Source organism: Gemmatimonadota bacterium, from assembly GCA_009838845.1.
Lineage (GTDB): Bacteria > Latescibacterota > UBA2968 > UBA2968 > UBA2968 > VXRD01.
Genome location: VXRD01000104.1, coordinates 1 through 57,671, shown reverse-complemented (window position 1 = coordinate 57,671; position 57,671 = coordinate 1). Strand labels below are relative to the sequence as shown.

Sequence of the window (57,671 nt, the reverse complement as noted above, 5' to 3'; positions counted from 1 at the left end):
CCAGCCACCGGTGCTATGCACGATGGTCGATCCAGCAAAATCCTTGAAACCCATCGCACTTAGCCATCCCTCGCCCCATGTCCACGCACCGACGATGGGATAGATAACCGCTGTCATCACCAGAATAAAAAGGAAAAAGGACCACAACCTGACTCGTTCAGCCAGAGCTCCAGAGACAATAGAAGCGGTGGTCGCAACAAAGACCATCTGGAAAAACCAGTCCGACATAGTGGAATAGCCGTTCTTAACTACTGCCGCCGTTGCGGCCGCCTTTGCAGCATCATTTTCCGCCGCCAGCAGAGCAAGTTCATCGCCAGACGGTCCGTATAAGAATTTAAATGACCCAATCACACTCTCCACATCGACGTACATGAGATTATAGCCGATGAAATAGTAGGCAAGCCCGGCAATGGAATAGATGCCAATATTCTTCAGGCAGATCATGGAGGCATTCTTCGTGCGCACAGATCCAGACTCGAGCATGGTAAATCCCGCGCACATCCACATCACCAGAGCGCCCCAAATAAGGAATGAAAAAGTATTGAAGACGAACAGGGTTTCCTCGTCAACCGCTGCATGCGCGGCGGTTGTAGCACACGCAAGCAAACCGAGCACCGCGAGTGCTTTTCCCACCCGGTTGGTGAACCGGTGATAAATAAAGGTTTTCAAGAACGTCTGCATAGCCACTCCTCCCATAGTAATGAGACAGTGCCTCCACGCCCTTCTATCTCGCTACCTCTTCAGTCGTCACCGCGGGCGGCACCAAAGGCAATTCTACTATCATCTCGGTGAATTCACCGGGTTCGGATACAACCCGGATATTTCCCCCGTGTTCGCGCACAATATCGTTGGAAAGGGCAAGGCCAAGACCCGTGCCCTTGTCTGTCGGTTTGGTGGTAAAAAAAGGATTAAAAATTTTATCGACAACCTCGGGTGGAATCCCATTCCCGTTATCCCGTATGCTCACCTCTATCCGATCATCCATGCGCCTGGTGCTCAGCGACAGGGTCGGGAAAAAAGTCTCGCCATCATCTGCTTCAATAGCACGCCTTTTCTCGTCGGTAGCGTAACAGGCATTGCCTACCATGTTGAGGAAGACGCGCCCCAGATCCTGCGGAACAGCCTCAATTTGTCCCACATTCGGGTCGAAATCCGTCTCAATAGTCAAGTTGAAGTCCGCGTCAGTCGCCCGTGCGCTGTGATAGGCAAGGCGGGCGTGTTCATCGAGCAGATTATTAATTTCAATGGACTGTCTCTCACCAGAGCCGCGCCCCATCATGAGCATATCGTGAACAATGCGGTCAGCGCGGTTGCCGTGTTGGAGGATACGCCCCATGTTGTCGGTGAGGTCCTGGCATATCTCGTCAACCAATTCGCGCTGCTCCTCGCTCAGTGCTCCGGGACTTTCGTCCAGTACCTCCACCAATTCCTCCATTAGCTCTTCCGACGATTCTGAAAAGTTCTTCACAAAATTCAGCGGATTCTTGATCTCGTGCGCTACACCTGCAGTGAGTTCGCCGAGCGAGGCCAATTTCTCGCGCATGACGATCTGGTCCTGCGCCACACGCAAGTCGTCCAGCACTTTTTCGAGTTCTTCGTTCTTAGATTGCAACTCTTCTGCCAGTTTTTCCACCAGATTCAGGCGCTGCACCTCCAGGGCATGGCGGCGAAAGACTTCAAGGGCTGCGGCCATGTCTGCCACCTCGTCGTTCCCGCCGATATCGACCTTGCCCTCCAGGTCGCCGTCAGCCATGCCGCGCATCCGCGCGGATAGTCGCTCGAGACGGGGCAATAGCATTCGTCCCACGAATAAATAGGCGATCAGCAACGCGCCAGTAATGCTGATCACATTCAAAACCAACAAAAGACTGCGCCCGGTGCCGATGGCCAGTGTGGAAGCGTGGGTAGCTTCCTTCGCACTTATGCGGGCAGCATTTACCAGCCCCTCGGCTTCGGCGACCAGATCGAGGGCAAGAGACTGATTGCGTGCGAGCAGGTCCCGCTGATGACCGGCGAGTTCGAGTTCTCGTGTACGCAGGTCGAAGCCCCCTTCTTCCCCCAGCCCCAACTGGTACAGGCGGGCACATATCGGAGCGATCTGACTGCGCGCACGGGCCATTCCGAGTGCCGACAAACTCCATTCAATCCTATCTTTAGCAGCCTCAAATCGCTCCCGCAATGGCTCAATCAAGGGCGCATCTGAAAGATTGAAAGCACTCGACAGAAGCTGGATTGCTGTGGTGGCGTCTGCTTGTAATGCAGCCAGATGGCGATAGTGGTCGAACTCTTTTTTTGATAAGTGCTGTGCAGGCGACGCGGGTGCTTCGTCGAGATTGCGATACCCCGTCATAGCGTAGAACAACTGGTCGTCAATAAGCGGAACCAGAACGCCAACCAGTTCATTGCGCAATTCGGCGAGTTCCGCACGCAGGGCTTCACTCCGCGCTTGCAGCACAAAAAGCTCCGCCATGGAGCATTCAATTTCTTCGATATTTGAGATCAGAGTACCACCCTGGGCGCGAATGCGACTGAAGCGTTCCTCTTCTTCACCCTGCTGCGTCAGAGCCGCCAACTGCGCTTCAAAAGTGTTTCGCTCTGTGGCGATCTCGGCAATAACCTGATCAAATGTCTCCGGCGTTGCCGCAGCGATGAGACGCGGGGCTGCGGCTACAATGGCACCGCTTTGTTGAGCGACTCCAAATGCGGCTGCCATTCCAGGCACACTGCCTTCATTCACGCGACTTTGCGCGTCACCCACGCTGTTGAAGGAAAACCAGCCAACCAGACTCGCCCCCATAGTGAGGACAACAGCACCGCCAATACCCAAATAGAGTTGCGTCGAGATTCGGTAGCGGCCTTCAAGCAGGTGTTTTATTATGTCAATCATGGCTTTATTGCGTCCCGCAGAGTTTGGATCGAGCGATAACTGCCATCTGTGCCAATCACGGTGAGAAAAACAGCGTCTGAACCCTGATTGTCATTTGCGTCATAGCGAAGTTCAAAGCCGTCCAGATCAATAGCATCCGCACCGCGCAAACTGTTGAGAAACCGGGTGCGGTTAACCTCTCCCCCACAGCGTTCGAGAGCGGCGATAGCCAATCGCCCCGCCAAATAGCCTTCGTAGGAGACAAAGCCGGGAGTCGCTTCGGGGGCGTGGGCCGTTAGGGCACGGCGATAGGCAATACCAACGGGTAGAGTGTTATCTGTTGGAAAAGGTACGACCTGCGTGACAAAGACCCCAGCACCACTGCGACCGAGTTCCCCGGCCAACGCATTGCTGCCCACAAAGGAGATGGTCATGAATACGGGATCCAACCCTATGTGTCGCGCCCAGGCAATCAGCGTTGCTACCGGCTGGTAGGCCCCTATCAGGATGACTGCATCGGGGTTTGCACTATGCAGGTTGAGCAGACCCGTCTTCACCGCCGTGGTATTGCGCGGGTACACCCCTATTGCCACAGGTTCCATGCTACGCCGCTCAAGTGCCTGCCGCACGCCGCGATAACCCGCCCGACCAAAAGAGTCATCCTGGTACATAACGGCAATGCGTTTAATACCCAGGTCTGTGGTCAAGCGAGCGACCATAGCCTCGGTCTCCTGGTTATAAGACGCCCGCAGGTTAATCACGTTTTGCCACCTGGCTTCACGCAGGAAGGCAGCACCGGTAAAGGGGGCGATGTAGGGGACGTCAGCTGCTGCGGCCACAGGGGTGGCAGAGAGCGATGTAGGCGTGCCGACAGCACCAATCAGCGCGAAAACCCCTTCCTGTTCAATCAGGCGACGGGTATTGGCGATAGCAGCTTCGGGTTCGTATGCGTCATCGAGAGACAATAACATGAGCTGCCGACCATGCACACCGCCCCGCGCGTTAGCCTCCTGAAACGCTGCCTCAATTCCGATCCGCATGTTCTTGCCCAGTTCTTGAGCGGGACCGCTAAAGGCGGCGGACTGCCCAAAAAGGATGCGCTCATCAGAGATTCCAGATTCTTCTGCGCGGATTTCCACAATCAGCAAAACGAGCAGTAAAACCGCACAACTGTAGCGCGTGCTGCTCATCCATTCCTCCGCTTGATCAGAGTAAGGTGGTTCTTATTCTCCTCGCGGCGATAGTGTACATCGTCCATCATAACGCGCATCAGATGGATGCCAAGCCCCCCTATCGGCCGATCTTCTATCCCTGCGTCCAGGTCTGGTTCGGGAGCGTCACTCAGTGGATTGAAGGCATGCCCGTCGTCTATAATCTCAACTGTAAAGACATCCTCATCCGAGGTCAGCGTGACCTCAATCTCGTGGCGTGCATCGTCGTCGTACCCGTAGTTCACAGTATTGACGATCAATTCCTCGAGAACGAGATCAACCTGGTACACGAGATCGGGAGGCCAATCTCCCGCCTCGCCGAGTTCTGCCACGGCATCGTGAAGCCGCTCCAACTCGCTGAGATCCGACGCAATACATAGAGAACGTTTCACCTTCATGTCCCTATCTCTCTGCAAAAAAGTGTCATACAGGTCATATCGTCGAACTGGGGCATATCACCTGCAAATGCCTGCACAGCTTGAAAGATCGCCTGATTCATTTCGCGGACATCCTGCGAACTCGCCCCGGACAATACTGTAAGCAAACGCTCCATCTCAAACTCCTCATTCTGGGCATTCATGGCTTCGGTAATGCCATCTGTGTAGAGCACGAGGGTATCGCCGGGCGATAGAGTGACTGAGTTTTGTTCGTATTCGATGTCTGGCAAAATACCCAGAGCAATTCCGTTGGTCTGGGGGAGCACAGTCGAGCTGCCATCTGCGTGGACGATGACCGGGGGATTGTGCCCCCCATTGGCGTACGATAGCGACCCATCCGCCGGATTGTATTCGGCATAAAACACGGTGACAAACATCGCTGCGTCGTTGTCTTCCTGCAGGAGATGATTGACCTCGGTCAGCACATCGGTCGGGTTCGATTTGCCAATTGCAGCCCCTTTCATCAACGTGCGACTGGACATCATGAATAGAGCAGCCGGTACGCCCTTGTCGGAGACATCGGCAATTGCCAGGCCGATGCGGTCGTTTTCCAGATTGATAATATCAAAAAAGTCACCTCCCACCTGGCGTGCAGGCTCCATGCTTCCAAATAGCTGGTAGCCAGGTTTGTCGGGAAAGGTCTTCGGCAGAATAGACTGCTGCATATCATGGGCAACGCGAAGCTCGTTTTGCAGTGCCACCAGCTTATCCCGCGAAGCCACAGCCTCGCGCCAAAGCTTCAGGTGTTCCAGAGTGCGCTCAATTGTGACCCTCAAATCCTGAAAATCAATGGGCTTGGTAACAAAGTCAAACGCCCCTCGATTCATGGCCGTACGGATGTTTTTCATATCGCCATAAGCCGAGACAATGACAGCGCGGAGGTCGGGATCAACTTCCGACATCTGTTCGAGCAACGTGAGACCATCCATCCGCGGCATATTAATGTCCGAAAGCACCATATCGATATCCGGATCCGCGTTCAGCACCTCGAGAGCCTCAACGCCGTTGTAAGCAAAGACGAATTCGTAGTGTCCGGCGCGAACATCGCGCCGCATGCGCTGCCTCACGAGATGTTCGAGATCGGGTTCATCATCAACCACGAGTATTTTGTATTGCGCCTTTTTCATATACGCGCCTCTTATATTAATGGTGTCTTACTTATACTGATGTTAAGCACTCTTTGATCGGAACACAATCATTGCGATAGCAAAAGTCCTCGCTTCATGGGCCTGTCCCTGTTACTTACTCTGCTGCGTTGTAAGGGAGAGGACCTACGGGGAGAATACAATACATGGACAAATGCCAGGTCCGTCATTGTGTAATGACAAACTGCACGACACCGGTTACTGAATTGCAGAAGGTTGGCTGTTATTCGGGAGGTTTTGAAAGCGGATATACAGGGCATGAGAAATACCCTGGAAAGTGATCTATAGACCAGATACACAGGAAATCGGATCGGCGTATGAGTTCGAGAACGCCTGTAACCCGATTGAGGGAAGCACACAGTAAGCATGGCGGGTCCGGTCCGTGTAATAATGTTAAATAAAACACGCCAAACTCTCATCTATGGCTTGAGAGCACACGCGACAGCAGGTTATCCGCCCAGTGCAGCGCAAGCCTCTGCCTGTGAGTCGTAGATCGAAATGATCTTGTCAAATCCGCTGATTTTGAAGACCTCTCCGATGGGACCAGAAAGCGAGCAAAGCGCGAATTCCGCATTGCGATTCCGGAGTGACTTGGCAACCAGCAAAATGACCCGCAGGCCCGAGCTACTAATGTAAGAAAGCCCCCCAAAATCTACGACCACGCATGTATCGTCGTCACTGATTGCAGAGCTTAATACATTTTCGAACTCGCGGGCATTGGCACTATCAACCCGGCCATTCACGTTCGCGATTAAAATGCCATTTTCTTTTTGGGTTTTAATCTCCATGGACCTGTATCCTGATGTGTGAAAATTATCTACGGAAGCTCTTGTCGCACGTCGCGTGCAAAAAACAAATGCACTCAATTCGGTCAAGAGCCATTGCGCCCCATAGCGAGATGTATTCTTGCAGGGAATTGAGAAGTTCAGCTAAAATATTACTTGTCTATGCGAAAGTCAAATCTTTTTTTAACTCTTATTTCATAGTACACGACAAGTTGTAAAGTAACATATTATCTCGTCTTTCACCTTTTTAGTACACACAAGACGGGTTCACCTGTGATGGTCAACCCGTCTTAAAGTTATCAATATACGTTCCTCGGATACGCCTTTATCTCACCCGCCTTGTAACGCCCCCAGTATTCGTTGAGCCTGTCTTTGATCTGTGGACTCATGATAATACAGCCGACAATATTCGGAAACGCCATTGCAAAAATCATCGCGTCGGAAAAATCGACCACACTCTTTAGCGCGGTGACAGACCCGATAAATACAAAGCACAAAAAAACAATTCGATACGTCAGAGTAGATCGCAATCCAAAAAGATATTCCCACGCTCGCTCGCCGTAATATGCCCACGCGATCACCGTCGTATATGCAAAGAACATTGCCACAATTGCGATGACATAACGCGACCCGGGCGCAAACGAATCAAATGCCACAGATGTCATCTGGATTCCCACGAGATACCCACTTTGCCCTTGAAATTCGGGCAACTGATACGCACCCGTAATCATACAAACCAATGCCGTCATTAAACATATAATAACGGTGTCAATAAATGGTCCAATCATCGCCACTATCCCCTGACGCACGGGTTCATCGGTTTTGGCTGCCGCGTGGGCAAATGCCGCAGAACCCAACCCCGCTTCGTTGGAAAAAGCCGCCCTGCGTACCCCTTGAACCAGGGATCCCATGAAGCCACCATATATGGCTTCAGGTATAAACGCCTGGGAAATGATATTCACAATCAGATTGGGCAATTCGGTAATACGCGCGAGAATAATGAGAAAGGATGTGAGCACGTACAACCCACACATGAAGGGTACAATGCTCGCTGTGACAGTGCCAATGCGCTTGATACCTCCACTAATGACAATGCCCACTACCCCCGCCATTAAAATCCCGACAACCCAGTTATAGGTCTTAAATCCCTCGAATACAGTACCGAGCATTTCAACTGTCTGATTCACCTGAAACATATTGCCAATACCCAGAGAACCGCCAACTGTCAACACGGCAAAAAACACAGCCATCACGCGCCCCAAAATCCCAAGGCCTTTTTCTTTTAAGCCCTGTTCCAGATAGTACATTGGCCCACCCGACACGCGCCCATCGGGATGGATTCTTCTGTACATCACCGCCAGAGTACAGGATACAAACTTGGACGCCATACCAAAAAAAGCCGTGACAATCATCCAGAAAACAGCACCGGGACCACCGGCACTCACAGCAATCGCTACACCCGCGATATTCCCCTGCCCCACAGTGGCAGACAACGCACTGGTCAGGGCTTTAAAATGCGAAATCTCACCGGGATGATCCGGATTATCATACCCTCCGCGAATCACATCAATCGAATGTTTCATTCCGCGCAGAGAGATCCAGCGACAATAAAAAGAGTAATAAAGGCCACCACCTACGAGCACAATAATAACGAGCGGAATACCCAGGCCAAAATCAAAAAATATAATCGAAGATAGAAAATTAGTTATCGCACCTAAGCCTGCATTCAATACGTCAATAACCATCTGTATCGCGCCAGACGACTCGCCAGCCAAAGCTTCCTGTGCAAATGCATCACGGGACAGAAACAGTCCCATCAGAAAAGCGAAACGAGAACACCTGAAAAACATTGGAAAATTCCTCAGTTTCTGATTTATACTCTCCAACGAAACACAGAGTGAGACTAATGGGAAACATAATACAAACAAATTGGAGGGATGTATAGCACTTTTACACCCTCTGTGACTTTATCCTTTTCAATCGCTTGACAACACTGTAGCCTCACAATACTTTTCATCCTATGCCACTATTTGATCCCAATCCCCTCGTCCTCGAAGCTCAGGCGCGCGTGTGTACAGGCCCCACGCAATCTCGTCCGCTGGGCAACAAATCCAGCGATCCACAGCCGCAGCCCGTACTGGATGCCATCATCAATACCCTGCAAAACAAAGCGCATCATCCGGTCTCCGATATCCAGATGGGATCCTTCTTTGCCGCCATGCGTCTGCGGCGCAGTTACCCGCCCAAAACAACCTGGAGCCAGGCAGAAATCAACGCCTTTGAACAATATACCCCCCATCTACAAACCCACCTCTCACCGGATCTGCAATATATCTTCGGCCTTAAAGATCACTGTCCCGCAGAATCACCCGACGAGCAAACCATCATTGCCTCTCTAAAAACCATTCTCGCCGGTGGTCATCTCACCTACGACCAAACGCGCCTTATGTGCGAAGCCATTCTCACCGAAAGCATTCGCGCCAGCTTCAAAGGTGCCGCACTGATAGGCCAGCGCATGAACCTCGAATCCTACGACGAGGTGCGCGGATACCTCCACTCGACCTTTGCGCCCGAACGCGCCCACGCAGTAAAGGTGAATAACCTCACCCACTTTGGTCAACCCTACAATGGCTCAACCCGCTACTTCAAACCCACCCTTTTTGTCGCAGCACTGCGCGCAGCTCTCGGTCGCCCCACCGTGCTTCACGGTGTAGATGCCATGCCGCCCAAATGGGGTGTAACCGACGAACAGATCCTCAACGCCCTCAATGCCCGCACCAATCTGTCGCTTTCAGAAGCAGCAGAACGACTCGAAAATCCCGAGATTGGCTTTGCCTACATCAGCCAGCGCGAATATGCGCCAGCGGCCTATGCAGCCCGCGACCTTCGCGCCCACATTGGCAAACGCCCCCCGTGGTCTGCCACAGAAAAAGCGCAGCAAATCTTCACCTGTTCTGGAAGCAATCACATTGTCATCGGTTATTACCATTCGGGATACGAAATCCCCCTTCTGAAAATCGCACGCGAGACCGGATTTACATCTGCAGTCGCAATCAAGGGAGAAGAGGGCACCAGCCACTTTTCCCTTCGCCTGGGAAAACCCACCGATAAAACGCGCAACGCCATCAATTTTTCACAGGGCTTTCGCGCCCATCAAACTTATGCTTGCGACATCAATCCCGCCACTTACGGCTTTCACTACACACAAAACCCACGTCCCAACACCGTCGATGCGCAGACCTTTGCCGAACTCGGTCTTGCAGCCCTCTCTGGGGAAAAAGGTCCAGTTTACGACCGCATTGTACTCAATGCAGCCCTCACAGATTATCTGCTCGGTTTCAATGCCGATCCCCAAGATGCAATTCAACAGACGCGAGAAGCAATAGACAATGGCCGCGCCCTCAAACACCTTCGAGCATATCTATCCCATACGTAACAATCACAGGAGAATGCAATGTCCCATCCAAACATCCTCTACATCCACTCTCACGACACGGGTCGCTACATTCAGCCCTTTGGACATGCCATGCCCACCCCGAATTTTCAGCGCCTCGCCGAACAGGGCGTTCTCTTTCGCCAAGCATTTTGCGCCAACCCAACCTGCTCGCCGAGCCGAGCCGCACTCCTGACTGGACAATGGCCTCACAGTTGTGGCATGCTGGGACTTGCCCACCGCGGTTTTCGGCTCAACGATTACAGCCATCACCTCGTTCACACGCTCAAAAAAGCGGGTTACACAACCGCTCTATCGGGTTTTCAGCACGTCGGTCGTCCCCCAGCAGCCGATCCCTCGGAAATCGGTTATGACGAAATATTCGACACAGCGAAAAATCAACGGGCGACCTCTGATGCGACCATTGCATTTCTCAATCGATCCCATGACAAACCCTTCTTCCTCGACGTTGGATATACCGTCACACACCGCAGCTTCCCCGAACCGGGTCCCGGAGACGACCCGCGCTATTGCATACCCCCTGCGCCCTTTCCCGACACCCCCGAAACTCGATACGACACCGCCGCATACAAAACCTGCGTTCGCATCCTCGATACCGAAGTCGGGCGCGTCCTCAGCGCCATAGATAGTGCCAAGCTCTCAGACAACACCATCGTCATCAGCACCACAGATCACGGCATCGCATTTCCCATGATGAAATGCAACCTCACCGATCACGGCATCGGCGTCATGCTCATCATGCGCGGACCGGGTTTTTCAGGCGGCAAAGTCATCGATGGAATGGTCTCACAAACTGACCTCTTCCCCACCTTGTGCGATGTAATCGGCATAGACCATCCAGACTGGCTGCAAGGCAAATCCATACTGCCACTCATCCGCGAAGAAACAGATGAAATCCACGATGAAATTTTTGCAGAAATCAACTACCACAGCTATTACGACCCGCAACGCGCCATACGCACAAAAAAATGGAAATACATCCGCCACTGGTATCCCACACTGCGTCCCGGTGACATCAACTGCGACGGCAGTCCCAGCAAATCCTACTTTCTCGCCCAGGGCTGGCGGCAAAAAAACCAACCCTCTGAACAGCTCTACGACCTCATTTTTGACCCCCATGAGACCAATAATCTCGCCTCTGATCCCAAATATCAGGACGCGTTAAAAGACCTGCGCCATCGCCTCCAAACCTGGATGGAAACAACCGACGATCCACTGCTCGCAGGCTCAGTTTCTGCGCCCGAAGGCGCGCGTATCAACGACCCTGCAGAATTAGTTTGAATTGGGAGCTATCTTTGAGTATAGCGCACAAAAATGAAACCATTCAATACGAGCCTGACGAGCGGTGTCCTCCCTCAGTGTCGATTGGTGTCGCCTTTCAGGGTGTCATGCTTACTCTGGCCAACACGGTGTTGTTTGTAACCATTATCTTCCGTGCGGCCGGCCAGAGTGATCACTACCTATCGTGGGCCATCTTTTCCTCGCTTATAATCGGTGGCGTTATTACTGCGCTACAGGCTAGTCGGGTCGGACGGCTGGGATCTGGGCAGGTGCTCATGACAGGTGCCGGACCTCACTTCATAGCGATCTCTATCCTGGCGCTAAAGGAGGGCGACCTGTCCATGCTGGCGAGTCTCATCGTCGTGTCGTCACTAATGCAGTTCGCGCTGGCCGCCTGGCTCCCGCTGCTGCGGCGCATCATCACGCCGGTCGTCTCAGGCACAGCGCTCATGCTGATAGCAGTCACAGTCATGACAATCGCATTCGACGGGCTGAAAGAAGTACCCGAAGGGGTGCCTCTGGCCGCGGGTATAGTCAGTGCTGCAGTGACATTGATCGTCGCCGTAGCACTGGCACTGCGCGCTTCAGGGATTTGGCGGCTGTGGTCGCCACTTATCGGAATCGCAACGGGTTGCGCGGTCGCCGCATACTTCGGACTGTACGATGCTCGGCGAATAATCGAAGCACCCTGGTTTGACCTGCCGGATATCGCAGTATGGGCGGGGCTCGACCTGAGACCGGGTGCGGAGTTCTGGGCACTTCTGCCGGTGTTCGTGATTGTGAGTCTCGTAGTCGCCATCAAGACCAGTGGCGATAGTGTTGTCATACAACAGATTTCGCGACGCAGGCCACAGGCGACCGATTTCCGCCTGGTCCAGGGCACACTCAACACCAACGGACTGGGCGCGCTGCTATCCGGAATTGCGGGAACGCTACCCACTATAATCTATTCGCCTTCCTGCGTGTCGCTCATCACCCTCACTGGAGTCGCAGCACGCAGCGTTGGATATATTATTGGGGGCATCTTATTCGGACTGGCGTTCTTGCCCAAGGCGGCGACTATCCTGCTCACAATTCCCAGTCACGTCATGGGAGCTTTCCTGTTGATGATAATGGGGCTGCTCTTCGTGGAAGGTATGAGGACAGTCTTTCAGGACGGTCTCGATCATCGAAAGGCTCTGTCGGTGGGCCTGGCACTCTCAATAGGAGTGGGCCTGGAGAATCAGAACATCTTCCTGGACCTGCTGGGCCAGACGTGGGGCGCGTCACTCGGCAACGGCATGACGGCCGGCGTTCTGGCTGCGATTCTGATGACCTCATTCACAGAGCTGACCAACCCGAGGCGCAGACGCCTGGAGACCGCGTTGGACATCTCCGCTCTGCCCAGGATTGACGCATTACTCCGCGACCTCGCTTCCAGGATCGGCTGGAATGATGCTTCGACGGAGCGGCTGCGTGCCGCCGGTGAGGAGGCACTGTCGAGTCTGTTACAGCTGGGGGGTAACTACGCGACTGATAATGCGCCGAAGTTGATCCTCTTCGCGCGTCCCAACAACGGGACAATAGAGATAGAGTTCCTGGCGGTCTTCGAGGAGGAGAACATCGAAGACCAACTGGCGTACCTGAGCGAACAGGTCGAAGTTCCGGAGGAAAGCGAGATATCGTTCCGCCTGTTGCGGCATTACGCGTCTTCTGTGCGCCACCGAAAATATCACGGCATAGACATTATTACAGTACAAGTCGATGGCTCGCGATAGTATTGACAGAACACACAAAATCAAATCTATCATCGTCGAATAACTTCTGCGTTACCACAGCTTCGTATTGTTGCTCGGCCAATTCCACAGAGGCTGCCGATGTCCTCAACCTTCACTCACAATCGCATTCGCACCCCGTCGCGTTTGCATTTCACGCTCGTTGACATGAACGGTCACCTGGGTCGCATCGACGGCGGTCTCGGCGTTGCGCTGGAACAACCGGGAATCGTGTTCGACTTCCGCTCCCACGGACACGCCAACGTGCGTAGCGGCGACGCCAGGCTACGAAAGTTCGTGATGAGAGAACTCATAGCCAGCAGCGAGTTGCTGGATGTTGATCCAGCCTTGCAGGTCGTTATCCGCGAGACGATCCCTCCCCATCATGGGCTTGGTTCGGGTACCCAGTGGAGGCTGTCCTTGCTAGCGGCACTGAATCACTGCTTCGAACTGAACCTGTCACAGTCCAAACTGACAGAAATATCGACGCGAGGGGGTACGTCGGGCATCGGCATTGGTGCATTCCAATGGGGCGGTCTGCTACTGGACGGCGGCCACTCCGTTGACCGGGATAAGGACTTCTTTGCGCCCAGCCGCTTTGCCCGCGATGTGCGTCAACCGCCTCTCTTACTTCGCTACGAATTTCCAGTTCACTGGGGCGTGGTCCTGTTCAGACCTCGGGATTTGGGCGGGCTATCGGGCCAGCGAGAACTTGAATTCATGGTCGCTAACACACCGATACCACTGAATGAGGTTCAAGCGGTGTCGCATGTGATCCTGATGCAACTCCTGCCCGCGATCCTGGAGTTCGACCTGCCGGCGTTTGGATCATCAGTGAGTGCCCTGCAGGAGACTGGCTGGAAGCGGCGACATTGGGAGCGACCAGAACTCGCCCCGCTTCAGGCGATTCGACGCGGGTTTAACGAGGTGGCCGGCATTGTTGGGTGTGGCCTTTCGTCAACTGGATCCACAATCTTCGGATTCTTCGACGCCGATGAGATCTCAGATGATGTAGTCAAGGCGCAGTTGCTAACGGCCTTACGGAAGCACGCTGCCATCTCGGGGCAAGTCTGGAGCACACGCGCCAATAACACCGGGATGCGGTTGCAAACCAGAGACGGGCCCATTGAGGATACGAGCGACACCAAATATCCATAAAAAAGGGTGTTGACAAAAACTTTAAATTCTTGCTTATAGTAAAATCGGCATTACCATTTAGTGGTACTCACATAACATACGAAAGGAGAAGTCAACATGGCTGGATATGTAATTTTGAATAACGGAATAACGGACCAAGCAGTCTTCGCTGAGTTTCAAGAAGGGATTGCAGCGACTGTTGAGGCTCACGGCGGCAAATACCTGGTGCGAGGCGGTACCACTGAGGCCGTAGAGGGCGATTGGGTACCCGACCGCATGGTAGTGGTAGAATTCGGCAGTGTTGAACAGGCGAGAACGTGGCTAAATTCCCCGGAATACGCCAGACTCAAAGAGATCCGCATGAGGTCCGCCACCGCCTCCGTGATAATCGCCGAAGGCGTGTAACTTCTGCCTCACTACAGCGGTACCTCAAAAAAGCCGCCTTGCTGGAACTTCAACAAGGCGGCTTTTCACTTCACACTTTTCACTTCACACTTCTCACGGCATCATCTGCACGGCGAGGGCGAGCGATAGCTCGATATCCGTGATCGCCTGCGACATAGCCTGACCGATCAAATCCAGCTTTCGCACCTGATCAATTCGATCTGAAACACGCGCCAGTTCGCGTGCGGACAGAATCTCCTTGAAAATATCGCACGCATGTGCAAGGCCAATAATCACGACATCGCGCGGACCTGGAATCTGATCGCTAAACAGCACCTCCATAATCCTCAGCTTGACCTCGCGCTCAGCCGTATTGTCAATAATGGGATAGCGTCGCGCCTGGAATACCCACATGAACCGGTCTTCCTCGCGCTTGAGAATACCCTGTTCTACGAGCCGGTTGAGAGCCACTTCTCGAATCGTATCTGCGCGAAGCGCGGTGCGTTCCACCCAAAAGCGCGCATCCCTGGTATCGTCCGCCTGGGCAATATCCGCCAGCGTCGGATCAAGCAAGCTATCCTGAAGCGGAGTCGAATCGACGAGGATCAGATTTTTGAGATCCGTATCAATCCGATTCTCCAGCGCCAAATCCATCAACACGCCACCGGCCAGCGCGTACCGCATCAGCCGGTCTGGCACGCGCGCAAACCTCCCATTCTCGTCATCAAGTGTCAGAAGCAAGAGTTCTTCGGCAAATCTAAGCATTACGAGTTCCCTCCAGCCCATCTCACGCCCTGCGTCACCAGTTGCTGCATCCCTGCCCGCTCAAATGTACCTGGCCCGTGTCCCAGAGTCGTGTAAAATACCCGTCCTTCGCCATAATCTTTCACCCAGGCCATGGGATGCTGCTTATCGCTCCAATCCGCAGTTGCCAAAATGTGAACGGCGGGATCCCATGCCGACATATAAATCTCGTCTTCCACTTCAAAATCATCGACCCCCTGTGTAATGGGGTGCGCGTTATCCGCAATATTCACGGTAAACGTCAATCCCGGCGGATGCCAGTTTGCGTGCCCGCCGATCAAATCCACCGCTCTCCCGCCAATCCACCAGGCCGTACCGTGGATACCCACCAGACCCTTGCCACCTGCCACAAAACCAAATAGCCCCTCTTCCTGCCCAGACGTCAAATCCGGCAAGCGATTCACCGTCCCATCTGCATCCCGCTCTGTACGCGTGAATCCCGTACCGTGTACCAGCACATCAAAATCGTCCAAAGCGTCTGAAGTCAGCACATCCTTATTGTCTTCAAGTGCGACAGACAAATCTTCCTGAGTGCCCAAAAACCCATTGATAACCTCGGCACTTGCATCAAACCGATGATTTGGGCCCGACAAAATCAGTACTTTCATTTTTTTCTCCTTTGTAGTGGTAATTTCCAAACTTGTATGAGTGTGTTGAAGACGACCTCACTGTGTACCATACACAATGTCATCTTTGAGTGCAAGATTAGCCATGTAAACTTCTGATACTCATTGCCTGATGTCGAGCCTATCAATACACTGGCACAGGATAAGCCCGAATCATTTCGTCAACAGTCACAATAGTTAGGTGATGCTCAAGTGCTTGGCAGATAAGCATACGATCAAATGGATCCCGATGTGTTGAAGGCAGTTTGGCGAGTTGAGACACGCTAGCTTCATCAAGAGGCAAACTTGCGATCATGTGTCTTTCGCGTTGTACAGACAGATAATTCTCCGGTGGTTCTGGCAAGGGTAGCTTGCCCAGTTGGTATTTTACAGAGATTTCCCATAGTGAAATGACACTTAGATACACTGCGTTCTCAAGATTGAGAATATCCCTCTGCATGACTTCTGGCAGGCGTTGGTCGCCGGTTATGAGCCAGAGGAAGATGTGAGTATCGAGCAGAAGCCTCATTTATTTTTTACCTTCAAATTCTTCAATCACATACTCCGGCAATGGATCGTCGAAATCATCAGGCACTGAGAACTCCCCAGCGCACAACCCAAAAGGGCGCGATGGTTCGTCATTCAATTTCAGCTCCGCTTTTGCCTGTTTCCAAGCAATCACTTTTTCGTCTGGGTCGCGAAGATGGCGCATATCTTCTATATCTTCCAGGTCATCCAATAAGGTCAGTAAAGCCTCCCAGGCCGCGTAGTCAAGCAGCACCGATTTTTTTTCCCCGCTGGCATCTACGACAAATTGGGCTTTTTCGAGTAGTTCAGGTACACTCATAATCAGCCTCCTTTTCAAACTTACATCGGCGTATATAATACACGCCTGAAATCTGGTCAAGTGCTTTTCAAAATGAGCGATCTACTTGTAGTTCTACTTTGGCCTGTTCCCATGGAATTACCTCTTTACCTGCGTCGTGAAGAAGACGAATCTCCTCTATGTCTTCTAGGTCTTCCAGTAGGGTCAATAGCGCATCCCAAGTCATGTAGTCAAGCAGCACCGTTTTTTTTTGCCACCAGCGTCCACGACAAATTGAGCTCTATCGAGTATATCCGTCACATTCATAATTGTTTCCTTTGTATCAGAAAGTGTCGCTGTCCCAAATCGCTATTTCGCGCTCGCGGTATCAGAGCTGTACCCTTTCTTCGACGAGTACTTCAAATTGTGTTCAGGTGAAATTTCAATAGCAGTTAGTCCGACCATACTTGAGCGATCTTCTTGGCCCATTCCTCGGCTTCGGCTATATCCTGTTTGGTCACAATAGGAAGTTCGCGGAAGACGATATGGGAGACACGCTGCTTAGCTCCACTCGTGGAATGCTCGTAACCGATGATCCACCTAAAGATACTGCCGAGGCGCAGGTGCTTGAAATCCTCTCCTGAAATTTCAGAGAGAGGAATGACTGCTTCTTCCTCTTCATGCGAAGAACCGGCGGTCAGGTCTAAAAGCCGCGCAGTGAAGTCGTCCTCTCCTATCTCTATGACATATCCTTCCCATTCCTGAAGAACTTGAAATATTACAGTATATTCCACTTAGGTATAGCCCTCTCAAGAGCACATCCATTTATTCAGTTAATTATCGTGACACTCTATGGGTGAGCTTCATGCTCTTTTAGTCTTTTTATCACTCGGCTTCTCAGATGTTAGATTGCTCTGATAGCACTTTCATCATATCCCGTATCAGTTCGTTAAACATCTTCTTGATCTCCTTGAGCCCTTGTCCCGTATATATTTTGGCTGGTTTAAATAGAATGCTTTTAAAATAACCATCAAAATCCCAGAAGCATTCATCTGCGTCTGCTTCATTTTTAATTTGCAATACAAAATCGTCATTATGCTTTCCCTGAAAAGCCAATAAATCAAATTTGATGGAAATATCAATAGAAAGCGCGCTTTCAGGCCAAGTGTCCCTCTTCTCCTCTGATATAGAAAAAGAAGAAATTTGATTGTCAACCCCTCTCACATTAAAACTGCCAGATGTATGAACACTCTCGAACAGATCAGAAAACCGTTCTACCTTCTCTTTGCAATAGGAAAAAAACGGATACAGTACCTGATCCGCATATTCCCTTGCCTTGATTGCGTTGCCTGTGCTCTTTTCCAAAGAACGTTTGAATATTGCGATCTCTTTATCTATATCCTCCACATCTTCAATATCCTCTCCGCGGGCGGCTTTTAGATGGAGATTCAGTGCATATTTGCAACAATGTGCAATATAGGTGATAAACTCCGCCAAATCTTCGGTCTTATCCGCTTGCTCCAGCATCCCGATGTATTGACCTCTCTCCTCAACGGGGACTACAGCCACCGTGTACCCGTGCTTGACCAAAATCATATTCATCAAAAGCCTCGCCATGCGGCCATTACCGTCGTCAAAAGGATGAATACGGATAAAACGGTAATGAAACGTGGTAGCTATAACAATCGGATGCTCACCCTCATCTTCTTGTCTTCTATACCAATCTATGAGATCGCTCATCGCAGATTTCACCTGATCTGGCGGCGTAAAATAATAAATCTCTCCCGTAGAGGTTTGCACGTTGTTTGGCTGTGTCTTATACTCTCCGATAGCAATGCGCCGTTTCACCGGCTGTCCATCTGGCGTTATCGCGTCGTTGTCATAAGGCTCCTTCAGCAACACTTTATGGAGATTTCGGATGAAAACCTCATTAAGTAATTCATTTCTTTTTACTGCATCCTCCATCGCCTTTACCGCTTCATCATGCCCCTCAATATCCAGATGATCGCGCATAGGCTTCCCGTGGGCAGTAAGCCCATGGAGAATCAGACTTCTCGTTTCTCCGAGCGTCAGACTATTGCCTTCTACGGCATTGGAGTGATAGTTTGACTCAATTCGGAGCTTTTGCTCTATCCGGCCGAGGACATCAGAAGGCAATGGGCGCAATGCGTCTAACTCCTCTTTCAGCCGATCAATTTCTTCAATGACGTTGCTCATGGTATATTCCTGCAATCATTCTCACACAAAGACACTAAAGATAAAATATAAAGAATACTCTCACACAAAACTACAAAGTCTCAAATATCCCTTTGTACCTTCGTGTGAGTTTCTCTACCGCCGCAACTTAAACCCCTGCGCTGTCAGAAACTCGTCCAGTTCCTCACGCACATGAAATTGCCCGGTGCGTCCTCCCACCACCGTCGTCCAGCGCTGGTCTCCTTCGTGCATCCCCTGTGACGCATAAAACGCCACCATCTTCTCATCGTAATCCTTCATAATCGTCCGATGCGTCTCATCGTCCAGATAACGCTCCCGGTGCAACACCGCATCGACGGGCAAGCGCGGTTTCACCTCTGGCTCTTGCGCTGGATACCCAATACAAAATCCCGACACAGCCACAACATAAGGCGGCAAACCGAGCAATTCACCCACAGCCTTTGGATTATTCCGCATCGCCCCAATCATACAAATACCCAATCCCATAGACTCCGCCGCAATCGCCACATTCTGCATCATCAGCGCAACATCCACCGTCGCAATCATCAACGCCTCCACATAATCCCCATCAAACCGCTCAACCCCGTGCATCTGATTCGCCATCCGATCCCGATGCAAATCCGCACAAAAAGCCAAAAATGCCGCACTCTGATGAATCTGCACCTGATCGGCACACAACTCTGCCAACTTCTTCTTGCGCTCGGGATCAGCCACATGAATCACCGTATAAGCCTGTAAATTGCTCGACGTACTCGCCTGCTGCCCGCACCGAATCAGGGTCTCCAACACCCCATCGGGCAACGGACGATCTTCAAACCTTCGAATACTCCTGTGCGACATCAACACATCAATCGTGGGATTCGACATAATAATCCTTTCTGTGAAACCGGGTTTTGCACGCTACATTTCATTTTTTCAATGAAGCCATGAAACCAAACTTTGTCAAGAAACTTGACGAGAATTTCCTTTTCCCTTTTTTTACCCTCTGCCACTATTCTTCCAAAGGAGCAAAATATGACCCTCACCTTAAACCAAAAAGACACGGGCTATCGCGGAATATGGTATTACAACCAGCCATCGGGCGATGAATACGTGTACAAATACAGCGGCGGATTGGGCACGTACTGTGCCAAACATCGCCCCTTTGCCGTGTACCGTCCCGAAGTCGAAAAAACCTTCTTCTGTTACGGCGGCACACCCCTTGACGCACACCTCAAACACACCGTAGAAGACCTCAATGGCGACAGCTCGTTTTCGCGCAATCGCAGCGGTTTCCTCCTGCACATGATCTCCTACTTCGACCACAAAACCCGACAAGTACCCCGTCCAACCATCCTCCTCGACAAAAACACAGCCGACGCCCACGACAATCCCGTCATATCCATAGACGACAAAGGCTATATCTGGATCTTCTCAACCGCACACGGCTTATCGCGCCCCTCGTATATCCACCGAAGCGCAAAACCCTACGCCATTGACGAATTTGAACAAATTGACGCGACCTATCGCCTCAATGGCGAAGAACAACCCATGGACAACTTCTCCTACATGCAAGCCTGGCACTTACCCGGTCGCGGCTTCATCAACTTTGTCACCCGCTACAAAGACCCGGCCGACCGCACCCTCTTCTTCACGACCAGCCCCAACGGCGTCAAATGGTCTGAATGGACGCGCCTGGCCGCCATCGAAAAAGGACATTATCAAATCAGTATATGCTCCAGCCAAAAAGCCGTCACGGCCTTCAACTACCATCCCGATCCCCTCGGCGTAAACTGGCGCACCAACCTCTACTATCTCGAAACCCCCGACTTTGGACAAACCTGGCAAAACGCGGCCGGTGAACCCGTTGAAGTTCCGCTTACAACCCCACACAACAACGCCCTCGTGCGCGATTACGAAGCCGAAGGACTAAAAGTCTATCTCAAAGACATTCGCCTCGACCCACAGGGAAATCCCGTCATCCTCGTCATCACCAGCAAAGGTTATGAATCGGGACCGGAAAATGACCCGCGCACCTGGACCCTATTGCAATGGACGGGAAGCGACTGGCACGCCCACCCCATCACCACATCCGACAGCAACTACGACATGGGATCCCTCTACCTCGAAACTGACGGCACCTGGCGCGTCATCGCCCCCACAGAAACCGGACCACAACCCTACAATCCCGGCGGGGAAATGGCGATGTGGGAACGCAGTGGACAAACGTGGAAGCGCGTCGTACAACTCACGCAAAACAGCACCCGCAACCACACCTATGCCCGAAGCCCCGTCAATGCTCATCCCGACTTCTACGCCCTCTGGGCCGACGGCAATGCGCGACGTGCATCCAAATCCTGCCTTTACTTCTGCGACAAAAAAGGCAACGTCTATCAACTCCCCGAAAAAATGGAAAGAGATTTCGAGCACCCGATTTCACTTTGAAAAAATGTGGGCTGATAACTTCCAAAAAAGATTTGGATTGTCTGCACAAATCCCTTAAATTTATAGAAATCTCCAGTGTAACTGGCGGAAAAGTGGAAATAACCACGAGGAAGCACTGGACTATATTACCTGCCGACCGCCTGGGCTGAAAACAATCACATCGCCCGGGCGTATTTTTGTTTTGGGCATTCACATGGGAGAAAGCGATCATGGCAAAAATCATAAACGGCACAGACCTGTCCAAAACCATGCGCGCAGAAATGGCCGAAGAAGTCAGGCACCTCAAAGCAGAGCACAACCTCACCCCTGGCCTCGCGGTCGTCCTTGTCGGCGACGACCCGGCATCCATATCCTACATCAAAGGCAAACGCAAAGCCTGTGCAGACATCGGCCTGTATTCTATTGAACACACCCTGACAGTCGACCAGCCCGAATCCGACCTCCTCGACACCATTGAACAACTCAACGACGACGACTCCATTCACGGCATCCTCGTCCAACTCCCCCTGCCCGAAGGCTTTGACGAACAAACCGCCCTCAACAGCATCTCACCCGACAAAGATATAGATGGTCTCCATCCGGTCAACCTCGGCCGCCTCATGCGCGGCGAAGAAGGCTTTTTACCCTGCACCCCTCACGGCGTACAACAAATCCTCAAACGCGGCAACTTCGAAGTTGCGGGCAAACACGTCGTCATCGTGGGGCGCAGCACTCTGGTGGGCCGCCCCCTCGCCAACATCCTCTCGCAAAAAGCCACAAATGCCACCGTCACCTTATGCCATACCGGCACGCGCGACCTCGGACACTTCACCCGTCAGGCGGATATCCTCATTGTGGTGACAGGACATCCCAACACCGTCACCGCCGACATGATACAGGATGGCGCAGTCGTCATCGACATCGGTGTCAACCGAGTACCCGACAAATCCAAAAAAGCGGGTTATCGCCTCGTTGGCGATGTCGATTACACAGCCATCAGCAAAAAAGCGCGCGCCATCACACCCGTCCCGGGCGGCGTTGGTCCCATGACCATCACCATGCTCCTGTACAACACCATAAACTCTGCCAAACGCATGCACGGCCTCGCATAAAAAAAACCGCCGATTGCGTCTCAGCGGTCAGCAATCAGCAGTCAGCAAAAACCTCCTGGATCGCGGCTTTAATCATGCCGCGATGACAATGGCTATTCCTATCGTCACGCCTGCAGGTCTTAAGCAGGCGTCCAGGATGGGGAAGCTTTTACACATAATCTTCGGCATTATCCACGGGATCATATCCGATCTCTTCGCGCGCATTTTGAATATCCCAATACGCTCGCGTATTACCCGAAATACCGTAATAAATCGCAAAATCAATCTTCTCCGGTGCCTCAATGCTCCGCCAGGTCAGTTGCACCGTATCTTTATAACTCAGCCAGGACGACAAAATGCGGTCACTGCCTCGATTCTGAACAGAAGACACGGGCTGAAAAGACCCAATGCGATGGCAAATCACAGACAGACCATACGCATCGACATAATACCGTCCCAACGCTTCGCCATACGCTTTGCTCGCACCGTAATAACTATCGGGACGCACGGGCATTTCCCAGGTCGTATAAATCGGACCCTTCTTCTCGTACATGCCAGTAACGTGATTTGTACTGGCAAAAATGACTCGCTTCACCCCCTTGCGCTTGCACGCCTCGTAAATATTGTAGGTACCGATAATATTTGCCTCCACAGTTTCTTCAAACGTCGCCCCACCCGATGGATTGCCCGCCATGTGAACCACCGCATCCATGCCATCCACAGCCTCTTCCATCTTCTCCAGATCCGTGATATTTCCCACCATCACTTCCTCGTCGTACTTCTGATCTAAAACTGTGCGATTGTAAAGCACCCTCAGTTGATACCGCTCGTACAAGCCATCTGTGAGAACCACGCCAATACGCCCTGCTGCACCTGTAATCAACACCCTCTTTCGCGCCACAATATCTCCCTTGAAAAAATGTGAAACAGCAAAACAGCGAATCTACGAATCTGCGAATCTACGAATCTACGAATCTGCGAATCTACGAATCTGCGAATCTACGAATCTGCGAATCTACGAATCTGCGAACCCCGCCCATCCTCCCAAAACCAGTATATATTACCATTCGTCTATTCGTCTATTCGTCCATTCATCCTCGCGCTTGAGTTCGCGAGGCGAGACCATCAGAGTTTTTTCATTCCGAATCGTGACCAGCCCCGGCGGTGCCCCACGCGGTTTTTGCACATAGCGAACCTCTGTATAATTGACTGGCACACGTTTAGCACCCCGCGCTTTGCTCCAATAAGCCGCCAGACAGGCCGCTTCTTCAAGCGTTTTTCGAGAGGGGTGGTCCGCTCTGCCATCGCGTTTGAGAATCACATGGGATCCCGGGCATCCGTGAACATGCAAAAAGAAATCGTCTCGGCCTGAACTTTTGGTAAGCCTATCGTTTTCCGTATTATTTCGCCCCACCAGCACGCGCCAACCATCCTGTGTGCGATACCGTCTGGGATGAATATCGCCGCTCTGGCGTTTAGACCTGACTCGCGGCCTCTTTTTAGGCGCTTTGATCAGGCGCGCATCTTCCAGTTCCCGCCGTATCTCGTCGAACTCGGCTTCCAAACGGACAGCATTGAGGCGATCTGTATAATGCAGAATTTCATCCCTCTCCCTCTGTGCTACCTCGAGACGTTTGGCGAGAATGGGGGCGCCTTTTCTCGCTTTCTGCGCCCGCTTGAGGTACGCGCTGGCATTTTCCGAGGCCGTGCGCCGGGGATTGAGGGAGATAACCATATCCTCGCAAGACGGGTCAAATACATCGGGAAGCGTGATGGTATCGACATTCGCAGGAATCTGCGCGATGTGACACATCAGCACATTCCCCATCTTTTCATACAGATCTGCATTGGCCGCATCGTCGATATCTGCGCGGATACGCCCAATTTTTCGCTCGCAGACAGTCAGGCGATTTTTTAGATCCTTCTCGATATTTTTTTGCCGCCCTTTAAGAGCCTCAGACTCGACTTCGCACGCCACAACATCCGATATAGCTTCGCTGAGCGAGCGATACGCTTGTTCTATCTGCGTATGCCGAATACCAAGAGCACAAACCGCGTTGCGATTATCCCCTTCTCGCACGCGCAGGCCTCCGTCACAAAATGGCGGATTCGCAAAAAACGTGCGAATAATCTCTGCAAAATTCGCGATATCGCTGGCGGAAAGCGGGCGTTTCTCCCCAAAACCAGCAATATGAAGCAATTCGCGCGCAGATAAAAGGTCAAGCCCCGCAATATGTTGTACAAGCGCGTCTGCGCGCGCATCTTCGGGAATATCGGCCAAAAAGGAGAGCTTCGCGCTTTCCGGCGGCATGCGGTCAAGTGCTGGCGGCGGATGATAGAATTTTCCCGGAGCTATTTCCCGCACGCGGTTCTGGCGCGCGCGAACGGACCTGAGCGCCCCCAGGATTCGGCTCGTTCTCATATCGACGAGAACAACATTGGCATACCTGTTGATCAATTCACATATAATGCGGGAATCAGTAACCGTGCCAATGCGGTCGCGCTTGCGAACTATGATATGCACAATGCGTTCGTGGGGAACATGCTCAATGCCAATAATACCCGCACCGCGCAAATAGCGATCTGCCCAGGGAATGCGTAAGCGCTGGGCCTCGCTGGGCAGTTGCGTCAGCATCAGACAACTTCGACCTGGATGTGCGGAAAGCAAGAGATACCCGGCATCGCCCAGATGCAGAAACAGATCGTGCCGACCAACGAGGAACACATCGCGGATCAGGCGATGGTCAATCTGAGGCCGCAATTCATCGCATAATCTGCGAAGTGTTAGTGGACTGAGATTCATAACTGTGTCTCATGATAACTTGACAGTCAGAAGCAGTATTGGTATTGTTTAGGAACTTTCAGTATTACTACTCTGGATGGACTGAGAGCTTATCCCCAGTCCCCAGCCCCTTGACTCTGGAGCTTTTTTTATGTCTGAAAAAAGACCTTTTTCTCCTGCAGAATTGCAAAAAGATCTCAAAAACTTCCTCGAAGAAAAATACGGGAATCAGGTAGTCTTTCCGCAGGGAGAAGCCGATGGGATACAGGAAGGTCCCCGCGTGGAAGAACCCGCAGAACAAACCATAGATTTTGACCTCAAGCCCGAAGAATTGGAGGCTTATCTAAACAAATATGTGGTACAGCAATCCGAAGCAAAAGAAGTATTGGCCACCAAGATATGTACGCACTACAATCGCATGAAACTCGACCGCGAAGACCCGGATTTTTCGCGCAAAAATGTGGGACACATCAAAAACAATATCCTCCTGATTGGGCCTACGGGCGTGGGCAAAACGTATTTGATTAAGTTGATTGCACAACGCATTGGCGTTCCATTCGTCAAGGGCGATGCGACAAAATTCAGCGAAACGGGATATGTGGGCGGCGATGTCGAAGACCTGATTCGAGAACTCGTGCGCGAAGCCAATGGCAGCATTGAAATGGCGCAATACGGCATCGTGTACATCGACGAAATAGACAAAATCGCATCGGCCTCAAATCTGGTCGGCCCAGACGTATCGCGCACGGGCGTTCAGCGCAACTTGCTCAAGCTCATGGAAGAAACCGATGTCGATCTCAAAGCACCACACGACCTCACATCGCAGATGGAATCCATGATGCAATTTCAGCGCAGTGGCAAAGTAGAGCGTCAAAAAATTAACACGCGCAACATCCTGTTTATCGTAAGCGGTGCATTTAGCGGCCTCGATGACATCGTGCGAAAACGTCTCAATCTGGGCAAAGTCGGGTTCCAATCCGGGCGCGACATGTCTCACGAACAGGACCACACAGAACTTTTGCAGCACGCCAAAACAGAAGACATGATCGAATACGGTTTTGAGTCTGAGTTTGTGGGGCGATTGCCCGTAACAGCAATTTTAACACCCTTGAGCGTGGACGACCTCTACGCGATTTTGCAGAGCCAGACCAGTTCGGTAATTCTGGGCAAAAAACGCGACTTCAAAGCCTACGGCATTGATCTGACTTTTGACGACGACGCGCTCAGGCTATTGGCCGAACAAGCCGCCCTGGAACAAACCGGCGCGCGAAGTCTGGTCAGCGTATGTGAACGCGCGTTGCTAAAATTTGAAAAATCATTGCCATCGACAGAAATCGATTCGTTTCACGTCACGAAAAATGTAATTGAAGACCCCGAACTCGCGCTTCAGCAGTTGCTGATCTTGCGAGGCACGAGCGCGTTTGTCAAGCGATTCCAAGACGCCTATGGTATCGCGCTCACCTTTGACGATGAGGCACTGGGCGCACTTGCCGAAAAAGCCGCAAAAGAAAATCGAACAATTGACGAAGTGTGCCCGGATTTGTTCGATGATTACGGGCACGGGCTAAAGCTATTGGGGCACCAATCTTACGTCATTACCGCAGAAGCCGTGCGCCAGCCCAAAGACTTTCTCAACGGTCTGGTAAAAACCTTCTATCAAGGAGAACACAACAGGACTTAATCCACCAGAACCTTGTTGATAACACCATCGTTTTGCCGCAGTAATTCACGGGCTGTTTCTATAGAGACAGCCCGTTTTGTCATGACAATCGCCGTTTTGAGATCTCCCTGTGCATTGTCGAGTGCCCGGCGACTTTCTTCAGGAGTCAGATCAGATACGATCTCCAAAATGCGTTCGGCGCGATCTATGAGTTTTTCGCAGGTCGGCGCGAGATCAACCATCAGATTTTCATAGACTTTACCCAGGCGGATCATAGCCGTTGTAGTAATCATATTGAGCACGAGTTTGGTTGCCGTGCCCGCTTTCATGCGCGTCGAACCGGTAACGACCTCTGGCCCCACCACAGGAACAATCGCGACATCTGCGCGCGCCTTTTCTACGACATCTGGATTGCATGTAAAAAACAAAGTCTTTGCGCCAATACATCGCGCGTATTCGAGCGCACCGAGCACAAAAGGCGTCACCCCACTCGCCGCAATGCCCATAACAACATCATCGGATGTACAACCGCGATCTTTGAGCGCGGCTTTTCCGTCTTCAGGGTGGTCTTCTGCGCCTTCTTGTGAACGCGTCAAAGCGGGAATACCGCCCGCGATAACCCCCTGAACGAGATCGGGTGACACGCCGTAGGTCGGCGGGCATTCAGACGCATCGAGAACGCCGAGACGACCGCTGGTTCCCGCGCCAACATAAAAGAGACGACCGCCCTTTTGAAACGCCGACACCACGAGATCGACAGCTCTGGCAACATCATCTATCACACCTTCAACAGTACGCGCTACTTTTTGATCTTCGGTATTGATAAGGCGCAGTGCATCCACTGTCGAACACCGGTCAATATGGGTGCTATTGGAATTGCGCTGTTCAGTGAGCAATCCAGCCCACTTTGAGACCTGTTTATTCATTTTCATTCATGCGCCGAAGAGTTTGGCGCAGTGCCTCAACGCTTTGGCCATAATCAGAAAACGCGCCCGCTTGCAAGTGCTTTTGCGCCGTTTCAAATTGCTGATAGGCCTGCCGGGCGAGTATTTTGAGGTCTTCTGGCAAATCTTCCGTATCCCGAACTGGCACGCCCTTTGTTATGGAAAAAACTCTGTTGAGAGCATCGTTGAGATCTTCGCCCATAGCGAGGCGGTCACCGTGAACGGCGAGCACGCGCTTGAGCTCTGGCATGCCGTGTTGGGATGCGCGCAAATAAAGCGGCTCGACATAAATGAACGAATTGCGGATGGGAATAACCAGCAAATTGCCGCGTATGACATCTGACCCGCGCTGGTCCCACAGAGTAATTTCTCGGGAAATATCGGTATCCTGATTGATGCGTTGTTCAATAAGCATCGGCCCGTAAATAAGCTTTTCCTTCGGTAATTTATAGACCACGAGTCGTCCGTAATTTTCTCCGTCACAACGCGCAAATATCCAGCCGATCATATTGGGTTTGTTGGAAGGCGTAGCCGGCAACATGAGAATATATTCTTCGCGGTCTTCACCCGGCAAACGCGCCATCACATAATACGGATGCATGCGAATAGGGCGATCAACTGTCCCGTAGTATTCTGTGGGAATCTCCCACACATCTTCGCGGTTGTAGAACACAATCGGAGTGGTCATGTGATAGGTATTGTAAAGCGCCGCCTGAATATCAAATAGATCTATCGGATACCGCAGGTGTGCGCGAAGTGCGGGACCGATTTCATCAGCCGACTTGAACAGATGCGGGAAAATCGCCATATAGGTCTTGAGGAGAGGGTCACTCGTATCCCAGGCATAGAAAGTGACACTCCCATTGTACGCGTCGAGCACCACTTTGACAGAATTGCGAATATAATTCATTTCTCGCACATAGGGCCGCCCATAAGGCATCGAATAGGGAAACATATTGGATATAGTATAAGCATCCTGTATCCAGAGCAGGCGGCCTTCAACCACGGCGAGATAGGGATCGTTGTCAAAACGGAGAAATGGGGCAATTTTATCAAACCGCCGCGGCGCATCTTCTCCAAAGCGGGTGCCGATATGCCGGTCAAACACAATGCGACTTTGGGGCGTTATCGCATCGGTAAAAAGAATAAATGGATCGACAAAGCGAATGGAAAATAAAAGGCGCTTCAAAAATCCATCCAACAGCACGCCACCGCGCCCCTGATAATTCGTATATATATTCTCATCGCCTTTGGGATAGTCAAATTCGGGTGTATTGGTCCGAACGATGATGTAATCGCGCATGTCTTCCCCGTAGTAGAGTTCGGGGCGAACGACCTCTATGCCATTCGATGTAACCGGTGGAATATCCTTCAGCAGAAAACCCGGCAGCCCTTCGGCGGCAATCTCATTGGCCGGACTCATGACCAGACCGTATCCATGCGTGTACACAAGATGCCGATTGACCCATGTATCCCCTGGTAAATCGCGCGGATTTCTCGCCAGTTCGCGTGCGGCCAGCATCACTTGTCGATACGTGCCGTCAATGCGATAGCGATCCACATCGACACTTCGAAATTTGTAATAGGACCGAATTTCCTGGATCTGAGAATACGTGTCCATAAGCGGACGGCGATCCCACAGCGGAATACTTTGTATGGTAGCCTGATTATTTGCAATATCGTCCGCAGTCAGATCAGATTCGCCGGGAAAAGGCACCTCCTCGATCTTGTCCAGACGATATGCTTTGCGCGTGTAATTGATGGCATGTTGAATATAGGGCTTTTCTCTGTCAAATTCATTGGGTCGCACAACCACCAATTCAAAAATAATAGGGATGCACCAACTCACGACAATGATCGCACCGAGATAGCCCGCCGCGCCAAATCCGGGAATCTTCCATGTGCGAACGCGCACATTGTAAAAGAGCAACCCCGCGAGAACAACCAGCCCAAAAAGCATCAGATAGTAAGCCCAGATCTGGATATTGAGATCTGTATAACCCGCGCCAAAAAAAGCCTCTTTGCGAAAAGAATAGAGCAACTCGTATTTTTTTAGCCAATATCCCCATGCGAGTAAAAGAGCGAGAATAGCAGCGAGAATCGAGACATGTGCTCGCACATGTGGGGTCGTAATCCAGCGCTTGTCATCGTATCGAACCGCTCTATCCTGATGATAGGAAACAATCGAGGCAATCCCCGTCACAATAATTGCAGAAATGAACCAACCCTGCAGAAAATTGTACAGCGGCAGGCTGAAAACATAAAATGCTATGTCGTGACCAAATATGGGATCAGCCAGATCAAAAGAGGTGGGATTGATGTATTTTAGAACCACTGACCAGGCCGAAGTGCCTGCAACACCCATAAAAAAGGACAACAGCGCGACAATGCCGATCCAGGCGTAACGCTGTCGGAGAGAGTGATCAGGCGGTATGGGAACATCGCCATCGATAATAACCTCAAGCGCCATGATGCGGGTGGGCTGTCCATAGCGCCGAGCAGCGACAATACTGATACCGCAGATCAGTGCAAAAACACTACCAAATGCGAAAAAGGCGAGGGTTTTGGTGCGTATAATGGTGATAAATACGTCGTGAAAACCGAGTGATGAAAACCAGAGATAATCGGTATAAATCACCGAGAGCAGCCTCAGCCCAACAAAAGCTGCAAAAACGGCAAAACCCAAAATGAGGATAACAAACGCGCGTTTTGACATAAAAAAATTCCGTTCAGAATGATGGCAATAGCGTTTTTAAAGTAAAATAAACAAACAGGTTGAACAAGGTTTTTGTCCGCGCCCAGACTTGACAGATATACATAGCGGATGTATTATAGGTAGTTTGCACACAGGCATAACCACACCTTGCATCTCACTAAAAAGGCAGAAAGATGGACGTTATTGAAGAAGTATATGCCCCTCGCACAAAACCGCCCGTCAATCCCCAAGACCTCGCACATCGCGAATTGCGTCGGGACGAATTCTGGCGACACATCCCCGCTTTTACAGACATAGACGCGCGCACCTTTCACTCGCACATCTTTCAGATGCGCCATTCAATAACCAGCGTGGGCAAATTGATGCGAGTACTTGAAAATCGAGTACCCAATGACTTTTACCAAGAAGTCGCAGCGGGCTTGCAACACGCGCCCATGAGTGTGCGAATCTCGCCGTATATATTGAGCTTGATCAATTGGGATGACCCGTATCGCGATCCGATTCGCAAACAATTTTTGTCTCTCAGATGCGAGCAAGAGTGCGATCACCCCGAATTGCACCTCGATTCGCTCAATGAATTGGGAGATGCCCCCGTTGAGGGATTGACACATCGCTATCCAGACCGCGTATTATTCCTCGTATTGGACACCTGTCCCGTCTATTGCCGATTTTGCACCCGCAGCTATGCTGTGGGACTGGATACAGAAGATGTGGAAAAAGTAAGTCTGCGGGTCAATCGCGAGCGATGGGACAATGCGATTGGGTATATTCAATCGCGTCCCGAAGTCGAAGATGTCGTAGTCAGCGGCGGCGACATGTATCAACTCAAAGCCGATCAACTCGAAGAATTGGGCAACCGCCTGCTGAATATTGACCACATACGGCGATTTCGCTTTGCGACCAAAGGCCCGGCGGTCATGCCGCAAAAACTCGTCACAGATGATGCCTGGGTAGATGCGCTGACACGCGTGGTGGATCGCGGGCGCAAGATGCACAAAGAAGTCGTCTTGCACACCCATTTTAATCACCCCGCCGAAATCACCGGCATTACCCAGGACGGGCTTAATCGGCTACAGTCGCGCGGAATAACAATACGCAACCAGGCAGTACTTCAAAGCGGCGTGAATAACAGCGCCGAGACGATGAGACTCCTGGTCAAGAGGTTGAGCTACTTAAACGTACAACCCTATTATGTGTATTTCCACGACCTCGTGCGCGGCGTTGAAGACCTGCGTACAACACTCGACGACGGCCTCGCCATTGAAAAAGCCATACGCGGCACCACATCCGGGTTTAACATGCCCACATTTATTGTAGATACATTGGGCGGTGGCGGAAAACGAGACGCGCACTCTTATGAGTATTACAATCGGGAAACCGGAATCGCCGTCTATATCAGTCCCGTAGTAAAACCCGATACATTTTTCTTTTATTTTGATCCACTCTGGCGTTTGCGCGAAGATATTCAAGCGCGATGGCAGGACGATGTGGAGAGAGAAAAGATGAAAGCCGAGGCCATAGAGGCCGCGCGATAATGCACAATAAATAGATATAAAAAAGGCGACCTTTTGGTCGCCCTTTTTTTAGAACACATCTGCAAGTGGCAATTGCCACCCGGGCACGACATCGCCGCCGTCAATTGTGTCGCCTTCTGTGAGAATGCGAACATCGTCTAAACCGCGATAGACAGTTACTATACGCGTTTTGGGATCGAGCACAATAACCATCTTCGCACCTGCCCGCAACCAATCAAATGCTTTTTCCGTCACTTCGGATACGCGGTCATTTGGCGAGACGACTTCAACGGCGAGGTCGGGTGCGCCGGGAAAGAACCCTTCTTCGTCTATGGCTTCCGCACGTTCTTTAGGCACAAAACTCGCGTCGGGTGCGCGCACCGTATCGGGTGTAGTGTCGATAATAAATCCGGTTTCGGCAGCATAAGTTGTGCCAAGGTCATTGTCTTCGACAAATAACCCAAGGCGGATGCCGATTGTTGCTGCAATTCGTCCGTGCTGACTTCCCGCTGGAGCCATCTGGCGCAATTCTCCCTTTATGAGTTCATAGCGATAGCCATTGTGTGGCATCACCAGAAGCTCATCGGCTGTCATGGTGCCAACGGTTTGTAGGGCCATACCTGAACCTGTTGTGTTTGGATGAAATGATGGTTGTCAATAAAATAATACTCAAGAATAACAGGTCTGTCAATCTATCGCTCCATTCAGCCAGCGCACCAGAGCCTTATCCGGATCGACAACTTCATCCAAAGAGGTGTAATAATAATCTTCCCAGCCGTGTTCTGGCAAACCAGTAAAGAGCATAAGGTTAAGCGCATAGTCTTCTGAATCGGTACAACGGCGAAAATCGTCTCGAAAGAGAAAAGTCTTTTTCTCCAGGGCAATGGCAATCCCAAGCTCAACCATCACACCTTCATCGGGCGGCGTACCATTGACAATGGCAAATATCGCGTCTGATTCTTTGACATCGCGCACATCTGCCTGCCCGATTTGATACGCCCATCCGGGCTGTGCTTTATCAATCTGATTATTGCGTTCAAACGGTTCCCACACTTCTGCGCCGAGAGACTCGAGCACCTGAACAAACTCGGGCAAAAGTTTCTGTTTCTGTTGAGACGAAAAACCGTAGGGACTGGCGAGATAAATAATTCTGGACATAGAATTCTCCTCATACTAAAAATTGATCTATAACTTAAGAAGCTATATTAACACTCCCACAGCATTGAACGCAACTTTCATCTTGCATCTCCCGCATGTGCAAGATATAATAATGCGCCAACAGTGGAAAAATAAATGGGATTCTTACCTGAAAAGGGCAATGCGCGATTCAACTTTATTGTGGGAACATTAAATGGTGGCATCTTCGCATTTGGCACGGCATTTTTAGACCCCACCACAGTCTTACCCATTTTTATTCGGCATTTTACAACCTCAGATACGCTGGTCGGCCTGGCCTCATCTCTACACCGCGCAGGTTGGCATCTGCCCCAATTGCTCGTGGCGGGATATCTGGAGCGGCGTGCGCGTCGGCTACCTGTGTACAGGCAAGCCAACCTCATTCGCATGTCGCTGATCTGGACAATTGTGCCACTCCTCGCGTGGTACGGACTCGAACGGCCCAGTCTGGTATTGAGCAGCTTTCTCATCCTATACGGCATTGCTTCTCTTTTTGGCGGCCCCGCGGGCAATGCCTATACAGATATTGTGGGAAGATCTCTGCCGAGGTCACACACGGGATTATTTTACGCATCCCGTTCATTTCTCGGCGGCGTATTGAGCATTCTCGCGGGCATATTGGTCAGGTATTTTCTCGACTTAGATAGCGGTTATGACTTTCCGATAAATTACGTCATGATCTTCGCAATGGGTGCCGGAATGATGAGTCTGGGCATCGGGTGTTTCTGTCTGGTTCGAGAACCAGAAGGCGAGATGGGTACAACCCACCGAAATGCCATTCAGGTGATTCGCGGTATTCCCCAATTACTGCGCCGCGACCGCAACTTTGGACGGTTCCTCCTGGTCCAAATGCTGGCATCGGGCATCGGATTCTCACTTCCTTTTTACGTAGTGCTCGCCCGAGAGGCATTTTACATCTCGGAAAGTACCGTCGGCTTTTTTTTGGCCATACAAACCATAGGCGCGGCTATTTTTAATATAATATGGGGAAGACTCTCGCTCAATTACGGAAACCACCGCGTGGTCTTGTTCGCCGTATTGGGCGTAGCTTTAATTCCGTGTATGGCATTGATCTTGGGCAACCAGGCGAGTTTGTTGCAACATGCGTCTGAGTGGATAATCGCGGCGTGTTTTTCACCGATTTTTCTTTTGATAGGCGGAACGACAACGGGCATCTTTATCGGATTTAAAAGTTATCTTTTGGACATCGCGCCAGCAGAGCGTCGCCCAACCTATATCGGCATCACCAACACTGTGCTGGGCATTGGTTCGCTCTATCCCATATTTGGAGGCGTACTCGCAGACCTCGTACATCTTCAAGGCGTGTTTGCCCTATCTGCCACAACCGTTTTGGTGGGATTTTGGCTGTGTTTTTACATGAAAGCTTCGAGTTATTAAAACATGTGCTGACGCGGGTTAAGTCAGTATTCTCTAAGGAGTGAAAAATGCCCAAACAACCCAATATTCTATTCGCATTTACCGACCAGCAACGCTGGGACACCATTCACGCGGCAGGCAATCCGCATATTCGCACACCAGTGATGGATCGGTTGTGTCATGAAGGAGTGAATTTTACCAAAGGATACACGCCCTCGCCCGTTTGTGTATCGGCGCGTGCATCCCTTATTACCGGACAATATCCGCACAAAAATGGGTGCTTTGACAATGGATTTCGACAACCGACAGACCGCCCATCTCTGATGGATCTCCTCGCACAGGGCGGGTACCTCTGTCACGGAGTGGGCAAAATGCACTTTACCGGTGATCGTGGAGGACTGCGGGGATTTCACGCGCGAGATGTACAGGAAGAAATCTCGGGAACGATTGATACAAACGATTATCTAAAATACTTGCATGCACACGGCTATGACTATGTACACGATCCTATGGGTGCAAGAGGAGAAATGTATTATATCCCGCAAATTTCTCAACTTCCCGCACGCCATCATCCAACGGCCTGGGTCGCGGACCGCAGCATTGACTTTCTGAAAAACCGCGACACTTCCAAACCGTTCTTCCTGTGGTCGAGTTTTATCCATCCACATCCACCCTTTTCACCGCCAACGCCCTGGAACAAACTCTATCGCGGTTCCTTAATGCCCTTTCCCAAACGCCCCGATAACATGGAAGACCTGTGGACGCATTTCAACCGCCATCAGAATCGATACAAATACCGCGATGCGGGATTGGATAATCGCATGTTGCAGGTCATGCGCGGGTATTACTGGGCGTGCATATCGTTTATCGACTACAGCGTGGGCCGGATCATTGACGAACTCGAACAACAGGGCGAACTGGACAATACCCTCATTGTCTGGTCATCGGATCACGGTGAACTGCTGGGAGATTACAACTGTTTCGGCAAGCGCAGCTTTCTCGATGCAGCGGCCCGAGTCCCCATGCTGGTGCGCTATCCCGAGCGTTTTCCCCGCGGTATTATAGAAGAAACACCGTGTGGATTGATGGACCTGATCCCGACATTTTTGGGCGCAGCAGATATTTCCCATCACAACGCAGATTTAGACGGGAAGGACATGGCCGATCTCGTAGGCAATGGGCGCGAACGAATGATTTACGGTCAGATCCAGCGCGGACAACGGGGTATGTACATGGCCTATGACGGCAACTTGAAATACATCTATTCAGCCGGTGACCAAAAGGAATACTTGCTCGATCACCGCACAGACTCAGAGGAAACGCGCAACTGTGCGTACAATATCCTGTACGCTTCCGAGGTAAAAACAATGCGCGAAAAACTAATAGGCTTTTTCCAAAACGAAAACTATACCGAACCCCTGGATGGCGACCAATGGAAAGACTTTGGCGCGATAGCTGAACCCAAAAGTGTGGATGCAAATTTGTTAATTCAGGATGCGGGATGGGCGGTTCCGCTCTACAATATCCCCGGATATTCAAGAGACTGAATCCTTCTCTTCCAGTATTCAAATATTTCAACCCATCATCCGCATTGTGAACAAAATATTCACATAAAAAAGAAAAAAAGCCCATTTAACGGGCTTTTTTTTTGGCATAAACATTGCTGTCTATATCCCCAAAAACTCCATCTCAAACGAGACATTATGTGTGACCACGCTCTACCCTGGCTGGTACTCTATGCCGTACCGGGTCTGGGTCCCGCTGCCTATTGCGCTCTTCTCGAGCATTTTGAAACACCGGAAAATATTCTCTTGCAATCTCCCAGAGCACTGTGCGAAATCCCCGGCATTGGTCCCAGTACCGCACAATCTATCTCTACCAATCGAGACTGGGATTGGGCGCGAGATCAAGTCTCACGCGCAAAAGACCTCGACATCCAGATCTGCACGCTCACAGATCCCCTCTATCCCGAAATTCTAACCCAAATCTACGCCCCACCACCTCTGCTCTTTGCAAAAGGCGACATAAGCCATTGCCACAGCCCCACCATAAGCATTGTCGGCTCGCGCTCTTTCACGGCTTATGGACGGGAAACCGCGCATCGCCTGGGAAGTGATCTCGCCAGAGCGGGCATAACAGTAGTCAGCGGAATGGCCGTCGGCATTGATACCCATGCACACCGGGGGGCACTCGAACACGGCGCAACAGCAGCAGTGCTTGGCAGCAGCCTCGATTGTCCCTATCCACCTGAAAATCGCACCCTATTTCAACAAATATGTGAACGCGGTGTGGTCTTCTCAGAATTCCCACTGGGCACCGGTCCAGAAGCCCACAACTTTCCAAGACGCAACCGCATCATCAGTGGCTTGAGCCTCGGCACAGTCGTTGTTGAAGCGGGCAAACAGAGCGGCGCACTCATCACCGCCCAATTTGCTCTTGACCAGAACCGCGATGTCTTTGCCGTACCCGGTCCAATTTACTCGGGCAAAAGTCAGGGCACAAATAGTCTTCTCAGCCAGGGAGCCATTCTCGTGCAGACAGCGCAAGATATTTTGAGCGAAATTGAACATCAGTCAGCGCTCCCCCCCGCAACGGAGCGGAACGAGCATCAACCCTCTGAGCAACCCTCTCTATCCGACCGAGAACAACGCGTATGGGACGCTCTTGCCAACCCGTCTGACGATGCGACCCCCGTACATATTGACACCCTCGCCAGAGCCGCGGGATTCTCTTCTGGAGAAACCCTCAACATCCTCTTGAGTCTCGAAATCCAGGGCAATGTCGAACAACTGCCGGGCATGCATTTCAGGCAAAAAAAATAAAAAAGAGAGATCTGTTAAGACCTCTCTTTTGTTCTGTCACGCAGCGGCATTCTGCCTCGTCTAAAAAGACCGCATCAAACCCACAATTTTGCCGGCAATACGGAATGACTCGTGGCTTTCGCCCACCACAATGGGTTGGTAGGCTTCATTTTCGGGCACCAACTTAACCTGCGAACCCTCTCGATAGTATCGCTTAACCGTCGCTTCTTCGCCAATCACAGCCACGACAATCTCACCTTGATGGGCGGATTCTTGATGGCGCGCGAGCACAAAATCGCCGTCTAATATTCCAGCATCGCGCATGCTATCACCCTCAACCTGGAGAGCAAAAACATCGCCGCGCGGCACAAACCCGGAATCAACCGCAAGCGTACTCTCGATATTTTCCATTGCCAGAATCGGTTCACCGGCAGCAACGCGCCCAATCACTGGCACTTCGCGCACATCTCCGGAAAGCGATGCATCGCGTGCCTGATAATCCGTCAACTCAATACTGCGCGACAACATGGCAGTTCGTCGAATATACCCTTTTTTTTCCAATGCAGACAGCGTGGTTCGCACGCCATTGGTTGAAGCAATGCCAAAAGCCTCCATAATTTCTCGGATCGTAGGCGGATATCCCTGGTTGCGAATCACCTGGGCAATAAAATCGTATATCTCCTGTTGGCGCGCAGTTAATTTTTTTCGCATAACACACCTCCTTATTTATTTTTTAAAAACGCATATATCAATAACCTGCACATTTGAATATAGTGAACGTTCGTGCATCCGTCAAGTTTTCATCTTAAATAATTTTTAAAAAATATATGATCTTGCCCCATATTTTCTACAACTAAACACCGTAAATACATCTACATATCCTCTCTTGACACCACAAATACCCCCTTGTATCTTATCTGTGTAAGCACAGACCACGAGCCACGAACGGAAAAAGCACCATGAAAAACCTCACATTTGACGAATACGCACCCTTTTCCTGGCATGGCATTGGCCTGACCATTCCATCAGAATGGAACCCGGGTAAAATATCGGGCGAAGCCAACTCGGGCGAAGTGCGCCTCGACGATTCTCAAATTGCACGCCTCGAACTCGAATGGAAAGAAGCGCGAGGGGATGACCGCGTGGCGCAAATTGTGGATCGCTACATCGAAGGTCTGGCAAAAAACGCCAAAAAACAAAAAAGCCGTCTGCGCGTTGAACGCAACCCCAAAGCCATTGACCTCGACCTTCCCGCCATGCAAAACACGCAGTATTTTGTGTGGGAATCGCGTTACACAGTACACACGCTCGCGACGTATAGCCCCGCCTCGGACCGTCTCATTTTTATTCGCATTATGGGGCGCACGGATGAAAACCTCGATGCTGTTCTGCCTCCCATCTTCAATACCCTTCGAGACACCCCACCCGGCGATCCCCTGACCTGGGCACTCTACGACATGATCTGCCAATCCCCCCCGGAATACGAACTCGAAAATTTTGAACTCAAATCCGGGCATATAGGCTTGAGATTTCAAAAAGACAGCACGCGGCTCAATATTGACCGCTTCAGTTTAGCGCGCACAATCCTCAGTAGCAAAGACCTCGATGAATGGTACGTCGAATTTTTTACAAAAGATCTTCGACATATTCACATTGAAACTGATATCCAAACTCATGGTTCCAATATTGTACTCTCGATCAATGGACATCCCAAAAGTCGATGGCAGGGCCTTCTTCAACCCTTGCCCTTTTGGAATATGCGTCCCCGTCAGAATCTTTCGGGACGGATTTGGACCGATATGGAGACCAATAAAATTTTTGTTGTACAGACCTACTGGAAAAAATCCGAAGGTGCCCCAAACCTCGATGTCTATTGCAAGGATGTAACAGCCATTTCCTGACAGAATATTGTTTATCCTATCTATTCGCGGAGTCCTGTTATGCTATTCAAAAAACAACCCAAAATTGGCCGCGAAGCCATGTTCAAATCCAAACCCGTTCGCAACAACCAGGTCGAATGGGAAAAAAACGACGATGGCGAGATCCACGTCACCCTCACCCGCGGCGATTCGTGGAAAGTGCGCACGCTATCTAAAATCTTTTGGATTCCCCAACAAAAAACACTGGTACTCGACGAAATTGGCGCGCAGGTCTGGGACATGTGTGACGGGCGCACAACCGTCGAAGCCATCATTAAACGCCTGAGCAAAATCCACCAGCTCAATGTGAAAGAAGCCGAAATATCCCTGCTCGCCTATCTCAAAAAGCTCGGACAAAAAGGGCTACTCGGCTTTGCCGTTGCCAAAAAAGACCTGCCCGGCAGCAAGCGTCGCAGGCGCGCCAGCGGCAAGGCATGGGGATAATTTATCACCTCTAATATGTTACTTTACAACAAATTATTTTTGGCTTTTTTTATATCTTTAATCTTGACATTTTTGTATGCTTTAGGTAAGTTTGCCATTGCACGGCTTACTTTTTAGACCTCAAAAGGAGTTCTACAATGAGTTCACAGGCCCAGGAACTTGAAACGCTCGCAACGAGTGATTACAAATTTGGATGGGTGACAGATATCGAGCAGGAATCTGCGCCTCCAGGTCTGAACGAAGACATTATTCGATTTATTTCTGAGAAAAAAAATGAACCCGACTGGCTGCTCGAATGGCGCTTAAAAGCCTATCGCCATTGGCTGACCATGACAGACCCGCTCAAACGCAAAAAAAGCGAACAGTGGGCCATGGTTACCTACCCCGATATCGACTATCAAAGCATCGTGTATTACTCAGCACCGAAAAACGCAGGCGATGGTCCCGCAAGCCTGGACGAAGTCGATCCCGAACTGCTCGCCACCTATGAAAAACTCGGCATACCTCTCGAAGAGCAAAAAATGCTGGCCGGTGTGGCTGTCGATGCGGTCTTTGACAGCGTCTCGGTTGCGACCACCTTTAAGGAAACACTCGCCGAAGCGGGCGTTATCTTTTGCTCTTTTTCAGAAGCCGTGCAAGATCATCCCGACCTCGTGCGCCAGTATCTCGGTTCTGTCGTCCCGCACACCGACAATTATTTTGCCGCCCTCAACTCGGCTGTCTTTAGCGATGGGTCCTTTTGCTATATCCCCAAAGGCGTGCGCTGCCCAATGGAATTATCGACTTATTTCCGCATCAACGCCGCCAACACCGGGCAGTTTGAGCGCACACTCGTCATCGCTGAAGAAGGTGCTTATGTATCGTATTTGGAAGGTTGCACAGCGCCAATGCGCGACGAAAATCAACTCCACGCCGCCGTGGTCGAACTCGTCGCACTCGACAATGCACAGATCAAATACTCCACCGTCCAGAACTGGTATCCCGGCGATATAGATGGCAAAGGCGGCATCTACAACTTCGTCACCAAACGCGGCGCCTGCCGGGGCGCAAATTCCAAAATCTCATGGACACAGGTCGAAACCGGATCGGCCATCACCTGGAAATATCCCAGTTGCATTCTTCAGGGTGACAACTCAGTTGGCGAATTTTACTCTGTCGCCGTCACCTCTCTCAAACAACAGGCGGACACCGGCACAAAAATGATTCACATTGGGAAAAACACCCGAAGTACCATCATCTCCAAAGGCATATCCGCTCTGCTCGGACAAAACACCTATCGCGGCGCCGTACAAGTGCTCAAAGGCGCGCACAACGCCAGAAACTTTACGCAATGCGACTCCATGCTCATCGGCGACCAGTGCGGCGCACACACCTTTCCCTATATCGACGTGCGCAACCCATCCGCGCAGGTCGAGCACGAAGCCACCACATCCAAAATTGGCGAAGACCAGATCTTCTATTGCAACCAGCGCGGCATCTCCACAGAAGACGCCGTCTCAATGATCGTCAATGGCTTCTGCAAAGAAGTCCTTGCAGAATTGCCCATGGAATTTGCCGTCGAAGCCCAAAAACTCCTCGGCATCAGCCTCGAAGGCAGCGTCGGTTAGATCACAATTTAAGGAATGGAATAACATGCTCGAAATTCGGAATCTGCACGCAGGTGTGGAAGGCGCGGAAATTCTTCACGGCATCGACCTCAAGGTCAACGCGGGAGAAATCCACGCCATTATGGGACCCAACGGGTCGGGCAAAAGCACATTGGCCCAGGTACTCGCAGGCCACGAAGCCTATAGCGTTACAGAAGGCGAAGTCATCTACGAGGGCCAGGACCTGCTCGATATGGACCCGGATGAACGCGCAGTACAGGGCGTCTTTCTCGCCTTTCAGTACCCGGTAGAAATACCCGGTGTCAACAGCGCGTACTTCCTGCGCACAGCCCTCAACGCCCTTCGAACGGCCAGAGATGAAGAAGAAGTCGATGCCATAGACTTCCTCGCGCTGATTCGCGACAAACTCAAACTGGTCGAAATGGACGAAAAATTCCTCAAACGTTCGGTCAACGAAGGCTTTTCCGGCGGCGAAAAAAAACGCCATGAAATTCTGCAAATGGCCGTTTTAGAACCCCGCCTCGCCATACTCGACGAAACCGACTCCGGACTCGATATCGACGCCCTGCGCGTTGTTGCCAACGGCGTCAATACACTCCACAGCGCGGACAAAGCGACCATTGTGGTCACACACTATCAGCGCTTGCTCAACAATATCGTGCCCGACATGGTCCACGTTATGCTCGACGGACGCATCGTGCAATCGGGCGACAAAACACTCGCCCTGGAATTGGAAGAAAAAGGCTATGACTGGATCAAAGAAGAACACGCGACACACAGCGTCTAATCACACATCCTGGATTCAAAAATTTGAATCCAGCCTCAACGGCCAGCCACTGCGAGCATTGCGCCAACAGGCAATCGCCGACTTTGACCGCCTGGGATATCCCACCACAGCAGATGAAGCCTGGAAAAGTGTGAATCCATCTGCGCTCATCAGAACCAACTTTGAGCCTGCAGCCCCTGCCACCCTTGCAGATGCAGAACTGGAACCCTTCATCTATCCCGACCTGCAAGGCATCCGCCTCGTATTCGTCAATGGGCATTACGCGCCAGAACACACATCTGACGTACCAGAAGGCATAACCATTGCCAACCTCGCCGACGTTTACGACCATCCACTCGTCAAAGCGCACCTGGGCAAACTCGCACAAACCACAGATTTGGCCTTCACCGCTCTCAACACGGCATTCATGCGCGATGGCGTATTCATCCATGTTCAGCGCAATATCACAGTCGAAGCTCCCGTGCATATCCTCTTTATCACAACAGCGTCAGAAATCCCCACAATATCTCATCCGCGCAACCTGATCATCGCGGATGAAAACAGTCAGCTTTCGCTTGTTGAAACCTATGCGGGAACGGGCACAGAGACCTATTTTACCAATGCAGTCACAGAAATCATAGCCCGCGACAATGCCAGCGTAAATTGTATCCGCCTCGAATTGCAGGGCACAGCGGGTTTGCACGTCGCCAATTTTCAGGCACAACTCGGACGCAGCAGCAGGATGACCTTTCACGATTTTACGCTCGGCGGAGCATTTGTTCGCAACGACGTAAGCGCGTACCTGCGCGGCGAAGGCAGTGAAGCCACCGTCAATGGATTTTATGCCCTCGAAGGATCCCAACAAGTCGATAACTACACCCTGCTTGAACACGCCGAACCCCATTGCCCCAGCCACGAACTCTACAAAGGGATTTTGGGAGGATCTTCTCGCGCGATTTTTCGGGGAAAAATTCACGTCCATCAAAAAGCGCAACACACCGATGCCTACCAGCAAAACGAAAATATTCTGCTTTCGGACAACGCGCGCGTCAACACCAAACCCCAACTCGAAATCTACGCCGATGAAGTCAAGTGTTCGCATGGCGCAACAATAGGGCAACTCGACGAAAACGCGCTCTTTTACCTGCAAGCGCGCGGCATTCCCAAAACCGAGGCAAAGCAAATTTTGCTCCGCGCTTTTGCCGATGACATTATCGGGCGCGTGACCCTCGCCCCCGTGCGGTCGCACCTGAGCGACTTAATCGACACCCGCCTCGAACACATCGATGCAAGGGACATCGCATGAATTCGCCTCTGGACATCTTAACACTCCAACCGCCCGAGCCAGCCGTGCGCCCGGCACAGCCCTTTGACGTGCGCCGCATTCGCGCGGACTTCCCCATCCTGGGCCAACAAGTGCAGGGCCAACCGCTCGTGTACCTCGACAATGGCGCCACAGCGCAAAAACCCCGCGCGGTCATCGATGCCCTCTCGCATTATTACACCGACCAGAATGCCAATGTACACAGAGGCGTACACCACCTCTCGCAAATAGCGACCGATGCTTATGAAGCCGCCAGAAGAAAGGTGGCGACCTTTATCAACGCGGCCACAGACAGAGAAATCATCTTTGTGCGCGGAACCACCGAAGGCATCAATCTCATTGCACAAACCTTTGGACGCGAGCAAATCGGTGAGGGCGACGAAATCATCATCACCGAAATGGAGCACCATTCCAACATCGTCCCCTGGTGGATGCTCTGCCGGGAAAAGGGAGCCAAACTGCGCGTCATCCCCATGAACGACCGGGGCGAACTCTGCATGGACACGTATCAAACCCTTTTCTCTTCGCGCACAAAACTCGTCTCCATCGTACACATCTCCAATGTGCTCGGCACAGTCAATCCCGTGCGAGAAATCGTGCAAATCGCACACGCCCACGGCGTGCCCGTACATATCGATGGCGCACAGGCCGTGCCCCATCAGCGCGTGGATGTCCGCGCCATCGGCTGCGAGTTCTACACCTTTTCGGGACACAAAATGTTCGCACCCACGGGCATTGGCGTCCTGTACGGCTGCGAAACATATCTCGATACCATGCCGCCCTACCAGGGTGGGGGCAGCATGATCCAGAGCGTTGACTTCGACAATATTACGTACGGAAACTTGCCCAACAAATTTGAAGCGGGAACGCCCAATATCGCGGGCAGTATTGGCCTGGGTGCCGCCATTGATTACCTCAACAGCATCGACTTTGATGGCGCAACAAAATACGAAGCCAACCTGCTGGAATACGCACACGACGCACTGCGCGACGTGCCGGACCTCAATCTGATCGGCACAGCCGAGCGCAAAGTAGGTGTGCTCTCATTTACCCTCTCCGATATTCATCCCCACGATGTGGGCACCATTCTCGACCAGGCCGGCGTCGCCGTTCGCGCCGGGCACCACTGCGCGCAACCCATTATGAAACACTACGACATACCCGCAGCAACGCGCGCTTCCCTGGCATTTTACAACACGCGTGAAGACATTGACGCACTGGTCTCTGGCCTTCACAGCGTACGAAAGATTTTTGGCTGATGTCAGATTTGCGCGAACTCTACCAGCAACTCATTCTGGATCACAACAAAAACCCCAGAAATTTTCGCGTAATCGATCCAGCAGACCGCTTTGCCAAAGGCTATAATCCCCTTTGCGGCGATAAAGTACAGATCTATCTCCAACTCCACGGCGACCGCATAAAAGACATTGGCTTTCAGGGTTCGGGATGCGCCATTTCCAAAGCATCGGCTTCTTTAATGACCGAAACCATCAAAGGCAAAACCCTCGGCGAAACAGAAACCTATTTCAAAGACTTTCAAGCGATGCTCACCGACCCATCCAGCAATCTCGGCCTTGATCAGATGGGCAAACTATTTGTTTTTGCCGGCGTGCGCGACTATCCCACCCGCATCAAATGCGCGACCCTATCGTGGCACGCGCTTCGGGCAGCCATAGACAATGTCCAAACCCCCATAACAACAGAGAGATGACACATGAGCCTCCTGAACATTTTCCGCAAAGACACAGACGCACCGTCCAACAATGATTCCGACCATACTGAAGAAGTTCACGATATTGAAGCCCCGGAATCACCGCCCGAAAAATCCCCGCCAGAAGGCCCCATCGACACCGAAGCCGTAAAAGAAGAAATCGTAAAAGCACTCAAAACAGTATATGATCCAGAAATCCCCGTTGACATTTACGAACTGGGCCTCATCTACGAAATCAAAGTAGAAGAAGACGGCAATACCTACGTCCAAATGACACTCACAGCCCCCAATTGTCCCGCCGCGGGTATTTTGCCCGGACAGGTCGAATCCGCAGCCCGATCTGCCGAAGGCGTTTACGATGTCAAACTCGACCTCGTATTCGACCCTCCCTGGACGCCAGAACGCATGTCAGAAGCGGCCAAACTCGAATTGGGCATGTTTTGACAGTGCCTCTCACTGAAAAGGTTCTTTTATGAAATTGAGCACACAAGAAGAATACGGCCTCCGCTGTCTCATGCAGGTAGCACAGCGCGCATCTGAAACCGGCGGTAGCATTTCGATTCCCGAAATCAGCCGCGCCGAAGGATTATCCACCGCCCATGTCGGCAAGCTCGTTCGCCTCTTGCGCCTGGGCGACCTCGTCGAAAGTGTACGCGGTCAAGCCGGCGGGTATAAATTGGCTCGTCCCGCAAGTGAAATCCTGATCTCCGATGTACTCGGTGCCCTCGGCGACCCGTTCTTCAACGACGGCTTTTGCGATGAACACACCGGCTATGAAGAATGCTGCACACATTCTGTCGATTGCTCAATTCGCTCCCTCTGGAACGCCATCCAATTTGTGGTTGACCAGATGCTCGACCGCATTACATTGCAAGACCTGATGGGAGATGGGCACCAGCTTGAAAATCATCTCGCGCACAAAGCAGACGAACTCTTACAAGTCACAATGCCGTAAAATCTAGTACGGGCGGGTTTAAAACCCGCCCCATACAGGAGAAACTTCATGGACATCACCGTCACAGACGTCGCACAAACAGAAATCACCCGCTTGATAAACGAGCAAGAACAGGTGATTACAGGCGTGCGCATCACCGCCGAGGCAACATCGCCCCTGCAGGCCAACTACCGACTCGCTTTCGTGGCCGAAGGACAGGACACCGACCGCGACACCGCGATACCATACGACGGCTTCGACATTTACATTGACGAAAACAGCGTGCCTTATACCCAGGACATCACGCTCGATTTTGTCGATGGCCTGATGGGACGCGGCTTCAAAATTGACAACCCGCACAAAGTTCCACCACACCTCAAAGGCAGCGTGGCCGAAAAAATCCAAATGGTAATTGACGAAAAAATCAACCCGGGCATTGCTGCACACGGCGGTCACGTATCACTGGTCGATGTAAAAGAAGACACGGCCTTTCTCCAATTTGGCGGCGGATGTCAGGGCTGTGGGATGGTCGATGTCACCCTCAAACAGGGCGTGGAAGTCATGATCAAAGAAGCCGTTCCCGAAATTGCAAACATCCGCGATATCACAGACCACGCCGAAGGCACCAACCCGTATTACCAGACCACGCAGTAAATATCTGGATTCCATCTCTACAAAAGCGCGTGCCCGATTCTGTACGTACGAATCGGGCACGCTATTTTCATGCAAAACCATAGCTCGCGGGATTCGTCCAGTTAAAAAAATTCCCACAAATCAAAACACACCCGCCGAGATACCCGTCTAATAGACACGAAGAAATGTAAACCCTGCATATTGCGCCATGCCCCACATCATTGTCGAAAACCTCGTCAAAACCTTCCAAATCGCCCAACGCCAGCCCGGTGTGTGGGGTGCGCTACGCGGCGTCATGCATCGCAACTACCGCCAGATAACTGCCCTCGACGGTATCTCCTTCGCAATTGAACCCGGCGAACTCATCGGTTATATCGGTCCCAATGGCGCGGGCAAATCCACCACCGTCAAAGTATTATCCGGCATCCTCGTACCCGATTCTGGCCGCTGTGAAATCCTCGGTCGCATCCCCTGGAAAGAACGCATCGCCCACGTCGCACAAATCGGCGTGGTCTTTGGGCAACGCACGCAATTGTGGTGGGACCTGCCCGTCATCGAATCTTTTGACCTGCTCCGAGACATCTATCGCGTCGATCATCACCAATACGCGCAAACCCGCGACGAAATGATCGCCATTCTCGATCTCGAATCGCTTCTCGACATACCTGTGCGCCAGCTCAGCCTGGGCCAGCGCATGCGCTGTGACCTCGCCGCTGCTCTCATACACCATCCATCAATCCTCTTCTTAGACGAACCGACAATTGGCCTCGACGTCGTCTCCAAACTCGCCGTGCGCGACTTCATCAAACGCCTCAACCAGGAGCGCGATGTCACCGTCATCCTCACCACCCACGACCTGGACGACATCGAAGCCCTCTGCACGCGGGTAATGGTCATCGGACAGGGCCAGATACTATCCGATGGCCCGCTCGAAAACCTTCGCGCTCGCGTCACCACAGAGCGCCGCCTCATCGTCGATCTCGAAGGCACAGAAGACATCACCGATCCCGATGCATCTGTCGTATTGCGCGACGGACACCGCGTACACCTCACATTTGACCCCGACCGCGTTGCCACGGCAGACCTGATCGCCCGCATCACGGCGCAGCACCCCGTGCGCGACCTCTTTGTCGAAAACACCCCCATCGAAGAAATCATCTCGCGTCTCTATGCCGAAAATCGCTAACCGCACATCATCGCTGGCTATCAAATCGTACATAGCTGTCCTCTCCGCCAGATTTCGCACCCTCTTGCAATACCGCGCCGCGGCATTCGCGGGATTCGGCACCCAACTCTTCTGGGGCCTCATCCGCGTCATGATCTTTGAAGCCTTCTACAGATCAACCACCGCGCCACAACCCATGACCGCTGATGAGGTTATCACCTATATATGGCTCGGCCAGGCATTTCTCGTTCTCATTCCCTACCAGGGTGCCGACCCCGACGTGCGCGCCATGGTGCGTTCGGGCAATGTCGTCTATGAACTCGTGCGCCCGACCAACCTGTATTTCTTCTGGTACAGTCGCGCCATAGCACAACGCACTGCGCCAGGCGTCTTCCGCGCTCTCCCCATGTTCATCACAGCCAGTCTCTTCTTCAGCCTGCAAATGCCTCCCAATATCCCGGCCACATGTGCCTGGCTCGTATCGATGCTCTTTGCCGTCCTCATCAGTGCAGCCATCACCAATCTCCTGACCATTGCCCTCTTGTGGACCATATCTGGCGAGGGCCTGGGCGTACTCCTGAGTAGTTTGACCTGGCTCTTCAGCGGCATCATCATTCCCTTGCTCTTTTTTCCCGACTGGGCACAGGCAGCCATCAACATCCTCCCATTTCGATACCTCATGGACATCCCCTTCCGCTTCTACATGGGCCACATCCCACCAGAACAAATCTGGTATCACCTGCCGTTTCAAATCGCCTATCTGATTGCGCTGATCATTGCCGGGCACCTCATCCTCACCCGCGGTATTCGCCGCCTTGTCGCACAAGGAGGATAATGCGATGGCCAACGCGCTTCGCCTCTACATCCACTATCTCAGCCAATCTGTCCGCAGCCAAATGCAATATCGCGCGTCATTCATCATGCTCTCATTTGGACATTTCCTCACCACCGGCGTCGAATTTCTCGCCATCGCCTCTCTCTTCGCGCGATTCAAACACATCCAGGGCTGGACCCTCCCCGAAGTGGCCTTTCTCTACGGCCTCATCAACATCTCCTTCGCTTTTGCCGACGCAGCCTCGCGCGGCTTCGACATATTCGGCACCATGGTCAAAAGCGGCGACTTCGACCGCCTCTTGCTTCGCCCCCGCAGCACCGCTCTGCAACTCGCAGGCTATGAACTCACCCTCCGCCGCATTGGCCGCCTGCTCCAGGGCATCGCTGTCTTCTCCTGGGCAAGCTACACCCTTGACATCGCGTGGTCTGTACCAAAAATCTATCTCGTCTCCACCGCCATATTTGGAGGCGCTTGTCTCTTTATTGGCCTCATGGTCATACAAGCCACCATTGCGTTTTGGACCACCGAATCTCTCGAACTCATGAACACCATGACTTACGGCGGTGTGGAGACCGCACAGTACCCTTTGCCCATCTACCGCATCTGGTTTCGCAAATTTTTTACTTACATCATACCCCTCGCGTGTGTAAATTACCTACCAACGCTGGCAATCCTCGAACGCGGCGACCCCATGGGATTGCCCGCCATCTTGCAGTGGGTCGCGCCCCTGATTTGCGTCATATTCCTCATTATTACCCTACAGATATGGAAAATCGGTGTGCGTCATTATCGCTCCACCGGAAGTTGAACAAACAGGATCACAAAGGAATTTTCTTTGAACAACACCACCTTATTCGACGCCGCGTATGCAAACCGCAAACGCCCGCTCCTCGAAAAAGTAATCGAACAAATTCGACCGATTTACACAGCAGAAGAACTGGCTGCTCTGCGCATTGACCCCATCAACCGCGGGATTCTCTCGCAACGATCGGGTCGCGGTTTTGTCAATCGCGATCTCCTCGAAACCGTCCTCGGCAACATGCTCGAATGCGTCGCACCAGGCTCCCACAATGCGTCCCAGGCTGCGCAGGCGACCCTGACTGAAAACATCGAAGAAATTGCCGACCAACTCTACGCCATGATCTACCAATCGCTTCAAGCTGCGCAAGACGAAAACGGTCCTATAGAAGACGTGGCGCTACAATCGGCCTTCGCGCTCATTTCTCGGCTGCCCCAACTCAAAACCCGCGCACTCTGGAACCGCTTTGCATCGCTCAAAGATCCCGCCGTGTGGGATGCGTATTCACGCAAAATACACAACCTGGATGACAGCGACCTCGCCGCCTTCGCATTTGCACCCATCATTGACAAAGCCATTGAAGCGCGCGACTTTGATCTCTACGAAGCATTCCTCGCCGAAAAAGGCCTGCAATCTGTCTTCGCATATCAGATGCAACTCGTCGCCAGTGCCTATCCCGGATGGCGCGTCCTGTTTTATCACGACATCGCCAATGCCCTCACACAAACCGGCGTGGTCGAAAATTTTAACTGCACACCCATCCCCCTCCTGCCCCGTGCCATTTCAGAACTCGGCGGGCGCTATTATCAGGCCGACCTTCACCCGGAAACCACCATTGCAGACGCCAACTTTCTCGAACACCCTCACCGCGGCCTCACAACCGGTCAAACCGGCATCATAGGCTACGGATGCATCATCTACCCCTGCACGCTCGGCGGACTGACAGGAAGAGCGCGGCAACGACATCCCACCATTGGCAATTTCGTAAGAATTGGCACAGATGCCACCTTGCTCGGTCCCGTCGTCATTGGCGACCGATCCACAATTGGCAGCGGCACAGACATCTACGGTTTTGTCGAAACGGGCACAGACTGTCAAATCGCATCGTCAGTCGTGCTCGGCACCGTGCGCTCTGGTTCCCGCGATCCGGGAAAAATCATCCTTGGAGATCACGTGCGCGTGGGCGACGGCACAATTGTTGAAAACAGCACCGAACTGGACCTCATCATTCCCGAAAAATCCGAAATCCCCGCCCGCTCTCACATCGTCAACGACGGCTTTGGCAACCCCAAATACGCGAGAGAGTAAAAACAATCAGCCCATATTTTCAAACGGCATCACCGCTGAAGCCTCATCAGAAGCATCAAAAGAAAGCACTCGATCGTACAGCGTTGGCCCATACAACTCGCGGTAATACGCGAACAAATACTCATTGCAATAGCCCGCCCACTTACCCCATCGCGCCTCACCCCACTGGCATATCTTCGCATCTGAACCCGTTACACCGTACCATTCTCGGGCAAATTTTCGCACCCATGTATCAACCGGAACAGCATAGAGCCGATCCAGTGCGAACAGATCAATACACCGCGCCACCTTAATACCAACCCCACTGCCGGACAGCGCGTGCAATTCATCGGAAATACACCGCCAGGTATCCAGGTCTGCCCCATCGCTCACCGCCCCGGCGATAAACCGCGCAGTTTCTGCCACCCGCTCCGAACGCCAGCCAAAACGGTAACGCCTGTAAAATTCGCTGTCCAACTCAGATAGGGCATCGGGTTCTGGAAATGTCCAGTAAGTCTCGCCCTCAAAAACCTGTCTCTCGCCCAGAGTTCGCGCAATAAATCCGATCCGCTTTTTAGTCAACGACATATGTGCTTGAACCGAGAGAACATAAGAAATAATACACTCGAATGGATCCTGGCGAACAAATTGCAACCCCTTCAACAAATCTCGCGCCTTTCGCAAATAGGTATCCCCGCGCGGCACCCTGATCCGAGGCATGTGATCCAATCTTAAATACCACCTCAAAAAATCATCAATCGCCATCTCCCCGCAGTATGTAGCCACCCGCTCAGACGACGCGCGATATTGGATCTGGTCTCCCATCTGTCTCAGGTGCACAACCACGCCATAAGCAATACCCTTCCACCACCCATCGACATCTCGTCCCCACCGAAACACCTGCCCCGATCCCAGTGTCAATCCTATATTGACCGACGTGCTTTCGAGTATGCCCGCAAAACAATGCGTCGCCATAAGCTAATCCTCTCCGATTGCGATATATATTGACAAAAATAAAAGTTTCTTTATGATAAGCGCAATCAGCAGTCAGATTCATTCAGGAGATCGAGAATGAGTACCCACCCGGCCTGGCACTTCTTTACACTCTGCTTTGCTCTCATGATAGCTTGTGCTTCAGCGCCTCGCGTGCAACAATCCCCTGTCCAGCCACCTCGTGCTTATCAGACAGAAACCGCCACAACAACACCTGCAGACACCCTCTGGTGGGCGACATTTAACGATAGCCGTCTCGACAGCTTAATCGCGCAAGCACTCGCATACAACCACAACCTGCACGCTGCTGCAGCGCGTCTCAAAGCCGCACGCGCACAGGCCAAATTGGCCGGCGCACCCCTATACCCACAACTCAGCGCGGGATCATCGGGATTGAGACGCAAACAAAACTTCATCGGATTTCCCTTCCCCGGTCAGGCGCCTGGAGAGGTACTCTCAAACACCAACACCACCTATGGCGTTTCCATCAATGCCGCGTGGGAAATCGACCTCTGGGGCCGGCTTGGCGCAAGTGCTGCGGCTGCACAGGCCACCTATCAAGCCACACAGGCTATGTATCGAGGCGCGCGCATGTCACTGGCGGCACAAACCGCCAAAGCGTGGTTTGCCACCATCGAAGCCAGGCGCCAACTCGAACTCGCGCAGGCAACGTACGAAAATAGCCTCACCAACCACAAACAAGTACGCACGCGCTACGAACGCGGGGTGCGGCCCTCGCTCGACATGCGCCAGAGCCAATCGGAACTCGCGCTATCGCAAGACCGCCTGCACCAGCGCGAACAACGCTATGAAATGGCTATTCGCCAACTCGAAGTGCTCATCGGTCGCTATCCCTCAGGCACATTCGCCATAGCTGGCGACCTTCCCCGGGTGCCAAATCCAGTGCCCGCGGGCCTTCCGGCAGATCTCATTTCTCGACGCCCCGACCTCATTGCTATTGAACGCCAATTTGCCGCGTCTCAGGCCAATCACAAAGCCGCCAAACGCCTGCGTTATCCGCGCATCAGCCTGACCGCTTCGGGCGGAACCAGCACCGACGCATTGGGCAACCTGCTCAATGGGGACTTCAGCGTGTGGAGCCTGATCGGCAACCTCACACAACCCCTCTTACAGGGCGGGCGCATACAGGGCAACATAGACCTGGCAAGTGCCAGGGAAAACGAAGCCGCCGCACTATTTGCCCAAACCGTTTTGCAAGCATATGGCGAAGTTGAAAATGCACTTTCAGCAGAAGCGCATCTGGCAAAACGCCAGACCGCTCTGGAAACCGCCGCTGAACAGGCGAGGGAAGCGCGCCGATTGGCAGAAGATAGATATTACAGAGGGCTTATAGACCTGTTGACCGTGCTTCAAACACGCAACACGGCTTACCTGACCGAAAGCCAATTGCTCGTTGTGCGCCAGCAACGACTCCAGGCGCGCATTGACCTTCACCTCGCATTGGGCGGCGGGTTTCCCAACCGCGAAACCGTAATAACACCATAATAAAGGGAGGACCACACAGTTTCACCACGCAAATAATTCAGAGCAGAGACAGCCCCATAGAAAATCCCTTGCTCTCCAACACCCATTTTTTGCAACCGTCTCTTTTTCAGGAGGTACCTCGTGAACAACAACAAGCAAATCATCCTGGTGATTGGCATTGCCGCCATCGCATTGGCACTTCTCTTGTACATCGCGTTTTTGCCCAGCGAAGAGGAAATTATTCAGGAAAGTCCCTACGTCATGCAAATAGAGGAAGAAGCCAAACGCGATGCAGCGCTGATAGACTCTCTAAATATGGTAGTCGAGGGACTAAATGTCCGCATCGATTCCGTGCGTACGCAAATGGACAGTTCTCGCACATCGAATAAAGTTTTGCTAACCACCCTCCACCGCCTTAACAATGAGATGAAAGAATACCGGCGTCTTACCACCACTCTGAGAGGTGATCTCGAACAGGTGGCAGCCGCCCGCGACAGCCTCCGCAACAGCCTCTTTGAGCAAACCAATCGCCTTCAACGCGTAACAGAAGCCCTCGAAAAAGCGCATAATGACCTTCAGGCTACCCGGGAAGATCTTAAGGTCACCCAGGAAGACCTTAAAGTCACCCAGGAAGACCTTAAGGATGCAGAGGAAATTATCAGTTCAGTCCTCGTCTATATCGGCATCGAAGATAATCTGAAAGAACAGGGGTATCTCCATACCTGGCGAAGGATTCGCAAAAACTACAAAATTATAAATTTCCCCGATGTTGACAACACCGACGTTAAAAAAGTCGCCATTGGAGAAAACATTACCGTACAGGGCGAACTCGCCGCCGTATGCGACGACCATGGCAAACTGAGCAAAGACAAAGAATACGCACTCAGCGAGGATAAAGCAGCTCAAACCGTCACCATCTCCTTTTCCGATCCCTTGCTCGTCGGTCAGCGCATCCTCATTGTGTTGAAAAATTAGACAGCGTGGCGTAACGAATTAGGGATAACATGACGGGCTTTCACTACAAAGGAGGGTTGAGAATTGCAACCCTCCTTTGTTTTTTCTTTATACTGGATCAACCGGCATATGCAGACGGCGTGCGTCCGGGGTATCAGGTGGTAAGTCGGGCAGAGATAATAGAGGCGATGCGGCAATGTGACGATTACGACCCGACAGCGACGACCAATGGTGCGCGATTTCAGGGAGAGATGATACTTTATCTCGCACAGAAGGCAAGAGCGCGCGATCCGCAGGGACTGCCGCTATTTATTGGGTACGAAAACTGGTTTCAGGCATTTATGGAAGTGACCGCACGCGCGGAAGACGCGATGCCTCAGTACGCGCAGTTATCCTATCAATACAAACAGAATACGGAAATAGATTATCGAATAGATCGCGTCATCCGCGAGATAGTGGAAGCCCCAACGCCAGAACTGGCAGTAAATGTGCGAATCTGGTGGGAATACCAGCCCGGCAAGCCGGACCGGTATTCGTACATGGATACGCTCTCGACGCCGAATCTCAAAGTAACCAATCAGCGGGTGATGACCTATCGACTGCTGGATTTTGGAAATTGGGTTGCCTATGACGAGATCAAAGGACTTACAGGGCGCCCAACATCCGGCATCCTGGGCTTTCTTTTTCGCATTATCGGCGAAGGACACATTTTACAGACTCGCATGGCAATTTCAAAAGACGGCCTCCAGTTCAATCGAGCTACAGCCAAAAAGGGATTCATAAAAAGGATAGACACAGTAACCGTGTATCCCGATGGAAAGATGGAAAAAGATATCCCACCCGACCGACCCGACCTCCTGGAAATTGCTAAACGAATCACCCAGCCACTGGAAATTGATTACGCAGAGTTATCGGGTGAAAAATGATTGATCCAGATAAACATATTCGTGCTGCAGCATTCGTCGCCATTGAAAAAATTTCGCGGCAGTGGGGCGGACAAGTTCCCTGGGACGCAATCAGGACAGGTTTCCAGGTAGGCGGCGAACGTGTGCTGTTCGCCAACAAGGTGACAGGTATCTTCAAGCCAAAGCTGATGAGTGCCGCTCTCAGCATCAAGACGACAGTCCCTCGCACCGGAAGGTCGCGATGGTATCGCGATCAGGATCTCGATTCGAACCTGGACCACGATACCGGCCTGATTCGTTACGACCTCGCACACGGCGGACAGAGTGACCCAACCAACCGAGCACTATTAGCCGCAATGCAGCGGGATGCACCACTTATCTACTTCAGGGGTCTCGCGCCAACCATATACCAGCCGATATTTCCGGTCTGGGTCAAAGGACACAAACAGGAAGAAGGACATGTGCTACTGGCGACAGCGGACTTTGAGATCCCGAAAATAGACTCAGCTAATACCGCGAGAGATAGCATAGAAGCTTCCTATTCCCGGAGAATGACACGCATCAGGAACCACCAGGCCTGGTTTAGCACCCGTACCAAAGCGGCATACCAATGGCGATGTGCATTCAGCGGATTACCGGTGCGAGAACTGCTGGTCGGTGCCCATATTGTACCCGATGCTGAAGGTGGCCCTCCTTGGGTTCAGAATGGGATATGTATGTCGGCACTACACCATGTCGCTTTCGATTCGCACTTGATCGGAGTTGATCCCAATTTTCAAGTCCATGTATCGCCGCAGTTGCACGATCAAGAGGATGGCGATCTGTTGGTAACCCTCAAAGACCTTGATGGAAAATCACTCCAGCTTCCAAGAGAACAGGAAGATTGGCCGGATCGTGAATTCCTTGAGCATCGATTTGTGCGCTTTCGGAATTCATCCCCATAACCCTACACAGTCTTGACGGTCAGTAGGTTAGTACCGCGTAAAGATTGCCCACCTTATTTTATCTATACGAATACCCTTATATTGTAAGAAACCACACGACTGTAGTAGGGCGATCACACGCAACATAGATTGGTCTATCAGGAGAGAATCACATGGTAACAGTCACTTTTGAACTGCCAGAAGACGCGCTTTCTTCGGTGCGAAAAGACCCGGATCATTTCGCCCAAGAATTGCGTTTGGCTGCTGCTGTGAAATGGTACGAGATGAGAGAGGTTTCTCAAAGCCAAGCGGCTGAGATTGCTGGACTATCCCGCAGTGAGTTCATTGAGGCACTGAGCCGGTTTGAGGTTTCAGTATTCCAATACAGTGTGGACGAAATAGCAGAGGAAGTAAATCGCGAGTGAGGGGAGGATACTCAATGCCTCGCCGATCATTAACCCTTGCCTGAGCAAGAAGGCTGGACCGGAGGAGTGAAACGTGGAATCATATTATCCAGATACGACCAGCGAATATCCGAATGAGGAGCGAGTCTCACTCAAGCGCGAAGTTTACAGTCTGCTTGAGGATGCTGGAACCGAAGACTGGGATGACGAAGGCATCCTTGCACTTGCTCCGGAGACAGTAGCTGTTGCTCAGAAACTTATCGACGAATTCCCGCCTCATGTCAGTAGGCCGGATGTGAACGCTACACCACACGGCGAAGTGGATTTCGATTGGGTCATTGACCGGGATGTGATGCTTACTATCAGCGTTGGTCCCTCAAAGGAGATTGCATTCGCCGGGCTGTTTCATGGCGCACGCTTGAACGGTTGCGAACCGTGGGAAGGCATGCTGCCGCAATTTGCGAATTACTGCTTTGAGCGGCTACGTGAGGCTCAGAGTTTATAATAATTAAGAGGGGCAGGGACACTCGTAAGGTTTGCTACAAAAATTACGCGATTCGAGAAGGAGATACGCCGAGTACAATTACTTTATACTTTTATCGCCTGATTTGGAAACAGTTTTCTGAACGACATAATCCATATAAATCACACTTTTTAAGCAGGAAACTAAAATTTGTCCAGGCAAATCTTCTACTTGGTTATTTAACGTCTCATCTTTGAAGGAATGGTGAGCAAAATAATTCCGTGCAGTCACAAATCGCAGTATAGATAAAAAGATATGATGCTGAGATTTATTCCATTTCTTCTTTTGAGGAATCAGGTCTATATTCCCAAAAATTTCGTCAGGTTTTCCGCTTAGTTCGGTTTGTCTCCAAGTTTTTTTATCCGCAACCGCGCACAAAATACTTCGCTCTCTTGACTTCTCAGGTAACTTTATTGAAAACTGATTGAATACGAGCCGTAGGTCCCGATTATCTTCTAACTGAGCAACTTTTCTAAAGAATGCCCTAATCAATATCTCCGTTCGAATTGCCAATACAAGAAGATGATCAAGAATTCGGGATTGTTTGAAAACCAGTGGTCTTTTGGAACTGGTGTGTACCAGCTGGTCATGTAAATCAGAGAAAGCACGGATCCAAGGCCAAAAGCTCTCATATTCAGCGAGCCTTGCATAAACGCTTTTGACATCAGTTATATATCTCTCTTCTTTCAGGTTCTCAGCATAGCTTGGTAC

The 57,671-nt window shown here is 51.6% G+C and carries 54 protein-coding genes (1 of these 54 running past the window's edge); 32 read left to right on the top strand and 22 right to left on the bottom strand.

Features of this window, described 5'->3' with window-relative positions:
* The 7 genes from F4Y39_13315 to F4Y39_13285 form a co-directional block, all read right to left on the bottom strand.
* On the bottom strand, positions 1 to 681 hold the beginning of the coding sequence (locus F4Y39_13315) for an ammonium transporter (GenBank protein ID MYC14703.1). Its footprint begins 717 nt before the window's first position; the window shows 681 of its 1,398 coding nt (coding positions 1-681); the start codon lies at positions 679 to 681; its stop codon lies beyond the left edge, outside the window.
* A 43-nt stretch (positions 682 to 724) separates the two neighbouring features.
* The gene (locus F4Y39_13310; GenBank protein ID MYC14702.1) at positions 725 to 2,887 is read right to left on the bottom strand and encodes a HAMP domain-containing protein; all 2,163 of its coding nucleotides are present in this window, start codon (positions 2,885 to 2,887) and stop codon (positions 725 to 727) included.
* The gene (locus tag F4Y39_13305) at positions 2,884 to 4,056 is read right to left on the bottom strand and encodes an ABC transporter substrate-binding protein (GenBank protein ID MYC14701.1); all 1,173 of its coding nucleotides are present in this window, start codon (positions 4,054 to 4,056) and stop codon (positions 2,884 to 2,886) included. The genes F4Y39_13310 and F4Y39_13305 overlap by 4 nt, the downstream gene beginning before the upstream one ends.
* The gene (locus F4Y39_13300) at positions 4,053 to 4,475 is read right to left on the bottom strand and encodes an ATP-binding protein (protein ID MYC14700.1); all 423 of its coding nucleotides are present in this window, start codon (positions 4,473 to 4,475) and stop codon (positions 4,053 to 4,055) included. The genes F4Y39_13305 and F4Y39_13300 overlap by 4 nt, the downstream gene beginning before the upstream one ends.
* Positions 4,472 to 5,641 carry a SpoIIE family protein phosphatase gene (locus F4Y39_13295; GenBank protein ID MYC14699.1) on the bottom strand — a complete coding sequence of 390 codons (1,170 nt, stop codon included), beginning with the start codon at positions 5,639 to 5,641 and terminating at the stop codon, positions 4,472 to 4,474. Before F4Y39_13295 ends, F4Y39_13300 begins: the two co-directional genes overlap by 4 nt.
* 467 nt (positions 5,642 to 6,108) lie before the next feature.
* Positions 6,109 to 6,447: an STAS domain-containing protein gene (locus F4Y39_13290; protein MYC14698.1), complete on the bottom strand. Its 339-nt coding sequence runs from the start codon at positions 6,445 to 6,447 to the stop codon at positions 6,109 to 6,111.
* A 296-nt stretch (positions 6,448 to 6,743) separates the two neighbouring features.
* A complete protein-coding gene (locus F4Y39_13285; GenBank protein MYC14697.1) occupies positions 6,744 to 8,294 on the bottom strand; it encodes an alanine:cation symporter family protein in 1,551 nt (516 codons plus the stop codon).
* Between the two features lie 170 nt (positions 8,295 to 8,464).
* On the opposite strand from F4Y39_13285, the gene F4Y39_13280 reads away from it, so the two are divergent.
* From F4Y39_13280 to F4Y39_13260, 5 genes are all read left to right on the top strand, one after another.
* A complete protein-coding gene (locus F4Y39_13280; GenBank protein MYC14696.1) occupies positions 8,465 to 9,880 on the top strand; it encodes a hypothetical protein in 1,416 nt (471 codons plus the stop codon).
* A gap of 18 nt (positions 9,881 to 9,898) precedes the next feature.
* A complete protein-coding gene (locus tag F4Y39_13275) occupies positions 9,899 to 11,179 on the top strand; it encodes a sulfatase (GenBank protein MYC14695.1) in 1,281 nt (426 codons plus the stop codon).
* 14 nt (positions 11,180 to 11,193) lie between these two features.
* Positions 11,194 to 12,936, top strand: coding sequence for a hypothetical protein (locus F4Y39_13270; GenBank protein ID MYC14694.1), 1,743 nt, complete (start codon positions 11,194 to 11,196; stop codon positions 12,934 to 12,936).
* 99 nt (positions 12,937 to 13,035) lie between these two features.
* Entirely contained in the window at positions 13,036 to 14,091 is a 1,056-nt protein-coding gene (locus F4Y39_13265; protein ID MYC14693.1) for a hypothetical protein, read from the top strand.
* A gap of 96 nt (positions 14,092 to 14,187) precedes the next feature.
* A complete protein-coding gene (locus F4Y39_13260) occupies positions 14,188 to 14,475 on the top strand; it encodes a DUF1330 domain-containing protein (protein ID MYC14692.1) in 288 nt (95 codons plus the stop codon).
* Positions 14,476 to 14,568: 93 nt separating this feature from the next.
* Here F4Y39_13260 and F4Y39_13255 read toward each other — a convergent pair whose 3' ends face one another.
* From F4Y39_13255 to nfsA, 7 genes are all read right to left on the bottom strand, one after another.
* The gene (locus F4Y39_13255) at positions 14,569 to 15,240 is read right to left on the bottom strand and encodes a GPP34 family phosphoprotein (GenBank protein ID MYC14691.1); all 672 of its coding nucleotides are present in this window, start codon (positions 15,238 to 15,240) and stop codon (positions 14,569 to 14,571) included.
* Complete coding sequence (locus F4Y39_13250) at positions 15,219 to 15,866, bottom strand: ThuA domain-containing protein (GenBank protein MYC14690.1); 648 nt, start codon at positions 15,864 to 15,866, stop codon at positions 15,219 to 15,221. The genes F4Y39_13255 and F4Y39_13250 overlap by 22 nt, the downstream gene beginning before the upstream one ends.
* 142 nt (positions 15,867 to 16,008) lie before the next feature.
* The gene (locus F4Y39_13245; protein ID MYC14689.1) at positions 16,009 to 16,392 is read right to left on the bottom strand and encodes a type II toxin-antitoxin system VapC family toxin; all 384 of its coding nucleotides are present in this window, start codon (positions 16,390 to 16,392) and stop codon (positions 16,009 to 16,011) included.
* Positions 16,393 to 16,575: a prevent-host-death protein gene (locus F4Y39_13240; GenBank protein MYC14688.1), complete on the bottom strand. Its 183-nt coding sequence runs from the start codon at positions 16,573 to 16,575 to the stop codon at positions 16,393 to 16,395. It abuts the gene before it with no gap.
* A gap of 545 nt (positions 16,576 to 17,120) precedes the next feature.
* Positions 17,121 to 17,462 (bottom strand): hypothetical protein, encoded by a 342-nt coding sequence (locus F4Y39_13235; protein ID MYC14687.1) that lies wholly within the window; start codon positions 17,460 to 17,462, stop codon positions 17,121 to 17,123.
* A gap of 103 nt (positions 17,463 to 17,565) precedes the next feature.
* A complete protein-coding gene (locus F4Y39_13230) occupies positions 17,566 to 18,885 on the bottom strand; it encodes a Fic family protein (protein ID MYC14686.1) in 1,320 nt (439 codons plus the stop codon).
* Between the two features lie 114 nt (positions 18,886 to 18,999).
* On the bottom strand, positions 19,000 to 19,752 hold the full coding sequence (nfsA, locus tag F4Y39_13225; protein MYC14685.1) for an oxygen-insensitive NADPH nitroreductase: 753 nt from the start codon (positions 19,750 to 19,752) through the stop codon (positions 19,000 to 19,002).
* Between the two features lie 147 nt (positions 19,753 to 19,899).
* Here nfsA and F4Y39_13220 point away from each other — a divergent pair, with 147 nt between their 5' ends.
* The gene (locus tag F4Y39_13220; GenBank protein ID MYC14684.1) at positions 19,900 to 21,309 is read left to right on the top strand and encodes a hypothetical protein; all 1,410 of its coding nucleotides are present in this window, start codon (positions 19,900 to 19,902) and stop codon (positions 21,307 to 21,309) included.
* Between the two features lie 206 nt (positions 21,310 to 21,515).
* Positions 21,516 to 22,400 (top strand): bifunctional methylenetetrahydrofolate dehydrogenase/methenyltetrahydrofolate cyclohydrolase FolD, encoded by an 885-nt coding sequence (folD, locus tag F4Y39_13215; protein MYC14683.1) that lies wholly within the window; start codon positions 21,516 to 21,518, stop codon positions 22,398 to 22,400.
* A 148-nt stretch (positions 22,401 to 22,548) separates the two neighbouring features.
* On the opposite strand, the gene F4Y39_13210 is transcribed toward folD, so the two are convergent.
* The gene (locus F4Y39_13210) at positions 22,549 to 23,322 is read right to left on the bottom strand and encodes an NAD(P)-dependent oxidoreductase (protein MYC14682.1); all 774 of its coding nucleotides are present in this window, start codon (positions 23,320 to 23,322) and stop codon (positions 22,549 to 22,551) included.
* Positions 23,323 to 23,439: 117 nt separating this feature from the next.
* A complete protein-coding gene (locus F4Y39_13205; protein ID MYC14681.1) occupies positions 23,440 to 25,182 on the bottom strand; it encodes a fibronectin/fibrinogen-binding protein in 1,743 nt (580 codons plus the stop codon).
* A 130-nt stretch (positions 25,183 to 25,312) separates the two neighbouring features.
* Here F4Y39_13205 and F4Y39_13200 point away from each other — a divergent pair, with 130 nt between their 5' ends.
* Positions 25,313 to 26,842: an AAA domain-containing protein gene (locus tag F4Y39_13200; protein ID MYC14680.1), complete on the top strand. Its 1,530-nt coding sequence runs from the start codon at positions 25,313 to 25,315 to the stop codon at positions 26,840 to 26,842.
* Here the strand turns inward: F4Y39_13200 and murQ are convergent.
* Positions 26,839 to 27,747: an N-acetylmuramic acid 6-phosphate etherase gene (gene murQ, locus F4Y39_13195; GenBank protein ID MYC14679.1), complete on the bottom strand. Its 909-nt coding sequence runs from the start codon at positions 27,745 to 27,747 to the stop codon at positions 26,839 to 26,841. The genes F4Y39_13200 and murQ overlap by 4 nt on opposite strands.
* Positions 27,740 to 30,481, bottom strand: a complete 2,742-nt coding sequence (locus F4Y39_13190) for a UPF0182 family protein (GenBank protein MYC14678.1) — start codon at positions 30,479 to 30,481, stop codon at positions 27,740 to 27,742. The genes murQ and F4Y39_13190 overlap by 8 nt, the downstream gene beginning before the upstream one ends.
* Before the next feature lie 173 nt (positions 30,482 to 30,654).
* On the opposite strand from F4Y39_13190, the gene F4Y39_13185 reads away from it, so the two are divergent.
* Positions 30,655 to 32,016 carry a KamA family radical SAM protein gene (locus F4Y39_13185; GenBank protein ID MYC14677.1) on the top strand — a complete coding sequence of 454 codons (1,362 nt, stop codon included), beginning with the start codon at positions 30,655 to 30,657 and terminating at the stop codon, positions 32,014 to 32,016.
* 48 nt (positions 32,017 to 32,064) lie between these two features.
* Here the strand turns inward: F4Y39_13185 and F4Y39_13180 are convergent, their stop codons facing one another.
* Together F4Y39_13180 and F4Y39_13175 are read right to left on the bottom strand one after the other, a co-directional pair.
* On the bottom strand, positions 32,065 to 32,613 hold the full coding sequence (locus F4Y39_13180) for a Uma2 family endonuclease (protein MYC14676.1): 549 nt from the start codon (positions 32,611 to 32,613) through the stop codon (positions 32,065 to 32,067).
* 69 nt (positions 32,614 to 32,682) lie between these two features.
* On the bottom strand, positions 32,683 to 33,153 hold the full coding sequence (locus F4Y39_13175) for a nucleoside 2-deoxyribosyltransferase (GenBank protein MYC14675.1): 471 nt from the start codon (positions 33,151 to 33,153) through the stop codon (positions 32,683 to 32,685).
* A gap of 135 nt (positions 33,154 to 33,288) precedes the next feature.
* Here F4Y39_13175 and F4Y39_13170 point away from each other — a divergent pair, with 135 nt between their 5' ends.
* From F4Y39_13170 to dprA, 3 genes are all read left to right on the top strand, one after another.
* Positions 33,289 to 34,569, top strand: coding sequence for an MFS transporter (locus F4Y39_13170; protein ID MYC14674.1), 1,281 nt, complete (start codon positions 33,289 to 33,291; stop codon positions 34,567 to 34,569).
* Between the two features lie 47 nt (positions 34,570 to 34,616).
* Complete coding sequence (locus F4Y39_13165; GenBank protein ID MYC14673.1) at positions 34,617 to 36,095, top strand: sulfatase-like hydrolase/transferase; 1,479 nt, start codon at positions 34,617 to 34,619, stop codon at positions 36,093 to 36,095.
* Positions 36,096 to 36,251: 156 nt separating this feature from the next.
* Positions 36,252 to 37,370, top strand: a complete 1,119-nt coding sequence (dprA, locus tag F4Y39_13160) for a DNA-protecting protein DprA (protein MYC14672.1) — start codon at positions 36,252 to 36,254, stop codon at positions 37,368 to 37,370.
* A gap of 60 nt (positions 37,371 to 37,430) precedes the next feature.
* Here the strand turns inward: dprA and lexA are convergent, their stop codons facing one another.
* Entirely contained in the window at positions 37,431 to 38,060 is a 630-nt protein-coding gene (gene lexA / locus F4Y39_13155; protein ID MYC14671.1) for a transcriptional repressor LexA, read from the bottom strand.
* A 248-nt stretch (positions 38,061 to 38,308) separates the two neighbouring features.
* Between lexA and F4Y39_13150 the strand changes: the two genes are divergently transcribed.
* The 14 genes from F4Y39_13150 to F4Y39_13085 all read left to right on the top strand — a co-directional run bounded on the left by F4Y39_13150 (position 38,309) and on the right by F4Y39_13085 (position 50,794).
* Positions 38,309 to 39,250: a hypothetical protein gene (locus tag F4Y39_13150; GenBank protein MYC14670.1), complete on the top strand. Its 942-nt coding sequence runs from the start codon at positions 38,309 to 38,311 to the stop codon at positions 39,248 to 39,250.
* Between the two features lie 39 nt (positions 39,251 to 39,289).
* The gene (locus tag F4Y39_13145; GenBank protein ID MYC14669.1) at positions 39,290 to 39,712 is read left to right on the top strand and encodes a PqqD family peptide modification chaperone; all 423 of its coding nucleotides are present in this window, start codon (positions 39,290 to 39,292) and stop codon (positions 39,710 to 39,712) included.
* A 137-nt stretch (positions 39,713 to 39,849) separates the two neighbouring features.
* Positions 39,850 to 41,319, top strand: coding sequence for a Fe-S cluster assembly protein SufB (gene sufB / locus F4Y39_13140; protein ID MYC14668.1), 1,470 nt, complete (start codon positions 39,850 to 39,852; stop codon positions 41,317 to 41,319).
* 25 nt (positions 41,320 to 41,344) lie between these two features.
* Positions 41,345 to 42,106: a Fe-S cluster assembly ATPase SufC gene (gene sufC / locus F4Y39_13135; GenBank protein MYC14667.1), complete on the top strand. Its 762-nt coding sequence runs from the start codon at positions 41,345 to 41,347 to the stop codon at positions 42,104 to 42,106.
* Positions 42,066 to 43,391 (top strand): Fe-S cluster assembly protein SufD, encoded by a 1,326-nt coding sequence (gene sufD, locus F4Y39_13130; GenBank protein MYC14666.1) that lies wholly within the window; start codon positions 42,066 to 42,068, stop codon positions 43,389 to 43,391. The genes sufC and sufD overlap by 41 nt, the downstream gene beginning before the upstream one ends.
* Complete coding sequence (locus F4Y39_13125; GenBank protein MYC14665.1) at positions 43,388 to 44,668, top strand: cysteine desulfurase; 1,281 nt, start codon at positions 43,388 to 43,390, stop codon at positions 44,666 to 44,668. Before sufD ends, F4Y39_13125 begins: the two co-directional genes overlap by 4 nt.
* On the top strand, positions 44,665 to 45,120 hold the full coding sequence (locus F4Y39_13120) for an SUF system NifU family Fe-S cluster assembly protein (protein MYC14664.1): 456 nt from the start codon (positions 44,665 to 44,667) through the stop codon (positions 45,118 to 45,120). The genes F4Y39_13125 and F4Y39_13120 overlap by 4 nt, the downstream gene beginning before the upstream one ends.
* Before the next feature lie 3 nt (positions 45,121 to 45,123).
* On the top strand, positions 45,124 to 45,564 hold the full coding sequence (locus F4Y39_13115) for an SUF system Fe-S cluster assembly protein (GenBank protein MYC14663.1): 441 nt from the start codon (positions 45,124 to 45,126) through the stop codon (positions 45,562 to 45,564).
* Positions 45,565 to 45,592: 28 nt separating this feature from the next.
* Positions 45,593 to 46,075: an Rrf2 family transcriptional regulator gene (locus F4Y39_13110; protein MYC14662.1), complete on the top strand. Its 483-nt coding sequence runs from the start codon at positions 45,593 to 45,595 to the stop codon at positions 46,073 to 46,075.
* Between the two features lie 48 nt (positions 46,076 to 46,123).
* Positions 46,124 to 46,708 carry an iron-sulfur cluster assembly accessory protein gene (locus tag F4Y39_13105; protein MYC14661.1) on the top strand — a complete coding sequence of 195 codons (585 nt, stop codon included), beginning with the start codon at positions 46,124 to 46,126 and terminating at the stop codon, positions 46,706 to 46,708.
* A gap of 187 nt (positions 46,709 to 46,895) precedes the next feature.
* On the top strand, positions 46,896 to 47,873 hold the full coding sequence (locus F4Y39_13100) for an ATP-binding cassette domain-containing protein (GenBank protein MYC14660.1): 978 nt from the start codon (positions 46,896 to 46,898) through the stop codon (positions 47,871 to 47,873).
* Positions 47,857 to 48,687, top strand: coding sequence for a hypothetical protein (locus F4Y39_13095; protein ID MYC14659.1), 831 nt, complete (start codon positions 47,857 to 47,859; stop codon positions 48,685 to 48,687). The genes F4Y39_13100 and F4Y39_13095 overlap by 17 nt, the downstream gene beginning before the upstream one ends.
* A gap of 4 nt (positions 48,688 to 48,691) precedes the next feature.
* Positions 48,692 to 49,495 (top strand): ABC transporter permease, encoded by an 804-nt coding sequence (locus F4Y39_13090; protein MYC14658.1) that lies wholly within the window; start codon positions 48,692 to 48,694, stop codon positions 49,493 to 49,495.
* A gap of 27 nt (positions 49,496 to 49,522) precedes the next feature.
* Positions 49,523 to 50,794, top strand: coding sequence for a hypothetical protein (locus F4Y39_13085; protein ID MYC14657.1), 1,272 nt, complete (start codon positions 49,523 to 49,525; stop codon positions 50,792 to 50,794).
* A 6-nt stretch (positions 50,795 to 50,800) separates the two neighbouring features.
* Here the strand turns inward: F4Y39_13085 and F4Y39_13080 are convergent, their stop codons facing one another.
* Entirely contained in the window at positions 50,801 to 51,748 is a 948-nt protein-coding gene (locus F4Y39_13080) for a hypothetical protein (protein MYC14656.1), read from the bottom strand.
* A 96-nt stretch (positions 51,749 to 51,844) separates the two neighbouring features.
* Between F4Y39_13080 and F4Y39_13075 the strand changes: the two genes are divergently transcribed.
* From F4Y39_13075 to F4Y39_13050, 6 genes are all read left to right on the top strand, one after another.
* A complete protein-coding gene (locus tag F4Y39_13075) occupies positions 51,845 to 53,272 on the top strand; it encodes an efflux transporter outer membrane subunit (protein ID MYC14655.1) in 1,428 nt (475 codons plus the stop codon).
* Positions 53,273 to 53,392: 120 nt separating this feature from the next.
* Positions 53,393 to 54,226, top strand: coding sequence for a hypothetical protein (locus F4Y39_13070; GenBank protein MYC14654.1), 834 nt, complete (start codon positions 53,393 to 53,395; stop codon positions 54,224 to 54,226).
* A 29-nt stretch (positions 54,227 to 54,255) separates the two neighbouring features.
* Positions 54,256 to 55,131 (top strand): hypothetical protein, encoded by an 876-nt coding sequence (locus tag F4Y39_13065; protein ID MYC14653.1) that lies wholly within the window; start codon positions 54,256 to 54,258, stop codon positions 55,129 to 55,131.
* Positions 55,128 to 56,054 (top strand): HNH endonuclease, encoded by a 927-nt coding sequence (locus F4Y39_13060; protein MYC14652.1) that lies wholly within the window; start codon positions 55,128 to 55,130, stop codon positions 56,052 to 56,054. Before F4Y39_13065 ends, F4Y39_13060 begins: the two co-directional genes overlap by 4 nt.
* 152 nt (positions 56,055 to 56,206) lie before the next feature.
* A complete protein-coding gene (locus tag F4Y39_13055) occupies positions 56,207 to 56,458 on the top strand; it encodes a UPF0175 family protein (protein MYC14651.1) in 252 nt (83 codons plus the stop codon).
* A 73-nt stretch (positions 56,459 to 56,531) separates the two neighbouring features.
* Complete coding sequence (locus tag F4Y39_13050; GenBank protein ID MYC14650.1) at positions 56,532 to 56,942, top strand: hypothetical protein; 411 nt, start codon at positions 56,532 to 56,534, stop codon at positions 56,940 to 56,942.
* Positions 56,943 to 57,671 lie beyond the last annotated feature (729 nt).

Coding starts and splice junctions, on each gene's coding strand:
- F4Y39_13310 (MYC14702.1), bottom strand. CDS start 2,887: ATGATTGACATAATAAAACACCTGCTTGAAGGCCGCTACCGAATCTCG.
- F4Y39_13305 (MYC14701.1), bottom strand. CDS start 4,056: ATGAGCAGCACGCGCTACAGTTGTGCGGTTTTACTGCTCGTTTTGCTG.
- F4Y39_13300 (MYC14700.1), bottom strand. CDS start 4,475: ATGAAGGTGAAACGTTCTCTATGTATTGCGTCGGATCTCAGCGAGTTG.
- F4Y39_13295 (MYC14699.1), bottom strand. CDS start 5,641: ATGAAAAAGGCGCAATACAAAATACTCGTGGTTGATGATGAACCCGAT.
- F4Y39_13290 (MYC14698.1), bottom strand. CDS start 6,447: ATGGAGATTAAAACCCAAAAAGAAAATGGCATTTTAATCGCGAACGTG.
- F4Y39_13285 (MYC14697.1), bottom strand. CDS start 8,294: ATGTTTTTCAGGTGTTCTCGTTTCGCTTTTCTGATGGGACTGTTTCTG.
- F4Y39_13280 (MYC14696.1), top strand. CDS start 8,465: ATGCCACTATTTGATCCCAATCCCCTCGTCCTCGAAGCTCAGGCGCGC.
- F4Y39_13275 (MYC14695.1), top strand. CDS start 9,899: ATGTCCCATCCAAACATCCTCTACATCCACTCTCACGACACGGGTCGC.
- F4Y39_13265 (MYC14693.1), top strand. CDS start 13,036: ATGTCCTCAACCTTCACTCACAATCGCATTCGCACCCCGTCGCGTTTG.
- F4Y39_13260 (MYC14692.1), top strand. CDS start 14,188: ATGGCTGGATATGTAATTTTGAATAACGGAATAACGGACCAAGCAGTC.
- F4Y39_13255 (MYC14691.1), bottom strand. CDS start 15,240: ATGGGCTGGAGGGAACTCGTAATGCTTAGATTTGCCGAAGAACTCTTG.
- F4Y39_13250 (MYC14690.1), bottom strand. CDS start 15,866: ATGAAAGTACTGATTTTGTCGGGCCCAAATCATCGGTTTGATGCAAGT.
- F4Y39_13245 (MYC14689.1), bottom strand. CDS start 16,392: ATGAGGCTTCTGCTCGATACTCACATCTTCCTCTGGCTCATAACCGGC.
- F4Y39_13240 (MYC14688.1), bottom strand. CDS start 16,575: ATGCGCCATCTTCGCGACCCAGACGAAAAAGTGATTGCTTGGAAACAG.
- F4Y39_13230 (MYC14686.1), bottom strand. CDS start 18,885: ATGAGCAACGTCATTGAAGAAATTGATCGGCTGAAAGAGGAGTTAGAC.
- nfsA (MYC14685.1), bottom strand. CDS start 19,752: ATGTCGAATCCCACGATTGATGTGTTGATGTCGCACAGGAGTATTCGA.
- F4Y39_13220 (MYC14684.1), top strand. CDS start 19,900: ATGACCCTCACCTTAAACCAAAAAGACACGGGCTATCGCGGAATATGG.
- F4Y39_13205 (MYC14681.1), bottom strand. CDS start 25,182: ATGAATCTCAGTCCACTAACACTTCGCAGATTATGCGATGAATTGCGG.
- F4Y39_13200 (MYC14680.1), top strand. CDS start 25,313: ATGTCTGAAAAAAGACCTTTTTCTCCTGCAGAATTGCAAAAAGATCTC.
- murQ (MYC14679.1), bottom strand. CDS start 27,747: ATGAATAAACAGGTCTCAAAGTGGGCTGGATTGCTCACTGAACAGCGC.
- F4Y39_13190 (MYC14678.1), bottom strand. CDS start 30,481: ATGTCAAAACGCGCGTTTGTTATCCTCATTTTGGGTTTTGCCGTTTTT.
- F4Y39_13185 (MYC14677.1), top strand. CDS start 30,655: ATGGACGTTATTGAAGAAGTATATGCCCCTCGCACAAAACCGCCCGTC.
- F4Y39_13180 (MYC14676.1), bottom strand. CDS start 32,613: ATGGCCCTACAAACCGTTGGCACCATGACAGCCGATGAGCTTCTGGTG.
- F4Y39_13175 (MYC14675.1), bottom strand. CDS start 33,153: ATGTCCAGAATTATTTATCTCGCCAGTCCCTACGGTTTTTCGTCTCAA.
- F4Y39_13170 (MYC14674.1), top strand. CDS start 33,289: ATGGGATTCTTACCTGAAAAGGGCAATGCGCGATTCAACTTTATTGTG.
- F4Y39_13165 (MYC14673.1), top strand. CDS start 34,617: ATGCCCAAACAACCCAATATTCTATTCGCATTTACCGACCAGCAACGC.
- dprA (MYC14672.1), top strand. CDS start 36,252: ATGTGTGACCACGCTCTACCCTGGCTGGTACTCTATGCCGTACCGGGT.
- lexA (MYC14671.1), bottom strand. CDS start 38,060: ATGCGAAAAAAATTAACTGCGCGCCAACAGGAGATATACGATTTTATT.
- F4Y39_13150 (MYC14670.1), top strand. CDS start 38,309: ATGAAAAACCTCACATTTGACGAATACGCACCCTTTTCCTGGCATGGC.
- F4Y39_13145 (MYC14669.1), top strand. CDS start 39,290: ATGCTATTCAAAAAACAACCCAAAATTGGCCGCGAAGCCATGTTCAAA.
- sufB (MYC14668.1), top strand. CDS start 39,850: ATGAGTTCACAGGCCCAGGAACTTGAAACGCTCGCAACGAGTGATTAC.
- sufC (MYC14667.1), top strand. CDS start 41,345: ATGCTCGAAATTCGGAATCTGCACGCAGGTGTGGAAGGCGCGGAAATT.
- sufD (MYC14666.1), top strand. CDS start 42,066: ATGACTGGATCAAAGAAGAACACGCGACACACAGCGTCTAATCACACA.
- F4Y39_13125 (MYC14665.1), top strand. CDS start 43,388: ATGAATTCGCCTCTGGACATCTTAACACTCCAACCGCCCGAGCCAGCC.
- F4Y39_13115 (MYC14663.1), top strand. CDS start 45,124: ATGAGCCTCCTGAACATTTTCCGCAAAGACACAGACGCACCGTCCAAC.
- F4Y39_13110 (MYC14662.1), top strand. CDS start 45,593: ATGAAATTGAGCACACAAGAAGAATACGGCCTCCGCTGTCTCATGCAG.
- F4Y39_13105 (MYC14661.1), top strand. CDS start 46,124: ATGGACATCACCGTCACAGACGTCGCACAAACAGAAATCACCCGCTTG.
- F4Y39_13100 (MYC14660.1), top strand. CDS start 46,896: ATGCCCCACATCATTGTCGAAAACCTCGTCAAAACCTTCCAAATCGCC.
- F4Y39_13095 (MYC14659.1), top strand. CDS start 47,857: ATGCCGAAAATCGCTAACCGCACATCATCGCTGGCTATCAAATCGTAC.
- F4Y39_13090 (MYC14658.1), top strand. CDS start 48,692: ATGGCCAACGCGCTTCGCCTCTACATCCACTATCTCAGCCAATCTGTC.
- F4Y39_13080 (MYC14656.1), bottom strand. CDS start 51,748: ATGGCGACGCATTGTTTTGCGGGCATACTCGAAAGCACGTCGGTCAAT.
- F4Y39_13075 (MYC14655.1), top strand. CDS start 51,845: ATGAGTACCCACCCGGCCTGGCACTTCTTTACACTCTGCTTTGCTCTC.
- F4Y39_13065 (MYC14653.1), top strand. CDS start 54,256: ATGACGGGCTTTCACTACAAAGGAGGGTTGAGAATTGCAACCCTCCTT.
- F4Y39_13060 (MYC14652.1), top strand. CDS start 55,128: ATGATTGATCCAGATAAACATATTCGTGCTGCAGCATTCGTCGCCATT.
- F4Y39_13055 (MYC14651.1), top strand. CDS start 56,207: ATGGTAACAGTCACTTTTGAACTGCCAGAAGACGCGCTTTCTTCGGTG.